This window comes from Streptomyces sp. NPDC031479 (assembly GCF_055581065.1).
On record NZ_JBVIKC010000020.1, the window covers coordinates 1 to 55,391 of the forward strand.

Annotated in this window: 52 protein-coding genes, 2 pseudogenes and 1 riboswitch (1 of these 55 running past the window's edge); of the genes and pseudogenes, 32 read left to right on the top strand and 22 right to left on the bottom strand. The window is 71.9% G+C overall.

What is annotated here, in order from left to right; genetic code table 11:
* Window positions 1–91: 91 nt before the first annotated feature.
* Window positions 92–907 (bottom strand): DMT family transporter, encoded by an 816-nt coding sequence (locus tag ACZ5D2_RS22185; protein ID WP_371681183.1) that lies wholly within the window; start codon window positions 905–907, stop codon window positions 92–94.
* Between the two features lie 223 nt (window positions 908–1,130).
* On the opposite strand from ACZ5D2_RS22185, the gene ACZ5D2_RS22190 reads away from it, so the two are divergent.
* The 3 genes from ACZ5D2_RS22190 (at window position 1,131) to ACZ5D2_RS22200 (ending at window position 3,520) form a co-directional block, all read left to right on the top strand.
* Window positions 1,131–1,403: a hypothetical protein gene (locus ACZ5D2_RS22190; protein WP_371681182.1), complete on the top strand. Its 273-nt coding sequence runs from the start codon at window positions 1,131–1,133 to the stop codon at window positions 1,401–1,403.
* 7 nt (window positions 1,404–1,410) lie between these two features.
* Window positions 1,411–2,610, top strand: a complete 1,200-nt coding sequence (locus ACZ5D2_RS22195) for a glutathionylspermidine synthase family protein (protein ID WP_468931344.1) — start codon at window positions 1,411–1,413, stop codon at window positions 2,608–2,610.
* 130 nt (window positions 2,611–2,740) lie between these two features.
* A complete protein-coding gene (locus ACZ5D2_RS22200) occupies window positions 2,741–3,520 on the top strand; it encodes a hypothetical protein (protein ID WP_468931347.1) in 780 nt (259 codons plus the stop codon).
* Window positions 3,521–3,606: 86 nt separating this feature from the next.
* Here ACZ5D2_RS22200 and rocD read toward each other — a convergent pair whose 3' ends face one another.
* On the bottom strand, window positions 3,607–4,812 hold the full coding sequence (rocD, locus tag ACZ5D2_RS22205) for an ornithine--oxo-acid transaminase (RefSeq protein WP_468931350.1): 1,206 nt from the start codon (window positions 4,810–4,812) through the stop codon (window positions 3,607–3,609).
* Between the two features lie 108 nt (window positions 4,813–4,920).
* A riboswitch (ZMP/ZTP riboswitch) is annotated at window positions 4,921–5,011 on the top strand.
* A gap of 35 nt (window positions 5,012–5,046) precedes the next feature.
* Here rocD and ACZ5D2_RS22210 point away from each other — a divergent pair.
* The 4 genes from ACZ5D2_RS22210 (at window position 5,047) to ACZ5D2_RS22225 (ending at window position 9,312) form a co-directional block, all read left to right on the top strand.
* Window positions 5,047–6,315, top strand: coding sequence for a serine hydroxymethyltransferase (locus ACZ5D2_RS22210; protein ID WP_371677046.1), 1,269 nt, complete (start codon window positions 5,047–5,049; stop codon window positions 6,313–6,315).
* Window positions 6,316–6,551: 236 nt separating this feature from the next.
* A complete protein-coding gene (trpS, locus tag ACZ5D2_RS22215) occupies window positions 6,552–7,565 on the top strand; it encodes a tryptophan--tRNA ligase (RefSeq protein WP_371677045.1) in 1,014 nt (337 codons plus the stop codon).
* A gap of 83 nt (window positions 7,566–7,648) precedes the next feature.
* Window positions 7,649–8,245, top strand: a complete 597-nt coding sequence (locus tag ACZ5D2_RS22220) for a 2'-5' RNA ligase family protein (RefSeq protein WP_468931354.1) — start codon at window positions 7,649–7,651, stop codon at window positions 8,243–8,245.
* Window positions 8,246–8,412: 167 nt separating this feature from the next.
* The gene (locus tag ACZ5D2_RS22225) at window positions 8,413–9,312 is read left to right on the top strand and encodes a YihY/virulence factor BrkB family protein (RefSeq protein WP_371677043.1); all 900 of its coding nucleotides are present in this window, start codon (window positions 8,413–8,415) and stop codon (window positions 9,310–9,312) included.
* On the opposite strand, the gene ACZ5D2_RS22230 is transcribed toward ACZ5D2_RS22225, so the two are convergent.
* Window positions 9,309–10,556, bottom strand: a complete 1,248-nt coding sequence (locus ACZ5D2_RS22230; protein ID WP_371677042.1) for a D-alanyl-D-alanine carboxypeptidase family protein — start codon at window positions 10,554–10,556, stop codon at window positions 9,309–9,311. The genes ACZ5D2_RS22225 and ACZ5D2_RS22230 overlap by 4 nt on opposite strands.
* Window positions 10,557–10,677: 121 nt before the next feature.
* On the opposite strand from ACZ5D2_RS22230, the gene ACZ5D2_RS22235 reads away from it, so the two are divergent.
* The 3 genes from ACZ5D2_RS22235 to ACZ5D2_RS22245 all read left to right on the top strand — a co-directional run bounded on the left by ACZ5D2_RS22235 (window position 10,678) and on the right by ACZ5D2_RS22245 (window position 13,899).
* Window positions 10,678–10,923 carry an SCO4848 family membrane protein gene (locus tag ACZ5D2_RS22235; protein ID WP_468931359.1) on the top strand — a complete coding sequence of 82 codons (246 nt, stop codon included), beginning with the start codon at window positions 10,678–10,680 and terminating at the stop codon, window positions 10,921–10,923.
* On the top strand, window positions 10,920–12,245 hold the full coding sequence (locus ACZ5D2_RS22240) for a metallophosphoesterase (RefSeq protein ID WP_468931362.1): 1,326 nt from the start codon (window positions 10,920–10,922) through the stop codon (window positions 12,243–12,245). Before ACZ5D2_RS22235 ends, ACZ5D2_RS22240 begins: the two co-directional genes overlap by 4 nt.
* 97 nt (window positions 12,246–12,342) lie before the next feature.
* Window positions 12,343–13,899, top strand: a complete 1,557-nt coding sequence (locus ACZ5D2_RS22245) for an ABC transporter substrate-binding protein (RefSeq protein ID WP_371677039.1) — start codon at window positions 12,343–12,345, stop codon at window positions 13,897–13,899.
* On the opposite strand, the gene ACZ5D2_RS22250 is transcribed toward ACZ5D2_RS22245, so the two are convergent.
* A complete protein-coding gene (locus ACZ5D2_RS22250) occupies window positions 13,886–14,413 on the bottom strand; it encodes a MarR family winged helix-turn-helix transcriptional regulator (RefSeq protein ID WP_371677038.1) in 528 nt (175 codons plus the stop codon). The genes ACZ5D2_RS22245 and ACZ5D2_RS22250 overlap by 14 nt on opposite strands.
* A 109-nt stretch (window positions 14,414–14,522) precedes the next feature.
* Here ACZ5D2_RS22250 and ACZ5D2_RS22255 point away from each other — a divergent pair, with 109 nt between their 5' ends.
* Complete coding sequence (locus ACZ5D2_RS22255; protein ID WP_371677037.1) at window positions 14,523–15,797, top strand: MFS transporter; 1,275 nt, start codon at window positions 14,523–14,525, stop codon at window positions 15,795–15,797.
* Between the two features lie 27 nt (window positions 15,798–15,824).
* On the opposite strand, the gene ACZ5D2_RS22260 is transcribed toward ACZ5D2_RS22255, so the two are convergent.
* From ACZ5D2_RS22260 to ACZ5D2_RS22270, 3 genes are read right to left on the bottom strand one after another with little or no spacing between them, the layout of a single operon-like run.
* Window positions 15,825–16,556 (bottom strand): TetR family transcriptional regulator, encoded by a 732-nt coding sequence (locus ACZ5D2_RS22260; protein WP_371677036.1) that lies wholly within the window; start codon window positions 16,554–16,556, stop codon window positions 15,825–15,827.
* 11 nt (window positions 16,557–16,567) lie between these two features.
* The gene (locus tag ACZ5D2_RS22265; RefSeq protein WP_371677035.1) at window positions 16,568–16,972 is read right to left on the bottom strand and encodes a thiol-disulfide oxidoreductase DCC family protein; all 405 of its coding nucleotides are present in this window, start codon (window positions 16,970–16,972) and stop codon (window positions 16,568–16,570) included.
* A 27-nt stretch (window positions 16,973–16,999) separates the two neighbouring features.
* On the bottom strand, window positions 17,000–17,404 hold the full coding sequence (locus ACZ5D2_RS22270; protein WP_371677034.1) for a hypothetical protein: 405 nt from the start codon (window positions 17,402–17,404) through the stop codon (window positions 17,000–17,002).
* A gap of 124 nt (window positions 17,405–17,528) precedes the next feature.
* Here ACZ5D2_RS22270 and ACZ5D2_RS22275 point away from each other — a divergent pair, with 124 nt between their 5' ends.
* From ACZ5D2_RS22275 to ACZ5D2_RS22285, 3 genes are read left to right on the top strand one after another with little or no spacing between them, the layout of a single operon-like run.
* Window positions 17,529–17,948 (top strand): helix-turn-helix domain-containing protein, encoded by a 420-nt coding sequence (locus ACZ5D2_RS22275; RefSeq protein ID WP_030231000.1) that lies wholly within the window; start codon window positions 17,529–17,531, stop codon window positions 17,946–17,948.
* Window positions 17,949–17,957: 9 nt separating this feature from the next.
* A complete protein-coding gene (locus ACZ5D2_RS22280) occupies window positions 17,958–18,374 on the top strand; it encodes a VOC family protein (protein WP_371677033.1) in 417 nt (138 codons plus the stop codon).
* Window positions 18,375–18,402: 28 nt separating this feature from the next.
* Window positions 18,403–20,808, top strand: coding sequence for an ATP-binding cassette domain-containing protein (locus tag ACZ5D2_RS22285; protein WP_371677032.1), 2,406 nt, complete (start codon window positions 18,403–18,405; stop codon window positions 20,806–20,808).
* Window positions 20,809–20,885: 77 nt separating this feature from the next.
* Here ACZ5D2_RS22285 and ACZ5D2_RS22290 read toward each other — a convergent pair whose 3' ends face one another.
* The 7 genes from ACZ5D2_RS22290 to ACZ5D2_RS22320 all read right to left on the bottom strand — a co-directional run bounded on the left by ACZ5D2_RS22290 (window position 20,886) and on the right by ACZ5D2_RS22320 (window position 26,801).
* Window positions 20,886–22,001 (bottom strand): serine hydrolase domain-containing protein, encoded by a 1,116-nt coding sequence (locus ACZ5D2_RS22290; RefSeq protein WP_371677031.1) that lies wholly within the window; start codon window positions 21,999–22,001, stop codon window positions 20,886–20,888.
* An 82-nt stretch (window positions 22,002–22,083) separates the two neighbouring features.
* Window positions 22,084–22,410, bottom strand: coding sequence for a Uma2 family endonuclease (locus ACZ5D2_RS22295; protein ID WP_371677030.1), 327 nt, complete (start codon window positions 22,408–22,410; stop codon window positions 22,084–22,086).
* Window positions 22,411–22,623: 213 nt separating this feature from the next.
* Window positions 22,624–23,382 (bottom strand): succinate dehydrogenase iron-sulfur subunit, encoded by a 759-nt coding sequence (locus ACZ5D2_RS22300; protein WP_356215010.1) that lies wholly within the window; start codon window positions 23,380–23,382, stop codon window positions 22,624–22,626.
* A complete protein-coding gene (gene sdhA, locus ACZ5D2_RS22305) occupies window positions 23,382–25,136 on the bottom strand; it encodes a succinate dehydrogenase flavoprotein subunit (protein WP_371677029.1) in 1,755 nt (584 codons plus the stop codon). Before sdhA ends, ACZ5D2_RS22300 begins: the two co-directional genes overlap by 1 nt.
* A gap of 23 nt (window positions 25,137–25,159) precedes the next feature.
* Complete coding sequence (locus ACZ5D2_RS22310; RefSeq protein WP_266841297.1) at window positions 25,160–25,642, bottom strand: succinate dehydrogenase hydrophobic membrane anchor subunit; 483 nt, start codon at window positions 25,640–25,642, stop codon at window positions 25,160–25,162.
* A 5-nt stretch (window positions 25,643–25,647) separates the two neighbouring features.
* Window positions 25,648–26,028, bottom strand: a complete 381-nt coding sequence (sdhC, locus tag ACZ5D2_RS22315; protein ID WP_371677028.1) for a succinate dehydrogenase, cytochrome b556 subunit — start codon at window positions 26,026–26,028, stop codon at window positions 25,648–25,650.
* A gap of 152 nt (window positions 26,029–26,180) precedes the next feature.
* On the bottom strand, window positions 26,181–26,801 hold the full coding sequence (locus ACZ5D2_RS22320) for a 2-oxo-4-hydroxy-4-carboxy-5-ureidoimidazoline decarboxylase (protein WP_371677027.1): 621 nt from the start codon (window positions 26,799–26,801) through the stop codon (window positions 26,181–26,183).
* Window positions 26,802–27,133: 332 nt separating this feature from the next.
* Here ACZ5D2_RS22320 and ACZ5D2_RS22325 point away from each other — a divergent pair, with 332 nt between their 5' ends.
* A complete protein-coding gene (locus ACZ5D2_RS22325) occupies window positions 27,134–27,877 on the top strand; it encodes an RNA polymerase sigma factor (protein ID WP_371681180.1) in 744 nt (247 codons plus the stop codon).
* Entirely contained in the window at window positions 27,877–28,869 is a 993-nt protein-coding gene (locus ACZ5D2_RS22330; RefSeq protein ID WP_371677026.1) for a hypothetical protein, read from the top strand. Before ACZ5D2_RS22325 ends, ACZ5D2_RS22330 begins: the two co-directional genes overlap by 1 nt.
* Window positions 28,870–29,225: 356 nt before the next feature.
* On the opposite strand, the gene ACZ5D2_RS22335 is transcribed toward ACZ5D2_RS22330, so the two are convergent.
* Entirely contained in the window at window positions 29,226–30,092 is an 867-nt protein-coding gene (locus ACZ5D2_RS22335) for a L,D-transpeptidase family protein (protein ID WP_371677025.1), read from the bottom strand.
* A gap of 181 nt (window positions 30,093–30,273) precedes the next feature.
* Between ACZ5D2_RS22335 and ACZ5D2_RS22340 the strand changes: the two genes are divergently transcribed.
* Window positions 30,274–31,857 (top strand): acyl-CoA mutase large subunit family protein, encoded by a 1,584-nt coding sequence (locus ACZ5D2_RS22340; protein WP_371677024.1) that lies wholly within the window; start codon window positions 30,274–30,276, stop codon window positions 31,855–31,857.
* Window positions 31,858–31,914: 57 nt separating this feature from the next.
* Window positions 31,915–32,565: a leucine efflux protein LeuE gene (leuE, locus tag ACZ5D2_RS22345; RefSeq protein WP_371677023.1), complete on the top strand. Its 651-nt coding sequence runs from the start codon at window positions 31,915–31,917 to the stop codon at window positions 32,563–32,565.
* On the opposite strand, the gene ACZ5D2_RS22350 is transcribed toward leuE, so the two are convergent.
* Both ACZ5D2_RS22350 and ACZ5D2_RS22355 read right to left on the bottom strand, forming a co-directional pair.
* Window positions 32,558–33,895 carry a polysialyltransferase family glycosyltransferase gene (locus ACZ5D2_RS22350; RefSeq protein ID WP_371681179.1) on the bottom strand — a complete coding sequence of 446 codons (1,338 nt, stop codon included), beginning with the start codon at window positions 33,893–33,895 and terminating at the stop codon, window positions 32,558–32,560. The two genes, leuE and ACZ5D2_RS22350, sit on opposite strands and share 8 nt — an antisense overlap.
* Before the next feature lie 50 nt (window positions 33,896–33,945).
* Window positions 33,946–34,935, bottom strand: coding sequence for a glycosyltransferase family 2 protein (locus ACZ5D2_RS22355; protein WP_371677022.1), 990 nt, complete (start codon window positions 34,933–34,935; stop codon window positions 33,946–33,948).
* A gap of 155 nt (window positions 34,936–35,090) precedes the next feature.
* Between ACZ5D2_RS22355 and ACZ5D2_RS22360 the strand changes: the two genes are divergently transcribed.
* The 3 genes and pseudogenes from ACZ5D2_RS22360 to ACZ5D2_RS22370 all read left to right on the top strand — a co-directional run bounded on the left by ACZ5D2_RS22360 (window position 35,091) and on the right by ACZ5D2_RS22370 (window position 38,221).
* A complete protein-coding gene (locus ACZ5D2_RS22360; RefSeq protein ID WP_371677021.1) occupies window positions 35,091–36,581 on the top strand; it encodes a DUF6716 putative glycosyltransferase in 1,491 nt (496 codons plus the stop codon).
* An 11-nt stretch (window positions 36,582–36,592) separates the two neighbouring features.
* Window positions 36,593–36,946, top strand: a pseudogene (locus ACZ5D2_RS22365) (cytidylyltransferase domain-containing protein); the annotation flags it as partial.
* Window positions 36,947–37,306: 360 nt separating this feature from the next.
* On the top strand, window positions 37,307–38,221 hold the full coding sequence (locus ACZ5D2_RS22370) for an N-acetylneuraminate synthase family protein (protein WP_371681178.1): 915 nt from the start codon (window positions 37,307–37,309) through the stop codon (window positions 38,219–38,221).
* 207 nt (window positions 38,222–38,428) lie between these two features.
* Here the strand turns inward: ACZ5D2_RS22370 and ACZ5D2_RS22375 are convergent.
* Window positions 38,429–39,271: pseudogene (locus ACZ5D2_RS22375) on the bottom strand (RNA-guided endonuclease InsQ/TnpB family protein); the annotation flags it as partial.
* A gap of 266 nt (window positions 39,272–39,537) precedes the next feature.
* Between ACZ5D2_RS22375 and ACZ5D2_RS22380 the strand changes: the two are divergent.
* The 9 genes from ACZ5D2_RS22380 (at window position 39,538) to ACZ5D2_RS22420 (ending at window position 50,206) form a co-directional block, all read left to right on the top strand.
* Window positions 39,538–40,734 (top strand): hypothetical protein, encoded by a 1,197-nt coding sequence (locus ACZ5D2_RS22380; protein ID WP_371677020.1) that lies wholly within the window; start codon window positions 39,538–39,540, stop codon window positions 40,732–40,734.
* Window positions 40,735–40,871: 137 nt separating this feature from the next.
* Window positions 40,872–42,116: an amidohydrolase gene (locus ACZ5D2_RS22385; protein ID WP_371681177.1), complete on the top strand. Its 1,245-nt coding sequence runs from the start codon at window positions 40,872–40,874 to the stop codon at window positions 42,114–42,116.
* 242 nt (window positions 42,117–42,358) lie between these two features.
* Window positions 42,359–43,426, top strand: a complete 1,068-nt coding sequence (locus tag ACZ5D2_RS22390) for a BMP family lipoprotein (protein ID WP_371677019.1) — start codon at window positions 42,359–42,361, stop codon at window positions 43,424–43,426.
* Window positions 43,427–43,627: 201 nt separating this feature from the next.
* Window positions 43,628–45,325 (top strand): ABC transporter ATP-binding protein, encoded by a 1,698-nt coding sequence (locus ACZ5D2_RS22395; protein WP_468931383.1) that lies wholly within the window; start codon window positions 43,628–43,630, stop codon window positions 45,323–45,325.
* On the top strand, window positions 45,322–46,437 hold the full coding sequence (locus tag ACZ5D2_RS22400) for an ABC transporter permease (RefSeq protein ID WP_371677017.1): 1,116 nt from the start codon (window positions 45,322–45,324) through the stop codon (window positions 46,435–46,437). Before ACZ5D2_RS22395 ends, ACZ5D2_RS22400 begins: the two co-directional genes overlap by 4 nt.
* On the top strand, window positions 46,434–47,699 hold the full coding sequence (locus tag ACZ5D2_RS22405) for an ABC transporter permease (RefSeq protein WP_371677016.1): 1,266 nt from the start codon (window positions 46,434–46,436) through the stop codon (window positions 47,697–47,699). The genes ACZ5D2_RS22400 and ACZ5D2_RS22405 overlap by 4 nt, the downstream gene beginning before the upstream one ends.
* Entirely contained in the window at window positions 47,696–48,094 is a 399-nt protein-coding gene (locus tag ACZ5D2_RS22410; RefSeq protein ID WP_371677015.1) for a cytidine deaminase, read from the top strand. The genes ACZ5D2_RS22405 and ACZ5D2_RS22410 overlap by 4 nt, the downstream gene beginning before the upstream one ends.
* Window positions 48,095–48,242: 148 nt before the next feature.
* Entirely contained in the window at window positions 48,243–49,520 is a 1,278-nt protein-coding gene (locus tag ACZ5D2_RS22415; RefSeq protein WP_030231066.1) for a thymidine phosphorylase, read from the top strand.
* Between the two features lie 95 nt (window positions 49,521–49,615).
* On the top strand, window positions 49,616–50,206 hold the full coding sequence (locus ACZ5D2_RS22420; protein WP_371677013.1) for a Uma2 family endonuclease: 591 nt from the start codon (window positions 49,616–49,618) through the stop codon (window positions 50,204–50,206).
* A gap of 3 nt (window positions 50,207–50,209) precedes the next feature.
* On the opposite strand, the gene ACZ5D2_RS22425 is transcribed toward ACZ5D2_RS22420, so the two are convergent.
* On the bottom strand, window positions 50,210–50,773 hold the full coding sequence (locus tag ACZ5D2_RS22425) for a ferredoxin (RefSeq protein WP_371677012.1): 564 nt from the start codon (window positions 50,771–50,773) through the stop codon (window positions 50,210–50,212).
* A gap of 22 nt (window positions 50,774–50,795) precedes the next feature.
* On the opposite strand from ACZ5D2_RS22425, the gene ACZ5D2_RS22430 reads away from it, so the two are divergent.
* Complete coding sequence (locus ACZ5D2_RS22430) at window positions 50,796–51,167, top strand: STAS domain-containing protein (protein WP_371677011.1); 372 nt, start codon at window positions 50,796–50,798, stop codon at window positions 51,165–51,167.
* Here the strand turns inward: ACZ5D2_RS22430 and ACZ5D2_RS22435 are convergent.
* The 3 genes from ACZ5D2_RS22435 to ACZ5D2_RS22445 all read right to left on the bottom strand — a co-directional run bounded on the left by ACZ5D2_RS22435 (window position 51,084) and on the right by ACZ5D2_RS22445 (window position 54,405).
* A complete protein-coding gene (locus tag ACZ5D2_RS22435; protein WP_371677010.1) occupies window positions 51,084–52,061 on the bottom strand; it encodes a sigma-70 family RNA polymerase sigma factor in 978 nt (325 codons plus the stop codon). The genes ACZ5D2_RS22430 and ACZ5D2_RS22435 overlap by 84 nt on opposite strands.
* Before the next feature lie 81 nt (window positions 52,062–52,142).
* The gene (locus ACZ5D2_RS22440; RefSeq protein WP_371677009.1) at window positions 52,143–52,859 is read right to left on the bottom strand and encodes a L,D-transpeptidase family protein; all 717 of its coding nucleotides are present in this window, start codon (window positions 52,857–52,859) and stop codon (window positions 52,143–52,145) included.
* A 250-nt stretch (window positions 52,860–53,109) separates the two neighbouring features.
* Window positions 53,110–54,405, bottom strand: coding sequence for an MFS transporter (locus ACZ5D2_RS22445; RefSeq protein WP_371677008.1), 1,296 nt, complete (start codon window positions 54,403–54,405; stop codon window positions 53,110–53,112).
* Window positions 54,406–54,524: 119 nt separating this feature from the next.
* Here ACZ5D2_RS22445 and ACZ5D2_RS22450 point away from each other — a divergent pair, with 119 nt between their 5' ends.
* On the top strand, window positions 54,525–55,391 hold the 5' portion of the coding sequence (locus tag ACZ5D2_RS22450; RefSeq protein ID WP_371677007.1) for a LysR family transcriptional regulator. Its footprint extends 81 nt past the window's final position; the window shows 867 of its 948 coding nt (coding positions 1–867); its start codon is at window positions 54,525–54,527; the stop codon falls past the right edge of the window.

Consider the following 55,391-nt stretch of genomic DNA (forward strand, 5'->3'; position numbering starts at 1 on the left):
GCCCGCGTACTGGACGTACTTGGGCTTTCGGTCGGTGCGGCGAGAGTGCGTGCCGGGCGTCGCGACGCCGCGGATATCCGTCAGACACCCCCTAGGCCTGCGGTTCGCCGAAGCGGGACAGGGCCAGTGCCCCGGCCACCGCCACCGCGAAGCCGAGCACCGCCAGCCAGGTGAAGCCCTCGCGGGTGCTGTCGCCGAGCCAGGCCACGCCGACCACCGCCGGGCCGATCGTCTCGCCCAGGACCAGGCCGGCGGTCGCGGCCGTCACCGAGCCGCGCTGCAGGGCGGAGGTGAGGAGCAGGAAGCCCGCCGCGCCGCCCAGCAACAGCGCGTACAGCGCCGGGTTGCGCAGCTCCTGCCGGGAGAAGGAGTCGACGAGCCGGACGGACACCTCCACCACCCCGAAGCCCGTCCCCGCCGCCAGGCCCAGCACCAGCGCCCGCGAGCGGTCCGGCAGCCGGCCCGCCGCCGCGCCCACCAGCAACACCAGCCCCGCCACCGCCAACAGCCCCAGCTTCAGCGCGAACGAACCGGTCTCGGAGCCCTCCTCACCGGACGCCAGCCCCAGCATCAGCAGCCCTGCGCACACCACCCCCACCGCACCCCACTCCAGCCCCGACAGCCGCACCCGCAGCAGCCGCGCCGAGACCACCGCCGTGACGGCCAGACTGGAGGCGAGCGCCGCGCCCACCGCGTAGATCGGGATGTGCCGCAAGGCGATGATCTGGAGCACGAAGCCGACCGCGTCCAGGCCGAGCCCGGCCAGGTACCGCCACTGCCGCACGGCCCGCAGGAACAGCGCGGTGTCCACCCCCGAGCCCGTGCCCGGCTCCGCGGCCCGCGCCGCGACGGCCTGGAGCACCGACGCCGTACCGAAGCAGACGGCCGCACCCAGCGCGCAAAGCATCCCAATCAACACGAACCGACTCTAGGCCCCGACCTGGGCGCCCACCCGTGACAAGGGTGTGACGACGGCCGGATTCCATCCCCCCGCGCCCCGATCTAGTCTGTCGGCCATGGACAGCAGCCCGACCGGCAGTACAGGCACGACCGGCAGTACCGCGAGCACAGGCACCACAGGCACCACAAGCACCACAGGCATCGCGGGCCGCACCGTCGCGCGACGCCGCATGCGCTCCGGCGCGGTCGCCCTCGGCGGCATGGGCCTGCTCGCCGCCACCCTCGTGGCGTGCGGCAGCAGCGACGAGCCGGACAAGCGCTGCGCCTCCCGGTCGTCCCTGGACCACCTGAACATGAAGGAGTGCGGCAGCGGGGGCCGCGGCGCCTACTACTACGGCGGCACGGTCAGCAAGGGCAAGGTCTCCGGCGGCAGCTTCGACAAGTCGGCCGTCACCCGCGGCGGCATCGGCGGCAGCAGCCACACCGGCTCCTCCGGCGGCTGAGCGCACCATGCGACGCCACACCATCGAACCCCGCCCCGACTGGCAGAAGACCGTCGAGGCACAGGGCCTGATCTACCCCCTCACCCGCTATCCCGACGACTCCCTGCGTCCCTACTGGGACGAGAGTGCGTACTACTCCTTCTCCCTCCCGGAGGTCGAGGCGCTGGAGGAGGTCGTCGAGGAACTGCACGCCATGTGCCTGGCCGCGGCGGCGCACATCGTCGAGCACGACCGCTTCGCGGACCTCGGCATCACCGATCCGAAGCTGGCCGGCCTGATCGCCCAGTCCTGGCACCGCCGCGCCGAACAGCCCTCCCTCTACGGCCGTTTCGACCTGCGCTACGACGGCGACGGGCCGGCCAAGCTGCTGGAGTACAACGCCGACACCCCCACCTCCCTGGTGGAGGCGGCGAGCCCGCAGTGGTTCTGGATGGAGGAGCGCTTCCCCGGCGCCGACCAGTGGAACTCCCTCCACGAGCGGCTCGTCGAGGCCTGGCGCCGCCAGGCTGAGCTGCTGCCGCCCGGTCCGCTGCACTTCGCGCACTCCGAGGCCGACGAGCTCGGCGAGGACCTGATGACGGTGGCCTACCTCCAGGAGACCGCCGAACAGGCCGGCCTGGAGACCCACGCCCTGTCGGTCGAACAGATCGGCTGGGACAGCCTCTCGGGCCGGTTCGTCGACGAGAGGCTCCGCTTCATCCGCGGCTGCTTCAAGCTCTACCCGTGGGAGTGGCTGGCCGAGGACACCTTCGGCCCGCAGGTCCTGGACACCTACGACCACGGGGGCGGCTCCGGCACCACCGCCTGGATCGAGCCCCTGTGGAAGATGCTGCTCGCGAACAAGGCGCTGCTGGCGGTCCTGTGGGAGCTCTTCCCCGAGCACCCCAACCTGCTGCCCGCCTACCTCGACGGCCCGCGCGAACTCGCCGGGGCCGACTCGGCCGGCTACGCGGCCAAGCCCCTGCTGGGCCGCGAGGGAGCAGGGGTCACCCTCCACGGACCGGGCGGGGAGGGCGGGCCCTTCGTCCCGGCCGAGGGGGAGACGTACGTCTTCCAGGCGCTGGCGCCGCTGCCCGACTTCGACGGCAACCGGGTCGTCCTCGGCGCCTGGGTGGTCGAGGAGGAGGCGGCGGGCCTGGGGATCAGGGAATCGGCGGGGCCGGTCACGGACGAGTACGCCCGCTTCCTGCCCCACGTCATCCTGTAGGGCCCGGCCCGGCCGTCACCGGCACTCCGATTGCCGCCCGGCATGCCCGGGCGGACACTTGGATCAGACGGGGGCCCGGGGTGGGGCACGGCGGTGGGCTCCCGATTCTCCGGCGCCGGAAGGACGGGCGATGAATCCGCACCGCCGCACGGCTCTCCTCATTCCTTTGTTCGCCTCTTCGCTGGCGCTGGCGCTGCCGGTCGCCCAAGCGAACCAAGGGACCGCCCCGGGGGTGAGCGCCCGGGCCCCCGCCGCGCAGTGCTCCCTCGTCGCGGGCACACCCGATGCCGACGGCGCCGCCACCTACGACCTCGTGGGCAAGGGCTTCACACAGGGATCCGTGCGCATCGCGTCCAAATACGGCGTGACGTCGAGCGACGTGTCGGCCGACGGCGATTTCACGAAGAAGGACCTTCCGTACGCCGACTACACGGCCGCCCCCAAGAAGCGCCAGGGCCACGGCCAGGGCCACGGCCAGGGCCGGGGCCAGGTCGCCTGTACGAAGGTCCCCAAGTCGGACGCGGCCAAGACCAAGGCCACTGCCGACGTGACGGCGGCGGCGGCCGAGAACCCGGTGGGCACGAAGAAGATCGTCTGTCAGGTCATCAGCGAGACGGCGAGGGTCTCCTTCAGCGGGTCCATCACGGCTGCGGGGCCCGGGACCGTCAAGTACCGGTGGGTGAAGAGCGACGGCTCGACCTCGGGCGCCCTCACCCTCCAGTTCACGGCAGCGGGGACCATGAAGACGGAGCCCACCTTGACGGACACCCGGCTCGGGAGCGCCAGCCCCCTGGACCACTCGGCCGGCTGGGCCCAGATCGTGATCGACGGGGACGACACGAAGTCCAACCGGTCCGAGTTCGACCTCACGTGCAGCGACGTCAGCCACCTGGTCGGGATGGGCCGCTGACCGCGTCCGCCGGTGAAGGCCCGCGCGTGCCGCCGAAGGCGCGGGCGGGAGCCGAGCCGACCCGGCCGCGCCTTCGGCGGATCCCGTCAGCCGGCCAGGACCGAGCGCAGCCGGTCCAGGCCCCAGTCCAGGTCCTCCTTGCTGATCACCAGCGGCGGTGCGATGCGGATCGTCGACCCGTGGGTGTCCTTCACCAGCACCCCGAGCTCCATCAGCTTCTCGGAGATCTCCCGGCCCGTGCCGAGGGAGGGGTCGATGTCGACCCCCGCCCACAGTCCGCGGCCGCGGACGGCGGTCACCGCGCCCCCGCCGACGAGCAGGTTCAGTTCCCGGTGCAGGTGGTCGCCGAGTTCGGCGGCCCGCTGCTGGTACTCGCCGGAGCGCAGCATCGCGATCACCTCCAGGGCGACGGCGCAGGCCAGCGGGTTGCCGCCGAAGGTGGATCCGTGCTCGCCCGGCCGGAACACCCCGAGCACGTCCCGGTCGGCGACCACGGCGGAGACGGGGACCACACCGCCGCCCAGCGCCTTGCCGAGGACGTACACGTCGGGGACGACGCCCTCGTGCTCGCAGGCGAAGGTCTTCCCGGTCCGCCCCAGGCCCGACTGGATCTCGTCGGCCATGAAGAGCACGTTCCGCTCGCGCGTCAGCTCCCTCACGCCGGCCAGGTATCCGGCGGGCGGCACCAGCACCCCGGCCTCGCCCTGGATCGGCTCCAGCAGCACCGCCACGGTGTTCGCGGTGACGGCGTGGGAGAGCGCGGTGAGGTCCCCGTACGGGACGATCTCGAAGCCGGGCGTGTAGGGCCCGAAGTGGTCGCGCGCCTCGTGGTCCGTGGAGAAGGACACGATGGTGGTGGTGCGGCCGTGGAAGTTGTCGGCGGCCACCACGATCTTGGCCTGCCCGTCGGGCACGCCCTTGACCTCGTACCCCCACTTGCGGGCCGTCTTCACCGCCGTCTCCACGGCCTCCGCGCCCGTGTTCATGGGCAGCACCATCTCCTTGCCGCACAACTCGGCGAGCTGCGTGCAGAAGTCCGCGAAGCGGTCGTGGAAGAAGGCGCGGGAGGTGAGGGTGACCCGCTCCAGCTGGTCGCGGGCGGCGTCGATCAGACGGCGGTTGCCGTGGCCGAAGTTGAGCGCCGAGTACCCGGCGAGCATGTCGAGGTACCGGCGGCCCTCCACGTCCGTCATCCACGCGCCCTCCGCCGAGGCGACGACGACGGGCAGGGGGTGGTAGTTGTGCGCGCTGTGTTCGTCGGCGGAGCGGATGGCATCAGCAGTTCTCGACACGGGGTCTCCGATCGTCCGTCTGGCCGGTGACGTGGGTGGCGTCCTTTCTATCGTCGCTCGGATCGCGGACGGAGAAACCTTCTTTCCGGCGCGCCCGCTAAGGTGTCCGGTACGCACGGCGACTGGCGTACGGAGAACCAACTCCGGGGGAGTCGTGCGCGCACGACCGCACACAGGGCCGCTCGCCTGGGCCTCGCGGGGACGAGAGACGACATCGACCCCGGAGGAGCCGCCATGAGCGCGAACCACCGTCACCCCGCCCTGCTCGCCACCGACCCCGAGCTGGCGTCCTTCATCTCCGCCGAGGAGAGCCTCCAGGCGCAGACCCTGCGCCTGATCCCCAGTGAGAACTACGTCTCCGCCGCCGTGCTGGAGGCCTCCGGCACGGTGCTCCAGAACAAGTACAGCGAGGGCTACCCGGGCCGCCGCTACTACGAGGGCCAGCAGAACATCGACCGGGTCGAGGCCCTCGCCGTCGAGCGGGCCAAGGGCCTGTTCGGGGTGGACCACGCGAACGTCCAGCCGTACTCCGGGTCCCCGGCGAACCTCGCCGTCTACCTGGCCTTCGCCAAGCCCGGCGACACGGTGATGGGCATGGCCCTGCCGATGGGCGGGCACCTCACCCACGGCTGGGGGGTCTCCGCGACGGGCTCCTGGTTCCGCGGAGTCCAGTACGGCGTCCGCCCGGAGGACGGCCGGATCGACTACGACGCGGTGCGTGCGCTGGCCCTCGCCGAACGCCCGAAGATCATCTTCTGTGGCGGTACGGCCCTGCCGCGGACCATCGACTTCGCGGCCTTCGCCTCGATCGCCGAGGAGGCGGGCTCGGTCCTCGTCGCGGACGTGGCCCACATCGCGGGCCTGATCGCGGGCGGCGCCCACCCGTCGCCGGTCGGGCACGTGGACGTGGTCTCGACGACCACCCACAAGACCCTGCGCGGGCCGCGCGGCGCGATGCTGATGTGCACGGAGGAGCACGCGAAGGCCATCGACAAGGCGGTCTTCCCGGGCCTCCAGGGCGGTCCCCACAACCAGACGACCGCGGGCATCGCGGTCGCCCTGCACGAGGCGGCGCAGCCGGCGTTCACGGCGTACGCCCACGCGGTCGTGGCCAACGCGAAGGCGCTGGCCGCCGCGCTGCTGGAGCGGGGCTTCGACCTCGTCTCGGGCGGCACCGACAACCACCTGATCCTGATGGACCTCACCTCGCGCGGGGTGGCGGGCAAGGTCGCGGCGAAGGCCCTGGACCGGGCGGGGATCGTCGTGAACTACAACACCGTGCCGTTCGACCCGCGCAAGCCGTTCGACCCGTCGGGCATCCGGATCGGCACCCCGTCGCTGACGTCCCGCGGCCTGACCGCGGAGCACATGCCCGTCGTCGCCGACTGGATCTCGCGGTCGGTGGACGCGGCCGCCAAGGGCGACGAGCCGGCCCTCGCCGCGATCCGCTCCGAGGTCGGCGACCTGATGGCCGCCTTCCCGGCGCCCGGACTCCCGCTGTAGCCGCCGTGCCGCCGCCGGGACCCGTACCCGTCCCGGCGGCGGCATCCGGCCACCCCCGGGAATCGGTCGCTCGGCCGGGGCGGGATCCGGCCGCCCCGCTACCGCCCGGTACGTGGGCAGGGGCCGGGCGGGACCGGGGGAGCGGGTGCGGGACCGGCCGCGCCGCGCCGCGGCGGCGGCAGGGTTCCGGCCAGCGCGGGGCCGGAGCGCGCCCCCGCACCTGAGAGAATGAAGCCATGGCTTCTGATCGTCCTCGCGCGCTCTCCGGCATCCAGCCCACCTCCGGCTCGTTCCACCTCGGGAACTACCTCGGAGCCATCCGCCAGTACGTCGCCCTGCAGGAGACGCACGACGCCTTCTACATGGTGGTCGACCTGCACGCGATCACCATGCCGCAGGATCCCAAGGACCTGCGGGCGAACACCCGCCTCTCCGCGGCGCAGCTCCTCGCGGCCGGTCTGGACCCGGAGCGCTGCACGCTCTTCATCCAGAGCCACGTGCCGGAGCACGCCCAGCTCGGCTGGGTCATGAACTGCATCACCGGTTTCGGCGAGGCCAGCCGGATGACCCAGTTCAAGGACAAGTCCGCCAGGTCGGGTGCCAACAACGCCACCGTCGGCCTGTTCACGTACCCGATCCTCCAGGTCGCCGACATCCTCCTCTACCAGGCGGACTCCGTCCCGGTCGGCGAGGACCAGCGCCAGCACATCGAGCTGACCCGCGACCTCGCGGAGCGCTTCAACCAGCGCTTCGGCGACACCTTCACGCTCCCGGCGGCGCACATCGTCAAGGAGGTCGCGAAGATCTACGACCTCCAGGACCCGGCGATCAAGATGTCGAAGTCGGCGTCCTCGCCCAAGGGCCTGATCAACCTCCTCGACGAGCCGAAGGTCACCGAGAAGAAGATCAAGAGCGCGGTCACCGACACCGAGGCCGTGGTCCGTTTCGACACGGAGAACAAGCCCGGCGTCAGCAACCTGCTCACGATCTACTCCACCCTCACGGGCGAGAGCATCCCCGCCCTGGAAGCCGCGTACGAGGGCAAGGGTTACGGAGCGCTCAAGACGGACCTCGCGGGCGTGATGGTCGATTTCGTCACACCGTTCAAGCAGCGGACCCAGGAGTACCTGGACGACCCGGAGACCCTGGACTCCTTGCTGGCCAAGGGCGCGGAGAAGGCTCGGGCGGTCGCCGCCGAGACCCTGGCGCAGACCTACGACCGCCTCGGTTTCCTGCCCGCGAAGCACTGACGGACCGGCGCCCCTGGCGGTCGGGGGGGTGCTGGCGCCACACTGAGGCGGCAGCATCCCGCACACAGACGGAGGAGACAGACGTGGGGACCGTAACGCTCGGCGTTTCGATCGCGGTCCCGGAGCCGTACGGCAGCCAGCTCCAGGGGCTGCGCGCCGGCTTCGGGGACGCCGCCGCGCACGGCATCCCCACGCACGTCACCCTCGTACCGCCCACCGAGGTGGAGGCGGACCGGCTGCCCGGGATCCGCGCCCACCTGGCCGAGGTCGCCGGGGCCTTCCGGTCCTTCCCGATGCGGCTGGAAGGGACGGGCAGCTTCCGTCCCCTCTCGCCGGTCGTCTACGTCCGGCTCGTCGAAGGCGCCCCGGACTGCACCCGTCTCCAGGGCCGGGTCCGCGACCCCCAGGGGCCGGTCAACCGGGAGCTGGCGTTCCCGTACCACCCGCACGTCACGGTCGCCCACGGGATCTCCGAGGAGGCGATGGACCGGGCGTACGCCGAGCTCGCGGACTACGCCGCCGACTGGCTGTGCGAGGGCTTCGCGCTCTACGAGCAGGGCTCCGACGGGGTCTGGCGCAAGCTGCGCGAGTATCCCTTCGGCACGGGCCCGGCTCCCGTCCCGGCGCAGTCGGCGCCCGCCGCCGACACGGCCGCCGGCGCGGCCGCGCGCCACTCCTGACGCAGGGGCCGCAGGGCCCACAGGGCGCGGAAACGGAGCCTGCGCAGGACCAGGGCGTGGATCGGGCGGGCCGGCGGGCGCGCTTCGCGAAAAGTCACAATCGACGACCGTAGTCCCAGGGACCGGCAATCCCGGCTATTTCCGGCAGCTCATTTACGGTGACCCCCATGGACTGGCTGAAGAAACTCCCGGTGATCGGGCCACTGGTGGCCGCCGTGATGAGGACCCACGCCTGGCACTCCTACGAGCGCCTCGAACGCGTCCACTGGGCGCGGCTCGCCGCCGCGATCACCTTCATCAGTTTCCTCGCGCTCTTCCCGCTGTTCACCGTGGGCATCGCCATCGGCGCCGCGCTGCTGAGCCCCGAGCAGCTCGCCAAGCTCCAGAAGAACCTCGCCGAGCAGGTCCCGGGCATCTCCGACCAGCTCAACCTCGACGGACTCGCCGCCAACGCGGGCACCATCGGCCTCGTCGCCGGCGCCCTGCTCCTGCTCACCGGCATCGGGTGGGTCGGCTCCATGCGGGACTGCCTGCGCGCCGTCTGGGAGAAGGACGACGAGGACCAGGGCAACCCCATCGTGCGCAAGGGCAAGGACGCCCTCGTCCTGTTCGGCCTCGGCGGCGTGGGCCTCGCCTCGGCCGCCGCGTCGATCCTCGGCGCCAGCGCGGTCGGCAAGTTCGGCGAGACCCTCGGCGTCCCGCGCGACGGCGCGGGCGGCGCCCTGCTGCGCGCCGGCGCCTTCCTCGTCGGCGTGGTGGCCGCCTTCCTGGTGCTCCTCTACCTGCTCACCCTGCTGCCCGGCGTCGAACCCCCGCGCGGCCGCCTGATCCAGGCGGCCCTGATCGGCGCCGCCGGCTTCGAGCTGCTGAAACTGCTGCTCAGCGGCTATATGCGCGGGGTCGCCAGCAAGAGCATGTACGGGGCCTTCGGCGTGCCGATCGCCCTGCTGCTGTGGATCAACTTCTCGGCGAAGCTGCTCCTGTTCTGCTCCGCCTGGACGGCCGCCCGCGACGACGGCGAGAGCGGCAAGGCCGGCGGGGGAGACCCGCGGCCCGCGCGGAGCTAGCTCCGCTGGCCCCGGCGCCCGCCGCGCGGCCAGCGCCGGTTGACCACGAACGCCCCGCCCGCCAGCACCGCCAGCACCCCGCCGGCGATGCCGACCGCCGTGCCGACGCCGCTGCTGCCGGAGTCGTCACCGCTCGCCGCCGCACTGTTCTCGTGGGACTTGGCGGGCGAGCCGAGGGAAGTGGTGTCCGCGCTCTTCGGCGGCACCAGCTCGCCCACCGGCTTCACCTTCCCGACCGCCGCGAAACCCCAGTCGAAGAGCTGGGCGGTCTCCTCGTACACCGAGTTGATCCCGCCCGTGTCCGGGTTCATCACCGTGACCAGCAGCTTCTTGTCGCCGCGCTGCGCCGCGCCGGTGAAGGTGGAGCCGGCCATCGTGGTGTTGCCGTTCTTCACGCCCGCGATGCCCTTGTACGGGGTGATGCCGCCGGCGCCCGTCATCAGCCGGTTGGTGTTCTGGATCTCGAAGTAGTCCCGCGGCCGGCCCGCCTCCTGCTTGCCCGGGAACCGGGCGCTCACCGTCCCGCAGTACTCGCGGAAGTCCTGCTTCTGCAGCCCGGAGCGGGCGATGAGGGTGAGGTCGTAGGCGCTCGACACCTGCTCCGGGGCGTCGTAGCCGTCCGGCGAGATCACGTGGGTGTCCAGTGCCTGGAGCTCCTCGGCGTGCGCCTGCATGTCCTTGACGGTCTTGTCGATCCCGCCGTTCATGGCCGACAGCACGTGCACGGCGTCGTTGCCGGACCGCAGGAACACGCCCAGCCACAGGTCGTGGACCGTGTACTCCTCGTCCTCCTTGACCCCCACCAGGCTGCTGCCCGCGCCGACGCCCGACATCTCCTGTTCGGAGACCCGGTGCACCTGGTCCTTGGGCAGGCTCGGCAGCACCGTGTCCGCGAACAGCATCTTCATGGTGGAGGCCGGGGGCAGCCGCCAGTGGGCGTTGTGCGCGGCGAGGACCTCACCCGTCTCGGCGTCGGCCACGATCCAGGACCGGCCGGTGAGGTTCGCGGGCAGGGCGGGCGCCCCGGGCAGCAGGTTCACCTGCGTGCCCGGCTGGCCGAGCAGGGTCCCGCCGACCGTGGACATCGACGCGGGCGGCGCGGCGGCCGCCGGGGCCTTGGCAGGCCGTCCCTTCCCGCCCGCCGCCGGCGGCGGCGCCGGCGCGGAGTGCGCGGGCGACACGAGCATCGCGGGGACCAGCACCGCGGCGGAAAGGACCGTCAATGCGGTCTTTTTGGCAGACACGCAGGTGAACGTACATCCCGATGGGCTGTCTGCCCTCCCGGACCGGCCATCCGTGGTGAACCACCGCCGGTACGGCCCACCCCCGCGCGTCCGTCCTGGGGACGAATCCGATACTGGGGACATGAAACTCAGCCGCGCCGCCTCCTGGTTCCTGCTCGCCTTCGGAGTGTGGAGCTGGTTCATCTGGGTGTCCTTCGTCCGGAACTTGTGGAAGAACGGCAGCGGCCTGGCCTTCGACACGGCCGGCGACCCTACGTCGTACTTCTGGGTCCACCTTCTCCTCGCGGTCACGTCCTTTCTCCTGGGGACGGCCGTTGGTGTGATCGGGTTGCGTGGCGTGCGGGCCCTGCGGCGGGAATCACGATGACCGTCGTCGTGGTGGTCGTGGCGGTCGTCGCCGTACTGGCCCTGCTGGCGCTCGTACACCGGTGGCTGTGGGTGCGGCTGGTCCGTGACACGACCCGGGCGGGCGGCGCGGCCCGCCGGACGGGCACCGTCCTGGCCTTCGCGCTGCCGCTGCTGGCCCTGGCCGCCCTGACCGCCGGACGGGCCGGAGCGCCCTTCTGGCTCCAGCGGGTGGTGGCGTGGCCGGGGTACATGTGGCTGGCGGTGCTGCTGTACCTGACCCTGGCGATGCTCGTGGCGGAACCGGCCCGCCGCCTGTGGCTCCGCCGGCCGGCCCGTACCGGGTCCGCCGGCCCGGCGGCCCCGGCCGTGCCCGCGACGGCGGACACCGGCCGGGCGGGCGCCTCCGCGGGCGCCGGCCCCGGCGTACCGTCGGCCCCGGCGGGCGGCGACACCGCCCCGCAGACCCAGGCCCAGGCCACGGCCCCGGCCCCGGCCCCGACCGCCTCAGTCGTCCCGGTCAGCCGCCGGGTGTTCGTCGCGCGGGTGGCCGGGGGAGCGGCGGCCGCCGCCGCGCTCGCGACCGTCGGGACGGGCACCTACGGGGTGCTCCGCGGGCCGCGCGTCAAGCGCGTCCGGGTCCCGCTCGCCCGGCTGCCCCGCGCGGCGCACGGGTTCCGGATCGCCGTCGTCAGCGACGTCCACCTCGGACCGGTCCTCGGCCGGGCGCACACCCAGCGCGTCGTCGACACCGTCAACCGCACGCAGCCCGACCTCATCGCCGTCGTCGGCGACCTCGTCGACGGCAGCGTCCACGACCTCGGCCCGGCCGCCGAACCGCTGCGCCTGCTCCGTTCGCGCCTCGGCTCGTACTTCGTCACCGGCAACCACGAGTACTTCTCCGGCGCCCGCCAGTGGGTCGACCACGTCCGCGAGCTCGGCCTGGTCCCCCTGGAGAACGCCCGCCGCGAACTGCCCCACTTCGACCTCGCCGGGGTCAACGACGTGCAGGGGGAGAGCGAGGGCCAGGGCCCCGACTTCCGGGCGGCCCTCGGGGACCGCGACCGCTCCCGGACCGCGGTCCTCCTGGCCCACCAGCCGGTGGTCATCCACGACGCCGTCCGGCACGGCGTGGACCTCCAGCTCTCGGGGCACACCCACGGCGGCCAGCTGTGGCCCGGCAACTACCTGGCCGAGCTGGCCAATCCGACCGTCGCGGGCCTGGAGCGCTACGGCGACACCCAGCTCTACGTGTCCCGCGGAGCCGGTGCCTGGGGGCCGCCCGTCCGGGTCGGGGCGCCGTCCGACATCACGGTGGTGGAACTCGCCTCATACCAGGCCTGACCGGACCCGACCGGGCATCGTGGACCTTCCCGTGGCTGATCTTCCGTGATTGGGTGTCCGATAGTCGGATACCGAGTTCGAATGGCGGGGTTCAGGGATGCGGTCTGTCCGCGCGAAGATCATTGCGGTCGGGCTGGTCCTCGGGATCGCGGGCGTCGGCGCCTGGCAGCTGCTGCCCGAGGACGACGGCGGCCGGGGCGCGATCCGGGTCGGTACCACCGACGTGGTCTCCGCCCTCGACCCCGCCGGGGCCTACGACGCCGGTTCCTGGGCCCTGTTCAGCAACGTCTACCAGTCGCTCCTGACCATCGGGCCCGGCTCCGACACCCCCGTCCCGGACGCCGCGTCCACCTGCAGGTTCATCGGCCAGAAGCTGATGACGTACCAGTGCGAGCTGCGCCCCGACCTGACCTTCCCGAGCGGCCGCGCGGTCACCGCGGCCGACGTGAAGTTCTCGTTCGACCGCATCAAGCAGATCAACTCGGACCAGGGGCCGGCCCCGCTCTTCAACACCCTGCAGTCGGTCAAGGCCGAAGGCCGCACCGTCACCTTCAACCTCTCGGCCCGCGACGCCACGTTCCCCTTCAAGATCGCGACGGGCGCCGCCTCGATCGTCGACAAGGACACGTACCCGGCCAAGGAGCTCCGCCGCGACGGCAAGGCCGACGGCTGCGGCCCGTACTCCCTGGTCGCGTACAAGGCGGGCGCGAGCGTCGAGCTCAAGCCCAACCCCGCCTACCGGGGGCAGGGCAAGCCGGCCCGCGCGCCCGTGGCCGTCCGCTACTTCAAGGACTCCGCCCAGCTCGACGCGGCCTGGCGGGACCGCCAGATCGAGGTGGCGCACCGGGACATGCCGCCCGCCGTCCTCGCCGGCCTGAACCCCGGCATGAAGGACACCCGCTACCAGGCGTCCGGCGGTACCGAGACCCGCAGCATCGTCTTCAACGTGCGCCCCGGCTCGGCGGCCGAGAAGCCCGCCGTCCGTCAGGCGGTGGCCGCGGTGCTGGACCGCTCGAAGGTCGCCGGGGACGTCTACAAGGGCACGGTCACCCCGCTGTACTCCCTGGTCCCGGCGGGCATCGCGGCGCACAGCACGCCCTTCTTCGACGCCTATCCCTCGCCCAACGGCCTGGCCGCCCGCAAGCTCCTCAAGGACGCCCTGATCACCGCCCCCGTCCCGCTGACCCTGGGCGTCAACGCGCGCGGCGTGAACCTCGCCGAAGCGGAGGAGATCAAGCGGCAGCTGGAGTCGACGAACCTGTTCCAGGTGAAGATCAAGCCGGTCGAGGTCTGGGAGGACTTCCAGAAGGCCTACGCGGCCGGGCAGTTCGACGCCTACACGATCGGCTGGATCGCCGACTTCCCGGACGCGGACAACTTCCTCGCGCCCCTGGTCGGCGCGGGCTCCAGCATGAACAGCGGCTTCTCCGACAAGGCCGTGGACGAACTGATCACCCGCACCCAGTCCTTCTCGGACCGGGGCGGGGCCGCCGGCGACTTCCGGGAGCTCCAGCGGCTGGTCTCCCAGCAGGTCCCGATGCTGCCGATCTGGCAGAAGAAGGACTACGTCATGTCCCGCGAGGCCGTCACCGGCGCGCAGTACCTCTCCGACGGCACGGGCGTGTGGCGCCTGTGGGAACTCAACTGGCTGTAGCCGCCGGGTCGGCGGCGGTGTCCCCGTGCGCCAGCAGGAGGGTGCGCAGCGCCTCGGCGACCGTCCGTGAGGTGTCCCGGTCCAGGGGGGCCAGCAGCTCCGCGTAATGCTTGAGGTGCTCCTCCATCACGCCCTCGCAGAGCGTGCGGCCCGGCTCGGTCAGCCGGATCCGCACCGAGCGGCGGTCGGCGTCGTCACGTACCCGCTCGACCAGGCCCTTGGCCTCCAGCCGGTCGATCCGGTTGGTGATCGCGCCCGAGGTCACCATCGCGGCCGGCACCAGCGCGCCGGCGGTCAGCGCGTACGGCGGGCCCGAGCGGCGCAGGCTGGCCAGCACGTCGAACTCGCCCACCTCCAGGCCGTGTCCGGCCATGAAGGCCTTCAGCTGCTTGTCGATGATCCGGGTCATCCGCTGGATGCGGGCGAGCACCTCGATGGGCCAGAGCTCCTCCGCGAGGTCGGGGCGCTCCGTCTGCCACTGGCCGATGAACGTGGCCACCGTGTCCTTCTCCATGCCCACAGAATACCTCAACGTTAAGACACTTGACGTTGAGGCAGTTGCTCTGTTTTTATTTCAACGTTGAGATTGTCAAGGTTGAAATGTGAAGGGGAGTGGGTCATCCATGACGGTCACCACCGCCACCACCGCGACCGCGGCCACCGCGAAGGGCATCCGGAGGGCCGGCGGAAAGACCGCCGGGACGGCCGGCGCCCCGCCCGCCGCGGCGCCCGTCCCCGTCCTGTGGCTCGCCCTGCTGGCCACCCCCATCGCCGCCGGGGCCAACGCGCCGGTGCTGATCCTCCCGGAGATGGCCGCCTCCCTCGGGGTGTCCGCCGGTACCGCCGCCTGGCTGCTCACCGCCTTCGGCTGGGCCATGGCCGTCGGCACCCCCCTGCTCGCCGGGCTGCTGCGCCGCCGGGGCCTGCGCGCGGTGCTGCGGCTGTCCACCCTGCTCGTCCTGGCCGGCACCCTGCTGGTCGCCGTCTCCCCGTGGCTCCCGCTCACGCTGTTCGGGCGCTGCGCCCAGGCCGCCGGCGGCGCCGGGCTGGTGGCCGCGGCGATCAGCCTCGCCGGCACCGCCCGCCGGATGGGCGTCATCAGCGCCGGGTTCGGGATGCTCGGCGCCACCGGACCGCTGCTCGGCAAGGCCCTCGCGGACGCGGCTTCCTGGCGGATCGCCCTCACCGTCTCGGCGCTCTCCCTGCTCGCCGTGCCCGCCGTCGGCCGCCGCGCCGGGGCGGCGAACCCGCCCGCGCCCGGCCGCTTCGACGGCCGGGGCGCCGCCCTGCTGACCGGGCTCGCCACCGCCCTGGTCCTGCTGCCGACCGCGCCGCTCGCCGCCCTCGGCGGGGCCCTGGTCGCCGCCGTGCTGCTCGCCCTGCACGTCCGGCGCCGCCCCGAGGGGTTCGTACCCGCCGCCCTGCTGCGCCGTCCCGTCTTCGTGGTCTCGGCCCTGCTGGCGCTCGCCCTGTCGGCGTCCTACTTCACCCTGCTCTTCTCGGTGCCCCGGCTGCTCGCCGACCGGGCCGGCTGGGACACCGCCTCCGCCGGGACCGGACAGCTGGTCGCCCTGCTCGCCGGGTCGGCGCTGTCCTGGCTGCTCGCCGCCGCCTCGGCCCGCATGAGCCGCGCGGCCGTCCGTACGGTGCTCGTCTCCCTCGGGGCGCTCGCCGCCCTCGCCGGGATCTTCGCCACCTGGGGCCCGCTGCTGCTGGTCGCCACCGCGGCGGGGGTCTTCACCGCCAGCGCCGCCAACGCAGTCCTGTCCACCCACGCGGTGGCCGCCGCCCCCGACCCGGCGCAGCGCCCGTCCGCCATCGGCCTGTTCACCCTCTGCTACCAGCTGGGCGGCGCCTTCGGCCCGGCCGTCGCCGGCCTGCTGGTCCTGGGTGCCTGACCGGAAGGGGCGGGAGTCGGCGGACCCTCACTCCTCCCCGGGGTGCGGGTCCGAGGCGCGCTTGCCGCGCGAGACCGCCGTCTGGGCCATGCCCGGCAGGAAGTCCGCGAACAGCTCGTGCACCTCGCGCACCAGCGGCCGCAGCACCCGGAACCGGGCCAGGACGATGCCCCGCGTCGTCAGCTGCGCGCCGCGCTCGGCCAGCCGCCGGGACTTCTCGCTGTCGGGGGAGCGGTCGAAGACCCAGTACAGGACCAGGCCCATCTGCGAGAGCCACATCAGCTCGGGCAGGACGTCGGCCAGTTCGGCCGGCACCTTGGTCTTCGCCCCGGCCAGCACCTCGCGGTGCATGTCGATCGCCGCGTTGCGCGCCGGTTCCGATTCGGGGGAGAAGGGGCTGAGCGGGCTCTCGGGGTCCGCCGCGTTCTTGAAGAACTGCGAAGCGAACTCGTGGTACGGGGCCGCGATGTCCAGCCAGGCCGTCAGGACGCCCGCGAGCCGCTTCTGGAGATCGGTCTCCTGGTCCAGGATCGGCCGGACCGCCTTCTGGTGCGCGGCGCCGATCCGGTCGTAGAAGCCCTGGACCAGGTGTTCCTTCGACTCGAAGTAGTAGTACGCGTTGCCGACCGAGACCCCTGCCTCCTTGGCGATGCCCCGCATGGTCGTCTTGTCGAAGCCGCGCTCCTGGAAGAGCCTGAGTGCGGTTTCGAGGATGAGCGTGCGGGTCTGCTCGCTCTTGGGCGCCTTCTGATCTGTCACGGTGTCCGACCTTATCGGGGTACGGAGCACTGCTCGTCACAGGCCGGTTCTCCGGTATCCGCCCCGGAGTCGGTACGTACCGCGTGCCGGACGGCGGCGGCCGTGTACATGGCGGCCTTGGCGAAGGGCCGGCCGGCCGGGGTGGCCAACCAGTTGGCCTTCGGCCGGTGTTCGGCCAGTGCCCACAGGCACACGATGAAGGCGTCCGTCCCGGTCCACACCTGCCCCTGGTCGCCGACCACGGTGATCTCCCGCAGGGTCTCGGCGTGGGCGAGCCGGGGGAACCGCCGCCACGCCTCGGCGGACGCGGCGGGCACGAACCGGAGCGGTACGAGGTGGCGCTGCCCGAGCAGCCAGTGCCGGATGTGCACGCACACCGGACAGTTCGCGTCGTAGAGGACGGTCAGGTGGCGCATGTCGCCCCGTGCGGTCCGCGCCACCGGTCAGGCCCCGGCCGGAGTGGTCCAGGCCTGCGGGGCGACCGGCGGGGTCTGCCGGCGCTCCATGAGCCCGCGGCGGCGCATCTTGTTGAGCACCCACACGTTGCCGAGGTGCATGACGCCGAGGACGAGCAGGACGACGCCGATCTTCACCGACAGCGCCTCGAAGAGCCCGCGGGCTTCGAGGACCGTCTCCCCCGAGCGCAGGTAGAGGGTCACGAAGCCGATGTTCACGAGGTAGAACCCGACCACCAGGAGGTGGTTGACGGCGTCCGCGAGCTTCTCGTTGCCCTGCAGTACGTCGCCGATGAAGACGCGGCCGTTGCGGCTGAGCGTACGGGCCACCCAGATGGTGAGTCCGATGCTGACGACCAGGTAGATGGCGTACGCGACCACGGTGAGGTCCATTGCCCTCAGCCCCCTTTGAACGTGTTCAACTGCTGACGTCGATGACTCTAGACCTCTTTTTGAACAGGTTCAAGCCTTCCGTTCGCCCGTCTCCCGCGGCGGTCGCCGTGCGATGCTGGGAGGCATGAACCTGGAGGACCTGGTCCGCTTGCGCCGTGCCCGGGACGCGATGGACCGCGACTACGCGCAGCCGCTCGACGTCCCGGCACTGGCCAAGGTCGCCCTCATGTCACCCGGGCACTTCTCCCGCAGCTTCCGCGCCGCCTACGGGGAAACCCCCTACAGCTACCTGATGACCCGCCGCGTCGAGCGGGCCAAGGCCCTGCTGCGCCGCGGCGACATGAGCGTGACGGACGTGTGCTTCGCGGTCGGCTGTACCTCGCTCGGGTCGTTCAGCTCCCGCTTCAGCGAACTCGTCGGTGAGAGCCCCAGCGCCTACCGGGCCCGCTCCCACGAGGACGGCGCCGCGGTTCCGGCCTGCGTCGCGAAGGTCTCCACGCGACCGGTCAGGAACGGAGAAGCGAAATCGGCCGCCCCCTCGTAGCGTCGAGGCATGACCATCAACCTCTCGCAGTGCTTCATCGCCGTCGACGACCACGACAAGGCGCTCACCTTCTACCGCGACGTCCTCGGCCTGGAGGTCCGCAACGACGTCGGGTTCGAGGGGATGCGCTGGGTGACCGTGGGGTCCCCCGAGCAGCCCGACGTGGAGATCGTCCTCGAACCCCCGCTCGCCGACCCCGGCGCCTCGCCCGCCGACCGGCAGGCGATGGCGGAACTGCTGGCCAAGGGCCTGCTGCGCGGCGTGATCTTCTCCACCGACGACGTCGACGCCACCTTCGAACGCCTCCGGGCGGCCGGCGCGGACGTGCTCCAGGAACCGATCGACCAGCCGTACGGCGTCCGTGACTGCGCCTTCCGCGACCCGGCGGGCAACATGCTCCGCTTCAACCAGCCCCGCAAGAGCTAGAGCCAGAGCCAGAGGGAGACACCACACGATGAGCAGGGCCACGAGGACGGGCACGCCGGCGCCGGCGCCGCACGCGGCGGACAGTCACGATCTGATCCGGGTGCACGGCGCACGCGTGAACAACCTCAAGGACGTCAGCGTCGAGCTCCCCAAGCGCCGCCTGACGGTGTTCACCGGTGTCTCCGGCTCCGGCAAGAGCTCCCTGGTCTTCGGCACCATCGCCGCCGAGTCGCAGCGGCTGATCAACGAGACCTACAGCGCCTTCGTCCAGGGCTTCATGCCCACCCTGGCCCGTCCCGAGGTCGACGTCCTCGACGGGCTGACGACCGCGATCATCGTCGACCAGCAGCGGATGGGCGCCGACCCCCGCTCCACGGTCGGCACCGCCACCGACGCCAACGCCATGCTCCGCATCCTCTTCAGCCGCCTCGGACAGCCGCACATCGGCTCGCCCAAGGCCTTCTCCTTCAACGTCGCCTCGATCAGCGGCGCGGGCGCGGTCACCGTGGAGCGCGCGGGACGGACCGTCAAGGAGCGCCGCAGCTTCAGCATCACCGGCGGCATGTGCCCGCGCTGCGAGGGCCGCGGCTCCGTCAGCGACATCGACCTCACCGCGCTCTACGACGACACCAAGTCCCTGAACGAGGGCGCGCTCACCATCCCCGGCTACAGCATGGACGGCTGGTACGGCCGCATCTTCGCGGGCTGCGGCTTCTTCGACCCGGACAAGCCGATCCGCGAGTACACCAAGCGGGAGCTGCAGGACCTGCTCCACAAGGAGCCGACCAAGATCAAGGTCGACGGGATCAACCTGACCTACGAGGGCCTCATCCCCAAGCTCCGCAAGTCGATGCTGGCGAAGGACGTCGACGCCCTCCAGCCGCACATCCGGGCCTTCGTGGAGCGGGCGGTCGCCTTCACCGTCTGTCCCGAGTGCGACGGCACCCGGCTCAGCGAGGGCGCCCGGTCCTCGAAGATCGGGGGAATCTCCATCGCCGACGCCTGCGCGATGCAGATCAGCGACCTCGCCGCATGGGTCGGCGCCGTCGACGGACCCTCGGTGGCCCCGCTCCTGACCACACTGCGCCAGACCCTCGACTCGTTCGTGGAGATCGGGCTGGGCTACCTCTCGCTCGCCCGGCCCGCGGGCACGCTCTCGGGCGGCGAGGCGCAGCGCGTCAAGATGATCCGCCACCTCGGCTCCTCGCTCACCGACACCACCTATGTCTTCGACGAGCCCACCACGGGCCTGCACCCCCACGACATCCAGCGGATGAACGGCCTGCTGCTGCGCCTGCGGGACAAGGGCAACACCGTCCTCGTCGTGGAGCACAAGCCGGAGGTCATCGCGATCGCCGACCACGTCGTCGACCTCGGCCCGGGCGCGGGCTCGGGCGGCGGCACCGTCTGCTTCGAGGGCACCGTCGAGGGGCTGCGGGCCGCGGGTACCGTCACCGGCCGCCACTTCGACGACCGGGCCAAGGTCAAGGCGGAGGTCCGCACGCCCACCGGGGCGCTGGAGATCCGCGGCGCGAGCACGAACAACCTGCGGGACGTCGACGTCGACGTGCCCCTCGGGGTGCTCACCGTCGTCACCGGGGTCGCCGGCTCCGGCAAGAGCTCGCTCGTGCACGGGTCGCTGACCGCCGGTTCCGCGGCCGCCGGCCAGGGGGTGGTCTCGATCGACCAGGGCGCGATCCGCGGCTCCCGCCGCAGCAACCCGGCGACGTACACGGGGCTCCTCGACCCGATCCGCAAGGCCTTCGCCAAGGCCAACGGCGTGAAGCCGGCGCTGTTCAGCGCCAACTCCGAGGGCGCCTGCCCCACCTGCAACGGCGCCGGGGTCGTCTACACCGACCTGGCGATGATGGCCGGCGTCGCGGCCCCCTGCGAGGAGTGCGACGGCAAGCGGTTCCACGCCTCGGTGCTGGAACACCGCTTCGGGGGGCGCGACATCAGCGAGGTGCTGGCGATGTCGGTCACCGAGGCCGAGGAGTTCTTCGGCGACGGCGAGGCCCGTACCCCGGCGGCGCACCGCATCCTCACCCGGCTCGCCGACGTCGGCCTCGGCTACCTCAGCCTCGGCCAGCCGCTCACCACGCTGTCCGGCGGCGAGCGGCAGCGGCTGAAGCTGGCCACGCACATGGGGGAGAAGGGCGGGGTCTACGTCCTCGACGAGCCGACCGCCGGCCTGCACCTCGCCGACGTCGAGCAACTGCTCGGCCTGCTCGACCGGCTGGTCGACTCCGGCAAGTCGGTCATCGTCGTGGAGCACCACCAGGCGGTCATGGCGCACGCCGACTGGATCATCGACCTCGGCCCCGGCGCCGGCCACGACGGCGGCACGGTCGTCTTCGAGGGCACCCCCGCCGACCTCGTGTCCGCCCGCTCCACCCTCACGGCCGAACACCTCGCGACCTACGTCGGCGCCTGACCGGGCCGGAAGCCCGGCGGCAACACCGTGATCTCCGCCGGGCGCTCCAGGGGGGGGCGGGTGGCCCGCGCCACCGATCAGAACGCGGCTTCGACGAGGTCCTCGGCCCGCTTGCGCTGCTTGCCCGCGTCGTCGCCGACCGCCGTGTACGAGTAGACCAGGACGCGCTTGCCGTCCTGGGTGCCGAACAGGCCGTTGACGTTGGGGACCTTGGAGCCGGTCTTGCCCCAGACGGGCGTGCCGTCATCCAGTTCGCCCCGCGCCAGGCCGCCCATGCTGAACGGAACGTCCGCGGTCGCCGAGAGGGCCGGCATCCGGAACAACTCCGCCTGCTGTGCGGGGGCCAGCAGCCGGCCACCCAGCAGGGCCCGCAGGAAGCGCTCCAGGTCCGGGGCGTTCGAGATCATGCCGCCCTCGGCCCAGGCCCAGGGGTCGTCGGCGACGGGCGCGGCCAGCGAGGGCGCGGGGATCGAGGTGTCGCCGGCCCGGGGAAGGTAGGTGTGGCGCAGCCCGAGCGGTCGGGCGATGCGGCGGTGCACCTCTTCGGCGTACGGGTGGCCTGTGGTCTTCTCGACGACCAGGCCGAGCAGGAAGTAGTTCAGGCCGTTGTACTGCTGGACGGTGACGGGGGACTGGGCGGCGGGGCACTTCGGGTCGGTGAGGGCCGCGACCACGGCGGCCGGGGTGGGCGAGCCGGGGTTCGCGGGGGCCACGCACGGCTTTCCGAGGCCGCTGGTGTGGCTCAGCAGCTGGCGCACGGTGATCGGCGCCCACCCGGCGGGGAGGGTTCCGGGGAGGATCTCCTGGACCGGGGTGTCCATCGCGAACCGGCCTTCGCCCACGAGCTGGAGGACCACCGTGGAGGTGAACAGCTTCGTGATGCTGCCGATGCGGAAGTTCGCGGCCGGGTCCCGCGAGAGCTGCCCGGTCGTCTCGGTCAGGTGCACGCCCGGCCCGGTGATCCGGACCATGGTCCCGTTCGCCACGTCGTCCGGCGCCATCAGCCCCGCCAGGGCCTGACGATCGACCGGCGCCGGTCCGTACAGGGTGGAGCTCACCGGGGACGGCTGCGTTCCGGTGGTGGCGGCGGAGGCCGGCAGAGCGGTGGCGCAGACCGCCACGAGAGCCGCACCGGCGGCGGCGAGTCCGGTCCAACGGGCCTTGAGGGAGCGGGAGTCCGCGGGGTTCGTCATGTCCGCAACTCTGTACGGGAGAAGATCGCCGGACCATCGGGCCCCTCCCTGAACCGCCCCTGAGCGGCCCCTGGGTCCGTGACTAGGGGCGCGTCAGGGTCTCGGTGATCTCCAGTCCCTTGGCCGGCCCGTCGGGGACGACGACAGGGGTCCCGTACGGGACGGTGGTCTTCGTGGCGTACACGGCCCTCTCCGGGTCCGGTCCGCTGAACACGGTCACCGTGCCCTGGTCGTCGAAGTCGTCGATGACGACGTAGACGGGGATCCCGGCCCGGGCGTACCAGCGGTGCTTGCGGATGTGGTCGCGGCGGTGTGCCTCCTTACCGGGGGAGACGACCTCGGCGACGAGGGGGACACGGGTGGCGTCCAGACCTGGGTCGCACGGCTCCTCGTGGGCGAGAGCGGACATGGAAAGCACCTCCTTCTCTCAGTGTGGGTGCGGACGGCGCTCCGGTTCAAGCGACGGCGGTGGCCATACCGCCGTCCGTGGGGGTGCTCGTCCGATGAAAGGTTCTTCTGCCCGCCCCTTCACCCCAGGGAGTGAGCGGACGCGACGAGGCCCCGCTCCCCGGCACATGTGCCGGGGAGCGGGGCCTCGTACGTCGGGCTGCGACCGGGAAGGTCAGAAGCGGCGCGTGATGAGTGCGCGCTTGACTTCCTGGATGGCCTTCGTGACCTCGATGCCACGCGGGCACGCGTCGGTGCAGTTGAAGGTCGTGCGGCAGCGCCACACGCCGTCCTTGTCGTTCAGGATCTCCAGCCGCTGCTCGCCGGCCTCGTCGCGCGAGTCGAAGATGAAGCGGTGGGCGTTGACGATCGCCGCCGGGCCGAAGTACTGGCCGTCGTTCCAGAACACCGGGCACGAGGACGTGCACGCGGCGCACAGGATGCACTTGGTGGTGTCGTCGAAGCGCTCGCGGTCCTCGGCGGACTGCAGGCGCTCACGCGTCGGCTCGTTGCCCTTGGTGACCAGGAACGGCATGACGTCGCGGTACGCCTGGAAGAAGGGCTCCATGTCGACCACGAGGTCCTTCATCACCGTGAGGCCCTTGATGGCCTCGACGGTGATCGGCTTCTCCGGGTTGATGTCCTTGATCAGCGTCTTGCAGGCGAGCCTGTTCTTGCCGTTGATCCGCATCGCGTCGGAGCCGCAGATGCCGTGCGCGCAGGAGCGGCGGAAGGTCAGCGTGCCGTCGAGGTCCCACTTGATCTTGTGGAGACCGTCGAGCACGCGCTCCTTCGGGTCGATCTCGACCTGGAAGTCCTGCCAGGTCGACTCGTCCGAGACCTCCGGGTTGAACCGGCGGATCCGGAACGTGACCGTGATGAACGGCGAGGCGGCGGCCGCCGCCTCCATCTTGTCCAGGGTGGGGGTGGCCATCAGTACTTACGCTCCATCGGCTGGTAGCGGGTGACGACGACGGGCTTGTAGTCAAGACGGACGGAGTCCTTGCCGTCGGCGCCGACCTCGCGGTACGCCATGGTGTGGCGCATGAAGTTGACGTCGTCGCGGTTCGGGTAGTCCTCGCGGTAGTGACCGCCGCGGGACTCCTTGCGCGCCAGGGCGGACACGGCCATGACCTCGGCCAGGTCGAGCAGGTTGCCCAGCTCGATGGCCTCCAGCAGGTCCGTGTTGAAGCGCTTGCCCTTGTCCTGGACGGACACGTTCTTGTAGCGCTCGCGCAGCTCCGCGATCTTCTCGACCGCGGTCTTGATGGTCTGCTCCGTACGGAACACCATCACGCACGCGTCCATCGTCTCCTGGAGCTCCAGGCGCAGGTCGGCGACCCGCTCCTTGCCCGTGGAGTTGCGCAGGTGCTCGACCAGGTCGGCGACCTGCTGCGCCGGGTTCTCCGGCAGCTCGACGTAGTCGTTCTCGGCCGAGTACTTCGCCGCCGCGATGCCGGACCGCTTGCCGAAGACGTTGATGTCCAGCAGCGAGTTGGTGCCCAGGCGGTTGGCGCCGTGCACCGACACGCACGCGACCTCGCCGGCCGCGTACAGGCCGGGGACGACGGTGGTGTTGTCCGCCAGGACCTCACCCTCGACGTTGGTCGGGATGCCGCCCATGGCGTAGTGCGCGGTGGGCTGGATCGGGATCGGGTCCGTGTACGGCTCGATGCCCAGGTAGGTGCGCGCGAACTCCGTGATGTCCGGGAGCTTCGCGTCCAGCTGCTCCGGCGGGAGGTGCGTCAGGTCCAGGTACACGTGGTCGCCGGCGGGACCGCAGCCGCGGCCCTCGCGGATCTCCGTGTAGATGGAGCGCGAGACGACGTCACGGGACGCGAGGTCCTTCATGACCGGCGCGTACTTCTCCATGAAGCGCTCGCCGTCCTTGTTGCGGAGGATGCCGCCCTCACCGCGGGCGCCCTCCGTCAGCAGGATGCCCATGCGCCAGATGCCCGTCGGGTGGAACTGGAAGAACTCCATGTCCTCCAGCGGCAGGCCGCGGCGGTAGCAGGCCGCCTGGCCGTCACCCGTGAGGGTGTGCGCGTTGGAGGTCACCTTGAAGAACTTGCCGGTGCCGCCGGAGGCGTAGATGACGGCCTTCGCCTGGAAGATGTGGATCTCGCCGGTGGCCAGCTCGTAGGCGACCACACCGGCGGACTTCTGCACGCCGTCGACCTCGACCAGCAGCTGGTCCAGGACGTAGAACTCGTTGAAGAACTCCACGCCCTCCTTGACGCAGTTCTGGTACAGCGTCTGGAGGATCATGTGGCCCGTGCGGTCCGCGGCGTAGCAGGACCGGCGGACCGGCGCCTCACCGTGGTTGCGGGAGTGGCCGCCGAAGCGGCGCTGGTCGATGGTGCCGTCCGGGGTGCGGTTGAACGGCAGGCCCATCTTCTCGAGGTCGAGGACCGCGTCGATGGCCTCCTTCGCCAGGATCTCGGCGGCGTCCTGGTCGACCAGGTAGTCACCGCCCTTGACCGTGTCGAAGGTGTGCCACTCCCAGTTGTCGTCCTCCACGTTGGCCAGCGCGGCGGCCATGCCGCCCTGCGCGGCGCCCGTGTGGGAGCGGGTGGGGTACAGCTTCGTCAGCACGGCGGTGCGGCTGCGCTTCGTCGCCTCGATGGCGGCGCGCATGCCCGCGCCACCGGCGCCGACGATGACGGTGTCGTACTTGTGGATCTTCATGGGATTCGCCTCAGCCCCGTTGCCTAGCGGATGTTCGGGTCGAAGGTGAAGATCACCAGCGTGCCCAGAAGGATGGTGAACACCGTGGCGGTGTAGAGCAGGCCCTTCAGCCACAGCCGCGTGTTGGCGCGCTCCGCGTAGTCGTTGATGACGGTACGCAGACCGTTGGCGCCGTGCAGCATGGCCAGCCACAGCATCAGCAGGTCCCAGACCTGCCAGAACGGGGATGCCCAGCGGCCGGCGACGAAGGCGAAGCCGACCTTGGAGACGCCGCCGTCCAGCACCAGCTGGATGAGCAGGTGGCCGATGACCAGGACGACCAGGACGATGCCCGAGAGGCGCATGAAGAGCCACGCGGCCATCTCGAAGTTGCCGCGGGTCGAACGGGGCGTCTTGCCGGTCCGCTTGCGCGGGGCCTCGATGTACGGCGCCGGGTTCTCGACGTCGTAGAGGGAGACGCCCTCGACGTCACCGATCGCCCGGGCGGAAGAAGTGTCAGAAGACATGCGTGTCACTCCCCGAACAGAACGCGGTAGGCGTGGCCGAGGACGGGGTAGATGGCCCCGATCATCAGGATGATCCAGACGGTGACGACGGACCAGAGCATCTGCTTCTGGTAGCGCGGTCCCTTGGACCAGAAGTCCACAGCGATGACACGGAGACCGTTGAGCGCGTGGAACAGGATTGCGGCGACGAGGCCGTACTCCAGCACTGCGACGATCGGAGTCTTGTAGGTAGCCACGACATCGTCGTACGCCTCAGGGGAGACGCGGACGAGAGCGGTGTCGAGGACGTGTACGAACAGGAAGAAGAAAATGAGGACGCCGGTGACTCGATGAGCCACCCAGGACCACATTCCTTCCCGGCCGCGGTACAACGTTCCAGCCGGCACGGAAAACCCTCCGGAAGCGGGGCGGGGGCCAGCCGGCTTCTTTGTCGGTCGGGCCCGGCCGGGTACGGTCCACCGGCCCCGGACATCGTAGCGACGCTTTGTCGGTTCCCTTGCGCCGGGTCCATCGGTGTGATCAAACAGGCACGGACGGGCTATCCCACAGGGGCGAATAGCCCGAAATCAGCCTCGGACAGCCCATCGTCGGGGTCCTGCCCGGCAGGGCCCGCCAGCCGGGCCAGCAGCCGGGTCAGCCGGGACTGGGCGACCATCCGCAGCTCGTCCGCCGCGATGGAGCGTTCCTCGTCCACCTCGTGGGCGAGCCTGCGGCGGATCGCGGCCAGCAGCTGGTCCACCCGCTCCTCCGGCGGGTGCCCGTCCAGGCAGATCACGAAGGCGTGGCCGAAGGTCCGCTCGTACTGCGCCCGCGCCGCGTCGAGCGCGAGGAGCGCCGCGTACGGGGCCCCGTGGCCCAGCTCGGCCGAGGACTCCCGCGCCAGTGCCTCCGTCAGGTCGCCCTGGGACATGTCGTACGAGGCCTCGTCGGCCGCCGCCAGCAGCGACGCGGTGTCCGGGTACGGGCGGTGGGCGGCCACCCGCTGCGCCCACCGCGGGCTGCCGCAGCAGTGGGTCAGGGCCGTCCGGGCGGTGCCGGGGGGCAGCGAGTTGAAGTGCGTCAGCCCGGTGCCGGGGGCGGAGACCGGGCCGCGGACCTGTGCCGGAAGGTGGCTGGACAGCGGAGTTCTCCTCGGGGCGTGGCGTGGGTGTGCCGCCACGCTAGCGATCTCTGAGGGGGAGTGTCCCGCCGATAGGGGGATTTCACCCGTAAGTGAGCCGAAAGGATGACACCGGCAGGGGTGTGAACAGGCCGGAGGCAGGGGAGGGCGACCGAGGCCGCCACCCCCCACAGGAGAGGCCCCGGTCGCCATCCGTCACGGACTCGTGCGACAAGCCCGTACCCCTGTCAGCGCCCGGAGTGCGTTTTGTGTCACACCCCGCTCCGCGCAGGGTTGGTTGCTGGTTGTACAACTCGTGGACGAGAGGTGCGTGAAAGCCGTAACGTGCGGATTTGCGCCACACGTACAGGACGTCGAACGGGTTGGGGACTTTGCTGGGGGACGACGCGGAGCTGACCGCCGCGGTGCTCGCGGCACAGGACGGCGACGAAAGCGCGTTCCGGACTGTGTACCGCGCCGTGCACCCACGCCTGCTCGGATACGTGCGCACGCTCGTCGGTGACGGCGACGCCGAGGACGTGACCTCCGAGGCCTGGCTGCAGATCGCCCGCGACCTCGACTCCTTCACCGGTGACGCCGACCGCTTCCGCGGCTGGGCCGCCCGCATCGCCCGCAACCGGGCCCTCGACCACATCCGCATGCGCGGCCGGCGCCCCGCCATCGGCGGCGACGAGACCGAGCTCAGCGGACGCGCCGCCGACTGCGACACGGCCGGCGAGGCGATGGAGGCCCTGTCCACCGGCCGCACCATGGCCCTGATCGCGCAGCTCCCGCAGGACCAGGCGGAGGCCGTCGTCCTGCGCGTGGTCGTCGGCCTGGACGCGAAGAGCGCGGCCGAGACCCTCGGCAAGCGGCCCGGCGCCGTCCGTACGGCCGCGCACCGGGGGCTCAAGAAGCTCGCCGAACTGCTGACCGCCGAGTTCGGGTCCGCGGGCCCCGTGGACGGGGAAGCGGAACGCGGCGCGGATCCCGTCCGGCGGGTCGGCCATAATGCCGGTGACCAGGCCCGGGAGGGCGACCTCGACGCCGTGCCCGCGCAGCGCGCGCGGAGTGCGGGCCTGGCGGAACCAACCGGTGTGACGCATTCACGTTGGCGGACGCAGAAGGACATGTGATGGCCGACGAGCACAACGCGTGGCTGGACAAGGCCGCGGCGGACGAGCTGCTGTGCCCGGGGACCGGCCCCGTCGCCTCCGGCGCCGACCCGCGCGCCAGGGCCGAGGCCGCCCGGCTGCGCGCCGCCCTCGACGCCCTGACCCCCTCCCGCCCCGGTGCGGGCGAGCTGCCCGGCGAGGCCGCCGCCGTGGCCGCCTTCCTGGCCGCGCGCGCAGCGGCGCCCGAGGCCGTCCGGCCCGGCGCGCGGGGCGCGGCGGACGACTGCGAACCGCTGGTCGACCTGGCCCCGGTACCCCGCGTACGGATCCCCGCGCAGCGGCGCGGCGGAGCCCCCGTGCGCTTCGGGCTGGCCGCCGCGCTGGCCGGCGTCGCCGTCGGCGGGATCGCCGCCGCCGCGGCCGGCGGCCTGCTGGACCGTGTGACGCATCACACCGCGGGCCCCGCACCCGCCGTCTCCATCAGCGCCGATCCCGATCCGGCGCCCGCCGCGGACACCACCGGCCCCCACCTCGTCCCCCAGCCGCGCCCCACCCCGCTGCGCAGCGGCGAGGGCGTGCCGTCCGCCGGCCCGGGCGCCTCCCGGATGCCCGGTACGGAGACCCGTACGATCCCCGGCGCCCCCTCGGGCAGTCTGTCGCTGCCGCCCGGCACCGCGGGCACGGGTGCGGGATCCGGCCCGGGGACCGGTACGGACGGCGGTCGCGACAAGGTCACCGACCGGCAGACCCTCGGCAAGGACCGAGAGCCGGACACCCAGGTCAAGCCGGCCGACCTGTGCCAGGCCTACCGCTCGGGCCGGATGGACGACGACCGCCGCGAGCGCCTCTCCAGGCTCGCCGGCGCCCCGGCGAAGATCGCGCGCTTCTGCGAGGCCCTGCTGGACGGGGCCCGCGACGGCCTGCCGCAGAGCGGCGCCGTCGACCCGGGCAGCGCCCTGCTCCCGACGCAGACCCCGAAAGCCGGCGGCGCGCTGGGCTTCCGGACCCGCTGATCAGCACCCGCTGATCCGCGCCTGCTGACCCGTACCGGCTGACCCGCACCCGCTGATCCCGGCGGACCCGTCGGTTCCCCACCCGTTCGGCCGCGGCCTCGTGCTACCGCTTGGCCGAAAATCGCCGTAGTTTCCGGCCCGGAACGGGGGGCCGCTCCGGCTGCCGAAACGTTGGGGCACCGCCCCGCACACAGGGCAGTAACACTTTTCGCACCCCCGGCGCAGTACATATTGAGCCGACTGGTCATCGGCCGCGCATGAGCCGGGGTTCCCCCCGTACCCCTGGGCTCTGCGCAACCGGCGCGGGCGGGGCACGTTCCCCCGGCCCTGCCCGCGCCCTCAATCCGCTACCGGGTTCACCAGTAGACGACGACCTTGTCGCCCACCTTCACCTGGTCGAACAGCGCCGACAGCTTGGCCTTGTCCCGGACGTTCACGCAGCCGTGCGAGGCACCGGCGTAGCCGCGGGCCGCGAAGTCCGACGAGTAGTGCACCGCCTGGCCCTCGCTGAAGAACATCGAGTACGGCATCGACGTGTGGTAGATCGTCGACGTCCACTCCTTGGCCTTCCACCCCACCTGGAACTCGCCCTCGCGGGTCGGGGTGTTCTCCGAACCGAAGCGCACGTCCATGGTGGAGACCACCTTGCCGTCGATCATCCAGGCGAGGGTCCGGCTCTCCTTGCTGATGCACATGACCCGGCCGTGCATGCAGCGCGCGTCCGGGGCGTCGACCTCGTTGGTGGTCGGCGGGCGCAGCTCGTCCTCCGTCGGCTTCTTGGTGAGGCCCTGGACCTTCTGCCAGGTGGCCTCGTCCACCGAACCGGTGGCGGCGAGCCCGTGCTGGGACTGGAAGGTCTTGACCGCGGCGGTCGTCTTGGAGCCGTAGAACCCGGTGGGGGCCGTCGAGACCAGCTTGAGCTGGCGCAGCCGGGCCTGGAGGTCGCGGATCTGCTCGCTCTCGTCCCCGTTCGCCATGATCGGCTTCACGCCGGGGGAGGAGGACGGCGCGGAGGCCGACGGGGAGGGCGACTGCGACTGCGACGGCGACGCCGCGGGCGAGGACGCACCCGCCTTGCCGTCGTCCGGCGTGGAGGGGGAGACCGCGGGTGAACTCCCCGCCACCGGCGAGGACGGCGACGCCGGCCCGGCGTCGGACTTCTGGGGGCCGCAGCCGGTCGCTGCCAGCGCGACGGCCGCGGCCAGGCCGAGCGTACGGATCATGACTCTCCGGTGGTGCATCGCGGTCCCCCGTTTTCGACGTCGTGTATCTAGGTGATGCTTCGTGGGCGTGGACAGTTGCGGACGTTCACCCGTTGTTGCCCCATTGTGACCAGCGGCCGCCGCGGGCACGGTTGTACCAGCCCCCGGCCGGCCGGCAGCACGGACACGGAGGAATCGCGTCATGGTCCGTCCCGCACCACGCAGCGAGAGCGGCGTACCGATCGAACCGGTCTACGGGCCCGAGGACCTGACGGGCTGGGACCCGGCGGTGAGCCTGGGGGAGCCCGGGGCGTACCCGTACACCCGGGGGATCCACCCCACCATGTACACCGGGCGCCCCTGGACGATGCGCCAGTACGCCGGGTTCGGCACGGCCGCCGAGTCCAACGCCCGCTACCGGCAGCTCATCGAGGGCGGCGGGACCGGGCTGTCCGTGGCCTTCGACCTGCCCACCCAGATGGGGCACGACTCCGACGCCCCGCTCGCCCGCGGGGAGGTCGGCAAGGTCGGGGTGGCCGTCGACTCGGTCGAGGACATGCGCACGCTCTTCGAGGGGATCCCCCTCGACCGGGTCTCCACCTCGATGACCATCAACGCCCCGGCCGCCCTGCTGCTGCTCATGTACCAGCTCGTCGCCGAGGAGCGGGGCATCGATCCCGCACTGCTGACGGGCACCGTACAGAACGACATCCTGAAGGAGTACATCGCGCGCGGGACGTACATCTTCCCGCCCGGCCCCTCCCTGCGGCTGACCGCCGACACCTTCCGCTACTGCCGCGCCGAGATCCCGAAGTGGAACACCATCTCCGTCTCCGGCTACCACATGGCCGAGGCCGGGGCCTCGCCCGTACAGGAGATCGCCTTCACCCTCGCCGACGCCGTCGCGTACGTCCGCGCCGCGCTGGCGGCCGGCATGGAGGTCGACGCGTTCGCGCCCCGGCTGTCGTTCTTCTTCGTCGCCCGCACCACCCTGCTGGAGGAGGTCGCGAAGTTCCGGGCGGCCCGGCGGATCTGGGCCCGGCTGATGCGCGAGGAGTTCGGGGCGCGCGATCCCAAGTCGCTGATGCTGCGCTTCCACACCCAGACCGCCGGGGTCCAGCTGACGGCGCAGCAGCCGGAGCTGAACCTCGTACGGGTGGCCGTGCAGGCGCTGGCCGCCGTACTGGGGGGCACGCAGTCGCTGCACACCAACTCCTTCGACGAGGCCATCGCCCTGCCCACGGAGAAGTCGGCCCGCCTCGCGCTGCGCACCCAGCAGGTGCTCGCGTACGAGACCGACGTCCCGCACACCGCCGACCCCTTCGCCGGTTCGTACGCGGTCGAGCGGATGACGGACGAGGTGGAGGCGGCCGCGCTCGCCCTGATGCGCAGGGTCGAGGAGCTGGGCGGGGCGGTCGCGGCGATCGAGGCCGGCTTCCAGAAGGGGGAGATCGAGGCCAACGCGTACCGGATCGTGCGGGAGCAGGAGGCCGGGGACCGGGTGGTCGTCGGGGTCAACCGGTTCGCCCTCGACCGGGAGGAGCCCTACGAGCCGCTGCGGGTGGACCCGGCGATCGAGGCCCGCCAGTGCGCGGCGCTCGCGCGGCTGCGGGCCGGGCGCGACGGAGCTGCGGTGGACCGGGCGTTGGCCGCGCTGCGGCGGGCGGCGGCCGGGACCGGGGAGAACGTGCTCCCCCCGATGAAGGAGGCGCTGCGGGCGCGGGCCACGGTGGGGGAGGTGTGCGGGGTGCTGCGGGAGGTCTGGGGGGCGTACGAGCCGAGCTGAGGAATGGGACGGAATTCACTGGCGTGACAGGCGCGTACCCATGGGACACTCCTGCACATGCTGGGTGTGACAGATCTTCCTACGTATCTCGCCGCCGTCGTGCTGATCGTGCTGCTGCCGGGGCCGAACTCCCTCTACGTGCTCTCCGTCGCCTCGCGGCGCGGGGTGAAGGAGGGCTACAAGGCCGCCTCCGGGGTGTTCACCGGCGACACCGTGCTGATGGTGCTGGCCGCGGTCGGCGCGGGCGCGCTGCTCCAGACCAGCCCGGTGCTGTTCACCGCCGTCAAGGTGCTCGGCGCCGGGTACCTCGGGTGGCTGGCCGTGGGCATGCTGCGCGGCGCCCTGGCCATGTGGCGCGGCCGCCGCTCGCGCGACGAGGAGGCCCCGGCCGGGGAGGAGACCGCCGGTGCCGCCGAGCGGCCGTTCAGGCGGGCGCTGGTGGTGAGCCTGCTCAACCCGAAGGCGATCCTCTTCCTGCTGTCCTTCTTCGTGCAGTTCGTGGACCCGGAGTACCCCTACCCCGCGCTGTCCTTCCTGCTGCTGGGGACCGTCTCCCAGCTGGTCAGCTTCCTGTACCTGTCCACCCTGATATTCACCGGCACCCGCCTCTCCGCCGCCTTCCGCCGCCGCAAGCGGCTCGCGGCCGGGGCCACCTCGGCGGCCGGCGTGATCTTCCTGGGCTTCGCCGCGAAGCTCGCCGTCAGCTGACCCGGCGCAGACCCCGCCGCAGCCGGTGCACGACCCGGCGCACGGCGGGGCTGCGGGGCAGGAAGGACAGCTGCGCGGGGATCCCGCCCGGCAGGCCCAGCGTGGTGAGCCGGCGGCGGTTGAAGTAGTGCCGGGTCCCCTCGCTCAGGTGCCGGGCCAGATGGGCCTCGGCCCGCTCCCGCCGGTCGGCGAGGATCCGGGGCTGCATGGCGAAGCCGACGGCGGTGACCAGACCGGGCAGGTCCTCCGGGGTGCCCGGCCCGTCGCCCGGCGCCGCCGCAAGGTCCGGGACCAGCGCGTCCACCAGCGTCAGGGGGATCCGGTTGCTGTTCTGGTACGGGGCCAGGCGGGCCAGCAGCGCACCGGTCCCGGTGCGCGCGACCGGGATCCCGTACAGGGCCCGCGCCGTGAGCAGCCCCGTCGAGAAGCAGCCCGCCACCAGCGCGGGGCGCAGCCGCTCGTACAGGGTCTCCGCCAGCACGGGCGCGTCCAGCACCGTCAGCCGCGCCCCGAGGCGTTCGGCCTCCGCCTCCGCCCGCCGGGAGTAGGCCGCCGGGGCGGAGGGGTGCGGTTTGAAGACCAGTTCCCGGTGGCCCCGCTCCCAGGCCCCGCGCACCATCGCGACGTGCAGCTCCTCCTCCTGCGCCGGGGACATCAGGTCCAGGGCGGAGAGGTACTGGCCCAGGAGGAGGGCGCAGGGCTCGCCGGGCTCGTAGCCGCTGTCGTCGGGCAGCCCGGCCAGCTCCGCCAGGACCTTGAGGAAGGCGGGCGCCGGGACCGTCTCCGAGGGCACCCCGAACTCCGTCAGCAGCAGCGGCTCCAGGCCGGGGACCAGGTCCAGGTGGAGCACGCGCCGGACCCGCATGCCGATCTGCGGGTCGAGGCGGAAGCGGGTGGGGCCGTAGGACATCAGCCCGTCGGCGTACACGTCGATCGCCGCGCCCGGGAACAGCCGGCACAGGCTCTGCGCGGGCGGCACCTGGAGGGACTCCACCACCAGCTCGACCCGGTCCCCGCCGAGCCCCCACAGGGCGCGCAGCTGCCGCTCCCACAGCGGGACGTCGTCCGGGCGCGGGGCCCAGGTGCTCGGGTGCTGCGGGGCGAGGACGGCGTTCCAGTCGCGCACCTCGTCGAAGCGGGTCCGCAGCGTCTCGAAGCCCGGCATGGCGTCGATGCCGGGGGTGACCTCGGGGGTGAGGGAGTGGTTGCTGGTCAGCAGGATCCGGCGGGCGGCCGCCGGGAAGGTGCCCGCGTCGAGGGCGGCGGCGAGGGTGGCCGTCCCGTAGAGGGTGGAGGCGAGGAAGACCTGGGTGACGCGGTCGCCGTCCACGCGGTGGTCGCCGTCCACGCAGCGGTCGCCGTCCACGCGGTGGTCGCCGTTCACGCGGCGGCCCCGGGAACCGCGGGGGCCGGCGTGCGGCGCCGCAGTCTGCGCAGCAGCGCGGAGCGGTCGGCGTCCATCGAGCCGAGCGCCCGTTCCAACAGGGGCCGCGGCATGCGCCCGAGCGCCTCCGCGCTCATCACACGGAGTCTTTTCGCCACGGCCGGTTCGAACCTTTCGATGGTGCCGATATGGTGCGCGATAATCGCGCAATACGTTCGGACGGCCTTGGGGAGCAGGAGTTCGGATTCCCGGTCCGTGGCGGTGTCCGCGAGTACTTGATCAAATGCTCGAATGAAATCGAGCTGACGCTCGTCCCCGATCTGGGTGAGCGAGGTGGAAATGCCGCGCCGGTAGAAGATCCCGGCCTCGCCGATCGCCGCGAAGGACCGCGCCGTACGGTGCAGCCGCCAGATCCACGGCCGGTCCTCCGCCGTCCGCAGCCCGTCCGTGAAGTGCAGCAGGCCCTGGTCCAGCAGCCGCCGGTGGTACATCCCCGCCCAGGCGTACGGGTAGTCCACCGCCGTGGCCCGCCCGGTCGGCAGGATCCCCGCGCGCGGATCGCCCACCACCCCCTGCGGCCCGTACGGCACCCGCTGCACGATCCGCGCCCGGCCCGTCACCTGCACATGGTCGGTACGGACGAAATCGCAGTCCAGGGCCTCGATGGCGGCCAGCGTACGGGCCAGGTGGCCCGGCGCCGGCCAGTCGTCGCCGTCCAGGAAGGCGATGTACTCGCCGCGCGCCGCGTCCAGTCCGGTGTTGCGGGCCGCCGCCAGCCCGCCGTTGCGGTCCCGTCTGAGGTGCACCGCCCCGGGCAGGCCGCCCGCCGCCGCGCGCTCCAGGAGCTCGGGCGTCCCGTCCGTGGAGCGGTCGTCGACCAGCAGGAACTCGAAATCCTCACGCGCGTTGAGTGCGAGTCCCTTCAGGACGTCCGGTGCGTACGTCTGCACGTTGTAGAACGGCACGACAACAGAGAGCTTGGGCACCCGCGAGACATTAGGATGCGGCCCGGCATTCACCATGGCCCGGATGCGGATTCCATGTGAACGACGCGGGGCGGGCGCGTTAACCAGGGCGCTTTCGCATTTCGTCGACGGGTTGTTAACCCGCCGTTGTGCGCTCGTTGGGCCGATCACCGGAAATGCGGAATAGCTTCTGCCGGGTGCCAGTGCCACTCAGCAGCAGCCGGTCCGGTCAACGCGTCGCCGTACTCGCGGATTCCGACACGCGCTGGAAATGGGGCGCCCTCACCGCCCGCCGCCTCGCCCCCGGCGCCCCCGCACCCACCGGGTACGTACTACGCGGCCGGGCCACCCCCACCGCGCGCCAGCTCGGCGAGGCGGGCGTCGGGGAGACGGGCGGCGGTCCGGTGGAGGTGACCTGCGCCGAGTTCCTCGCCGAACTCGGCCGCCGGCCCTACGACGTGGTCGTCCTCGCCCTCGTCGGCGGCGCAGTCCAGGCCGTCCTGCACGGGGTGCGCGCCCTGTGGCCCGACCCGGCCGCCCGCCCCGTCCTCGTCACCGGCTACGTCGGCGTCGTCTACGAGAAGCTCGCCGACGGGCTCCTGCTGCGGCACGGCGCCGACCTGGTCCTCGCCAACTCCCGCCACGACGCTGCCCGCTTCCGTGCCGTGTACGAGGGCGTGGGCGCCGATCCGGCGGCCGTCGTCGAGACCGCCCTGCCCTTCCTGGAGGGTGCGGCGTACGAGAGCGCGGGCGACCGCGCCCACCGGGTCGTCTTCGCGGTGCAGCCCTCCGTCCCGGAGGGCCGCGCCGACCGCGCCTACCTCCTGGAGCGCGCCGCCCGGCACGCCCGGCTGCACCCGGGGCGGGAGGTGCTCGTCAAACTGCGCAGCCGGCCGGGGGAGCACACCACGCACCTGGAGGAACACCCCTACCAGCGCCTGGCCGAGCGCCTTCCGGGCGGGCTGCCGCCCAACTGCCGTCTGGCGTACGGGAACATGGGCGAGGTGCTGGACGGCACCGACCTGCTGGTCACCGTGTCCTCCACCGCCGCCCTGGAGTCCCTGCACCGGGGCATCCCGACCGCCGTCCTGACCGACCTCGGCATCCGCGAGGCGCTCGGCAACCACCACTTCCTGGGCTCCGGCTGCCTGGCGTCGTGGGACCAGCTCGACGGGGGCCTGCTGCCGGCCGGCGCCCCGGGCTGGCTCGCCGCCCACGGGGTCGCGCCGGTCGCGCCGGGTGTTTCGGTTGCGCCGGTCGCCTCCGGGCCGCCGGTCGCCTCCGGGCCGCCGGTCCCCGCGGGCCCGCCGGATTCCGCCGCCACCCCTCCGGGTGCCGCCTCCGGCCCGCCCGTCGCCGACCCCGTCGCCGACCCCTACGCCGCCGCGCGGGCCCGGGTCGCGGAGCTGCTCGCCGCGGACCGGCTGCCGCCCGTGGCCCCGTACTACACGCTCGCCACCGCCTCCGGCTACCTCCCCGGGATCCTGGCCCGCCACCGGCTCGCCCCCGACGGGACCCCGCTCGCCGGGGCGGGCGCCCGCGCGGCGGGGGAGTCCTCCGGGGCGCGCCGCTGGCTCCGGGCCCACCTGCGCGAGGCCGCCCGGGGCGCCTACCGGCACGGCGTCCAGCGGGTGGCCCCGGTGATCCGACGGCTGGGCGAGCTGTGAGGGTCCTCGCGGTGATCCCGGCCCGCGGCGGGTCCAAGGGGGTGCCCGGCAAGAACACCGCACCCGTCGGCGGGATCCCGCTCGTCGCCCGCGCCGTGCGGGCCTGCCGGGCCGCGCCCACCGTCACGGACGTGGTGGTCTCCACCGACTCCCCGGCCGTCGCGGCGGCCGCCCGCGCCGCGGGAGCCGCGGTGGTCACCCGGCCCGCGGCCCTCTCCGGGGACACCGCGAGCAGCGAGGCGGCCCTGCTGCACGCCCTGGACTCCTTCGAGGAACTGCACTCCCTCACCGTGGACGTGCTCCTGCTGGTCCAGTGCACCAGCCCCTTCCTGACCCCTTCGGACGTCGAGTCGGTGGCCGCGGCCGTGGCCTCGGGCGCCGCCGACACCGCCCTGACCGCCGCCCCCTTCCACGGCTTCCTGTGGCGTACGGGACCCGACGGCCTCGGAGCCGGGGTCAACCACGAGGCGGCGTACCGGCCCCGCCGACAGGACCGCCCCGCCGAACTGCTGGAGACCGGCGCCGCCTACGCCATGGACGCGGCCGGCTTCCGCACCGCCCGGCACCGCTTCTTCGGCCGGACCCTGCCCGTGCCGGCCGACCCGGCGAGGGTCCTGGAGGTCGACGACCCGCACGACCTCGCCCGCGCCCGCCTCCTGGCGCCCCTCCTCGACGCCCCCCACGCACCGGACCCCGCCCCCACCGATCGAAGGACACCCCCTGCCATGACCGTCGCCACCCCCAACACCCGTCAGCGCGCCTTTGGTTCGCGCATCGCGGGCCCCGGCCACCCGGTCTACGTCGTCGGCGAGATCGGCATCAACCACAACGGCGACCTCGGCACCGCCTTCGCCCTCATCGACGCCGCCGCCGACGCGGGCTGCGACGCCGTCAAGTTCCAGAAGCGCACCCCGGAGATCTGCACCCCGCGCGACCAGTGGGACGTCGAACGCGACACCCCCTGGGGCCGGATGACCTACATCGACTACCGCCACCGCGTGGAGTTCGGCGAGGCCGACTACCTGGCCATCGACGAGCACTGCGCCCGCCGCGGCATCGCCTGGTTCGCCTCCCCCTGGGACACCGAGGCCGTCGCCTTCCTGGAGAAGTTCGACCTGCCCGCCCACAAGGTGGCCTCCGCCTCCCTCACCGACGACGAACTCCTGCGCGCCCTGCGCGCCACCGGCCGCACCGTCGTCCTGTCCACGGGCATGTCCACCCCCAAGCAGATCCGGCACGCCGTCGAGGTGCTCGGCAGCGACAACATCCTTCTCTGCCACGCCACTTCGACGTACCCGGCCAGGGCGGAGGAGCTCAACCTGCGCGTCATCAACACCCTCCAGGAGGAGTACCCGAACGTTCCGATCGGCTACTCCGGCCACGAGACCGGCCTGCAGACCACGCTCGCCGCCGTCGCCCTCGGCGCCACCTTCGTCGAGCGGCACATCACCCTCGACCGCGCCATGTGGGGCTCCGACCAGGCCGCCTCCGTCGAACCCGGCGGCCTCGCCCGCCTCGTGCGCGACATCCGCACCATCGAGACCGCCCTCGGCGACGGTGTCAAGAAGGTCTACGCGTCCGAGCTCGGCCCCATGAAGAAGCTCCGCCGCGTCCAGGGCCAGGCCCCGGCAGCGGTCTGACCCGGCCCCACCTCTCCTCCAAGAGCGGAGTGCGTGTTGAAACCTCCGCTCCGTGAAGGGAGGGGATTCCTGGCTCACTTTGCCTGGCACCCAGCAGGTGGCGGGTCTTACAAGTTCAGCACCAGCCGGGTTGAGACCGGCCCGGACGAGCATCACGCGGGCGGAGTCCTTGTCCCTGGGGGACACCGTTCCGCACGCGGTGCACGTATACGTTCTCTCGGAGAGGGGGAGTGCGTGCTTGGCTCTCGCTCCGCACTGTGCGCAGTCCATGGTGGTGTGCGCGGGGTGGACCAGGTGCACGGTCCGGCCGTGCTCGCGGGCCATCTCGACCAGAGCGGTCTTGGTGGGGCCGATCGCGGCGTCGGCCGCTTTGCGGGCCATGGTCGTCTTCGCGAGGAACCGCGGCCGGAAGTCCTCCACGGCGAGGTGGTCGAAGTCCCTGACGACGGCTTTGGCCCACTTGCGGCCGGTGTCCTGCCGCTGCCGGGTGAACTTCTTCGACACCTTCGCCGCAGCCTTGCGGGCCTTCCTGTATCCGTTGGTGTCGGGCCGGTTCTTCGGCGTCTTCCGGCGGGCCATCATCCGCGGGTAGCGGGCCAGCTTCACGGCGGATGCCTTGCCGTGCCCGGCGTGCGGGAGGTCGTGATCGTCGGAGGTGGTGGTCGCGGTCTGCTTGATGCCCCAGTCAACGCCGATCATCCGTCCCGTGGCGGGCAGCGGGAAAGCCTCGGCGGCAACGACGAACGAGGCGTACCAATGCCCGAGGCCGTCTCGGTAGATCCGCACCGGACCGGGTGCGGACGGAAGATCACGCGACCACACCACCGACAAGGCGATCCCGCCGGCCAGGTGCAGGCGACCGCCTCGCACCCGGAACCCGCGGGTGGTGTGGTTCAGCGACGGCAGCGCCTCGCGCTTGCGCTTGATGCGGGGCATCCCGGCCCGCTGTTTGACGGGCAGCTTCGCCTTGACGTCTTTGAGGGCCTTGGCGCGGGACTTGGCGAAGTCCCGGATGATCTGCTGCTGCGGAACCGAAGATCCCTCGCGCAGTCAGCCCATCGACCGGCGGGCCCCGGTCAGCATCCTGTCGAGCTGTGCCGGACCGACACACGAAGGCGGAAGGCGTACCGGGCATGCCCGCCACCATCAGCTCCCGATCCTGCCGCCGTCATGCTCCACAACCTAACGCCCGTCACTGACAACGGAAGAGAGCGCAGGTCAGAGCAAATGTGCAACGAACTCCACCGCTTTGCGGCTCCGCCCCAAGGGCCCATTCCTCGCCGGCTTGAAGGCCGGGGCCTCCTGGGAGAAATCAGGTGAACTCTCCCGCCCCCACGCTGGCCCTCGTCGAGAGCCCGGTCCAGCTGCTCAACGTGCTCGAATGGGCCCACGCCCTCACCCACGCCCCCGCGCATGCCGGGTCCGAGGCCGGGGCCCCCGCCGGGGCCCCCGCCCCCCTGCTGTCCGCCGTCCCCCGTCAGCCCGGTTCCCTCCCCGGCCGTGCCCGCCGCCCGCAGGACGGCCCGCCGCGGCCGGCCGCCGGGTGGCTGCGCGTCGTCGTCCTGCCGCCCACCGACCCGATGTCCCGAGGGCAGCTGCGCCGGGTCGCCGGAATCGCCCGCGACGAGGGCCACGCCGTGCACTGGCAGGAGGCCCGCGGCGGCTCCGGCAGCCCAGCGGGGGCCCTGACCGCGCTCACCCCGGCCGTGCGCCGGGCCGGGCGGATCGTCGTCGGAGACCCCTTCTCGCGGCTCGTGCAGCTGCTGCTGGTCCCGGCCCGCACCGCCGAACTGGTCGTCGTGGACGACGGCACCGCCACCATGGAGTTCATCGCGCAGCTCGGGCGCGGCGAGCGGCTGCGCCGCTGGCACCGCACCGGCGGCGGGACCCTGTCCCGGGCGCGCGAGCTCGCGTACGCCCCGGTGTCGGGGACGGCGCGGCGCCGGCTGACCCCGCGCGGCGGGCGCGTCACGGAGGTCTTCACCTCGATGCCGGTCACCCCGCTGCCCGGGATGCGGCTGCGCGTCAACGACTTCGCCTGGACCCGCTCCCGCTTCGGCCCGCCGCGTCTGACCAAGGGCACCGACCTGGTCGGCACCTCCCTGGTGGAGACCGGGGTCGTCGACCCGGCCCGCTACCTCGACGCGGTCCGCGCCCTGACCCTGGAGCACGGCGTGACCCGCTACTTCGCGCACCGCCGCGAGTCCCCGGAGAAGCTGCGCGCGCTGAGCGGGGCGACCGGGCTGGAGATCGTGCGCCCGGACCTGCCGTTGGAGCTGATCGCCCGGCGCGGCCCGGTCGGCCGCACGATCGTCAGTTTCCCGTCCACCGTCGTCCACACGCTGCCGTTCGCGCTGACCGGGACTGGCGTGACGGTGGCCGTATGCGATATCGACCCCGCCTGGCTCACCGCCGCCGCCTCGCCGAGGGCGCACAGCTTCCTCGCGGGCGTCATCGAAACGGCACGTGATGTGCGCAGACTCCCGGCCCAGGCGGCCCCCGCGGCCGGATGAGCGCGCGAGTGTACCCCCCGCAGCATACGGTCATGCGTCCAGAGGCCGGGTTTCTTTCCCCTAACGGCATGAACTTTTGGTGATCTCCGGCCAGTTGACCCATCCGTGCGCCTACCCTTCAACGGGTGAACCAGTTGATGTCCCGCGAGTCCCAGACCGCCCTGCCCGGCACGCCCGACCGGCCCGAGCTGCCCGGCAAGCTTCCGGACCACCTGCGTGCCGAACTGATCGCCTTCCGACGGGACTTGCACATGCATCCCGAGCTAGGACACCAGGAGTTCCGCACCACGGCGGCGATCAAGACCCGGCTGGAAAAAGCCGGCCTGCGCCCACGCGTGCTGAAGTCCGGCACGGGGCTGATCTGTGACGTCGGGACCCGGGACGGGGGGCGGCCGATGCTGGCCCTGCGCGCGGACATCGACGCCCTGCCTATTCCGGACGCCAAGACGCACGTCGCGTACCGCTCCACCGTCCCGGACCGTGCCCACGCCTGCGGGCACGACGTGCACACGGCCGTCGTCCTCGGCGCGGGCCTGGTGCTCGCCGAGCTCGACCGCCAGGGGCTGCTGCCCCGCCCGGTGCGGCTGCTGTTCCAGCCCGCCGAGGAGGTGCTGCCGGGCGGCGCGAGCGAGGCCATCGAGTCCGGGGTGCTGGACGGCGTGGGGCGGATCATCGCGGTCCACTGCGACCCGCGCGTCGACGCGGGCCGGATCGGGCTGCGGGCCGGAGCGATCACCTCTGCCTGTGACCGGCTGGAGGTCAGCCTCTCCGGCCCCGGCGGTCACACCGCCCGCCCGCACCTGACCACCGACCTGGTGACGGCCGCCGCCCGCCTCGCCGTCGACGTCCCCGCCCTGCTGACCCGGCGCATGGACGCCCGCTCGGGCATGTCGGTCACCTGGGGCCGGATCGAGGCGGGGCACGCCTGCAACGTCATCCCGATGCAGGCGGAGCTTTCCGGCACCATCCGCTGTCTGGACCTGAACGCCTGGTACGAGGCCCCCGACATGATCCACGCGGCGATCGACGAGGTCGCCACGATGCACGGGGCGAAGTTCGAGATCAACCACGTGCGCGGGGTCCCCCCGGTGGTCAACGACCCGGTCGTCACCGAACTGCTCCGGGAGGCGATGGCGGCCCGCTGCGGCGCCGGTTCGATCGAGGACACCGAGCAGAGCCTCGGCGGCGAGGACTTCTCCTGGTACCTGGAGCACGTCCCCGGCGCCATGGCCCGCCTCGGCGTCCGCAGGCCCGGCGACACCGCCAAGCGGGACCTGCACCGCGGCGACTTCGACGTCGACGAGAGCGCGATCGGCGTCGGCGTGGAGTTCTTCACCGCCGCCGCGCTGCTCGACGGCTGCCGTGCCGGCGTGGTCGGTTAGCGCACGCGCGGCAAAGCGGGGGCAAAGTACTTACCCCAATCCGTTCTCGGCCGGTGGGGGTGTCCAGCCCTTGGTACACAAGGGTTGGGCACCTGTCGAGTTACTGATCGGTCACTGTCCGGTTCGCGACGATCCGATAACGACTCATGAACGGGCCTTTAACTGACATCTACGCGCGTTACGATCGCCGCTAAACCAGCGCCGGTCGTGGCGCTTCGGTCAGGTTTTGAAGGAGCCTCCCCTTGCGCCGGATCACCAGGATCGCCACCGTGGGCATCGCGTCCGCGGCGCTGGCCCTCTCGGCCACCGCCTGTGGCGGAAAGAAGTCCTCGGACACCTCGTCGTCGTCCTCCTCGTCCTCCGAGACGAAGAGCGCCGGCGCCGCCATCGCCTACGACGTCGGCGGCCGCGGCGACCAGTCGTTCAACGACGCCGCCTACGCGGGCCTGGAGAAGGCCGAGAAGGACCTCAAGGTCAAGACCGCCGAGGCGGAGCCCACCGAGGGCGAGAGCGAGGCCGACAAGGTCCAGCGCCTCACCGAGCTGGCGCGCAAGGGCAACAACCCGGTCATCGGCGTCGGCTTCTCCTACGCCCCGGCCATCAAGAAGGTCGCCGCGAAGTTCCCGAACACCACGTTCGGCATCATCGACGACACCTCGGTGACCGAGAAGAACATCGCCAACCTGGTCTTCAACGAGGAGCAGGGCTCCTACCTGGCCGGCGTCGCCGCCGCCAAGGCGTCGAAGTCCAACACCGTCGGCTTCATCGGCGGCGTCGAGGTTCCGCTGATCAAGAAGTTCCAGGCGGGCTTCGAGCAGGGCGTCAAGGACACCAACCCGAACGCCAAGGTGCTGTCGGCCTACCTGACGCAGCCGCCGGACTTCTCGGGCTTCGCCAAGCCCGACCTCGGCAAGGCCACCGCCAAGGGCCAGCTCGACGGCGGCGCCGACGTGATCTACGCCGCCGCCGGTCTCGCGGGCTCGGGCGCCATCGAGGCCGCCTCCACCGCCGGCAAGTGGGCCATCGGCGTCGACTCCGACCAGTACAACCAGGCCGGCCTGTCGAAGTACAAGGACCACATCCTGACCTCGGTCACCAAGGACGTCTCCGACGCGGTCTACAACCTGATCAAGTCGGTCAAGGACGGCAAGCCGGAGTCCGGCGAGGTCCGTTACGGCCTGGACAAGAACGGTGTCGGCCTGGCCGACTCCAACCCGAAGTACAAGGAAATGACGGACGTCACCGCCGCGGTGGAGAAGGCCAAGGCCGACATCATCGCGAAGAAGATCACCGTCAAGACCGCGCCGTAAGGCCCTCGTCTGACGCTTGGTCGTGGTCCCCGGGGTCCGGAAGCGGTCTACCCGCTCCCGGACCCCGAACCGCGTCTTCGCCCCCAGTCCGTGCGAACTTGTGGCCAGTTGGCCGCAAGTTTTCACTTTCGACAGTGCTACGCGCGTAGAGGCATCGTGGACGCGATACCTTCTCTCCCCCGCCCTGTCCCCCCTGCCAACTTGGCTTTCCAGCTCCTTCCGCGCCAAGGAGAGTGCGTCATCAACGCGTCCAGCCCCCCTCTCGCCGTAGAACTGCACGGCATCACCAAGCGTTTCCCCGGCGTCGTCGCCAACAAGGACATCGCCATCTCCGTCCGCAAGGGCACGGTCCACGCCCTCATCGGTGAGAACGGTGCCGGCAAGTCGACCCTGATGAAGATCCTCTACGGCATGCAGAAGCCGGACGAGGGCACCATCGCCATCGACGGGGAGCAGGTCTCCTTCAACAACCCGGGCGAGGCCATCGCCCGCGGCATCGGCATGGTTCACCAGCACTTCATGCTGGCCGACAACCTCACCGTCCTGGAGAACGTCGTCCTCGGCGGCGAGAAGCTCTACGGCATCGGCGCCAAGGCCCGCAAGAAGATCATGGAGATCTCGGACGCGTACGGCCTCGGCGCGCGCCCCGACGCCCTGATCGAGGACCTCGGTGTCGCCGACCGCCAGCGCGTGGAGATCCTCAAGGTCCTCTACCGCGGCGCGAAGACCCTCATCCTCGACGAGCCCACCGCCGTGCTCGTGCCGCAGGAAGTGGACGCGCTCTTCGACAACCTGCGCGAGCTCAAGGCCGAGGGCCTGACCGTCATCTTCATCTCGCACAAGCTGGGCGAGGTGCTGAAGGTCGCCGACGACATCACCGTCATCCGGCGCGGCACCACGGTCGGCACCGCCGACCCGAAGACGGCGACGACCAAGCAGCTCGCCGAGCTGATGGTCGGCACCGAGCTGCCCTCGCCGGAGACCCGCGAGTCCACGGTGACCACGACCGCGATGCTCAAGGTCGAGAGCCTGACCGTCGCCGAGTCGGGCACCGTCACGGCCCCCGAGACCTCCGCACCGGCCCTGGGCGACTCCGACACCGACCTGCGCGAGCCCCCGGTCGCCGGCCGCCTCCTGCTCGACGGGATCGGCTTCACCATCCACAAGGGTGAGATCCTCGGCATCGCCGGCGTCGAGGGCAACGGCCAGACGGAGCTGATCGAGGCCCTCATGGGCATGATCACCCCCGACGCGGGCGTCATCACCCTCGACGGCGCCGACATCACCAGGATGCCGGTCCGCAAGCGCCGCGAGGGCGGCATCGGTTACATCCCCGAGGACCGCCACCGGCACGGCCTGCTCCTGGAGTCCCCCCTCTGGGAGAACCGCATCCTCGGCCACGTCACCGAGCGGCCCAACTCCAAGGGCGGCATCCTCGACCCGAAGGCCGCCCGCAAGGACACCGAGCGGATCGTCCGCGAGTACGACGTCCGCACCCCCGGTATCGACGTCACCGCGGCCTCGCTCTCCGGCGGCAACCAGCAGAAGCTGATCGTCGGCCGCGAGATGAGCCACAACCCGAAGTTCCTCATCGCCGCCCACCCCACCCGTGGTGTGGACGTCGGCGCGCAGGCGCAGATCTGGGACGCCATCCGCGAGGCCCGTCGCGAGGGCCTGGCCGTGCTCCTGATCTCGGCGGACCTGGACGAGCTGATCGGCCTGTCCGACACCCTGCGCGTCATCTACCGCGGCCGCCTGGTGGCGGACGCCGACCCTGCGACGATCACCCCCGAGGAGCTCGGTACCGCCATGACCGGCGCCGCCAGCGGGCACCTCGAAGCCCAAGACGACCACTCCGCCGGGGTCGACGGCGACACCACGGAGGACGAGGCCCGATGAAGAAATTCGACAAGGACCGGCTGCTCCTCGCAGCCGCCGGACCGGCGCTCGCACTGGTCAGCGCCCTGGTGCTGACCATGATCGTGCTGGCCGCTTCGGGCGTGGACCCGATCGACCCGCTGCGGATCATGATCGAGCAGGCGGGCTACGAGGACATCCAGGTCCTGATCGTCAATCAGGCCGGCATCTACTTCCTGGCAGCCCTGGCCGTCGCCATCGGCTTCCGGATGAACCTCTTCAACATCGGCGTCGACGGCCAGTACCGCCTCGCGGCGATGGTCTCCGCCGTGGTCGGCGCCTCGGTCTCGCTGCCGGCTCCGCTGCACGTCCTGCTGATCGTGCTCGTCGCCATGGCGACCGGTGCCTTCTGGTCCGGCATCGCGGGTGTCCTCAAGGCGCGGCGCGGGGTGAGCGAGGTCGTCTCCACGATCATGCTCAACGCCATCGCCACCTCGCTGATCGCCTGGCTGATCCTGCCGAAGAACTTCGGCGTGCAGCCGGCCGGCTCCAACGACCTGACCACCGGTGACATTCCGGAGTCCGGCTGGTTCCCGGCCCTGTCCCTGTCCGGCGGCGACATCTACGGCTTCACCTTCATTGCCTTCGCGCTCGGCGTCGTCTACTGGTTCGTGCTCAACCGCACCCGCTTCGGCTTCGACCTGCGCGCCTCCGGCGCCAGCGAGTCCGCCGCGCAGGCCTCCGGTGTCGAGCCCAAGAAGATGATCATGACTGCGATGCTCATCTCGGGCGCGGTCGCCGGTCTGACCGGCATGCCGCTGCTGCTGGGCGAGTCGCACACGTACAACCTGTCCTTCCCGCTGGGTGTCGGCTTCACCGGCATCACCGTCGCGCTGCTCGGCCGCAACAACCCGATCGGCATCTTCTTCTCGGCCTTCCTGATCGCCTTCATCGACAAGGCGTCCGCCGGTCTCGACACCGAGGGCTACGCCAAGGAGATCGGCACGATCATGCAGGGCCTGATCGTGATCGCGGTCGTCGTCAGCTACGAGCTCGTCCGCCGCTACGGCATCCGCCGCCAGCAGCAGAAGGTCGGCGAAGAGCTGGCCGCCGGCCACGCCCTCAAGACCGACAACAAGGAGGTCGCGGCGTGAGCACCAGCACCGTTTCCGCGACGAGCGCCGCGCCCAAGAAGGGCGGCGGCCGCCGCAAGCTCACCCTGCCCTGGATCCTGCTGATGATCGCGGGAGGCCTCGTACTGGTCTCGATCGTCCGCCTGATCTCCGGAGCCAACGACCTGACCTCCGTCGGCCAGGTCTCCGGCGCCCTCCAGCTCGCGGTGCCGATCGCCCTCGCGGGCCTCGGCGGCCTGTGGGCCGAGCGCGCGGGCGTGGTCAACATCGGCCTCGAAGGCATGATGATCCTCGGCACCTGGTTCGGCGCCTGGGCCGGCTACCAGTGGGGTCCGTGGACCGGCGTCCTGCTGGGCATCGTCGGCGGCGCCATCGGCGGTCTGCTGCACGCGATCATCACCGTCACCTTCAACGTGAACCACATCGTCTCCGGTGTGGCGATCAACATCCTGGCCGTCGGCTTCACCCAGTACCTGTCGAACTTCACCTTCGACAAGACCCCGGGCGGCTCCTCCAAGCAGTCCCCGCGCATCGATCCGATCACCGAGATCACGATCCCCGGGCTCTCGGACTGGATGGCGACGCTCCAGGGCAAGCACTGGTTCCTGATCTCGGACGCCGCCGGCGTCATCGGCGGTCTGGTCACCAACCTCTCGCTGCTGACCGTCGTCGCGGTGCTCCTGGTCCCCGCCACCTGGTGGGTGCTGTGGCGCACGGCCTTCGGCCTGCGACTGCGCTCCTGCGGTGAGAACCCGATCGCCGCCGAGTCCCTCGGCGTCAACGTCTACAAGTACAAGTACATCGCCGTGGTCGCCTCCGGCGCGATGGCCGGTCTCGGCGGCGCCTTCCTCGCGATCGTCTCCACCGGCATCTACCAGGAGGGCCAGACCGGCGGCCGCGGTTACATCGGTCTCGCCGCGATGATCTTCGGTAACTGGATGCCGGGCGGCATGGCCCTGGGCTCGGGCATCTTCGGCTTCACCTACAGCCTCCGGCTGCGCGGCGGTGCCGAGAACGTCCACGCGATGCTGCTGCTCCTGGCGATCCTGCTGGTGCTCGTCGTCGTCTGGCAGCTGTACAAGAAGAAGCACGTCCAGGCCGCCATCGCGGCGGTCTGCGCCGCCGGGCTCTTCATCTGGTACGCGCTCACCGACCAGGTGCCGAGCCAGTTCGTCGACGCCGCCCCGTACCTGACCACGCTGCTCGTGCTCGCCCTGTCGGCGCAGCGCCTGCGCATGCCCAAGGCGGACGGCATGCCGTACCGCAAGGGCCAGGGCAAGTGACCGCGGAGCACGCGGTGGACTGGGAGGCCCTGCGGGCCGCCGCCCGGGTCGCGATGACCCGGGCGTACGCCCCCTACTCGGGCTTCCCGGTCGGGGTGGCCGCGCTGGCCGACGACGGCCGGGTCGTCACCGGCTGCAACGTCGAGAACGCGAGCTACGGACTCGGCCTGTGCGCCGAATGCGGTCTGGTCTCCTCCCTCCAGGCCACCGGGGGCGGCCGTCTCACCCACTTCACGTGCGTGGACGGCAAGGGCCAGAGCCTCGTCCCCTGCGGGCGCTGCCGCCAGCTGCTCTACGAGTTCGGCGGCCCGGACCTGCTGGTGGACACGCCCGACGGGATCCTCCCGCTGAGCGCGATGCTGCCGCAGGCCTTCGGGCCCGACCACCTGAGATAGCCGTGCCGACGGCCCTCCGCCCCTGCCGGGCGGAGGGCCGTCCCGCTTCCTCCGGGCCGGTCGGGTCCCGCTGGAGCCCCCTTGGATTCCTCTTGAATTCCTCTGAACCCCCTCCCTCATCTCTATGCGCGTAGAAGGAAGTCACCTCATGGACGTCATCTCCGTCATCCGGACCAAGCGGGACCGCGGTGAGCTGAGCCCCGAGCAGATCGACTGGGTCATCGACGCCTACACCCGCGGGGTCGTCGCCGACGAGCAGATGTCCGCGCTGGCCATGGCCATCCTGCTGAACGGCATGAACCGGGCCGAGATCGCCCGCTGGACCGCCGCGATGATCGCCTCCGGCGAGCGGATGAACTTCGACTCCCTCTCCCGCCCGACCGCCGACAAGCACTCCACCGGCGGCGTCGGCGACAAGATCACCCTCCCGCTGGCCCCGCTCGTCGCCGCCTGCGGCGCGGCCGTGCCGCAGCTCTCCGGCCGCGGCCTGGGCCACACCGGCGGCACCCTGGACAAGCTGGAGTCCATCCCGGGCTGGCGGGCGCTGCTCTCCAACGAGGAGATGCTGAACGTCCTCGACACCACCGGCGCCGTCATCTGCGCGGCGGGCGACGGCCTGGCCCCCGCCGACAAGAAGCTGTACGCCCTGCGCGACGTCACCGGCACCGTCGAGGCCATCCCGCTGATCGCCTCCTCGATCATGTCGAAGAAGATCGCCGAGGGTACGGGCTCGCTCGTCCTGGACGTCAAGGTCGGCACCGGCGCGTTCATGAAGAACATCGAGGACGCCCGCGAGCTGGCCTCCACCATGGTGGCCCTCGGCACCGACAGCGGCGTCAAGACGATCGCCCTGCTCACCGACATGTCCACCCCGCTGGGCCTGACCGCGGGCAACGCCCTGGAGATCCGCGAGTCCGTCGAGGTCCTGGCCGGCGGCGGCCCCTCCGACGTGGTCGAGCTGACGCTGGCCCTGGCCCGCGAGATGCTGGACGCCGCGGGCATCAAGGACGCCGACCCGGCGAAGGCCCTGGCCGACGGCTCCGCGATGGACGTGTGGCGCCGGATGATCTCCGCCCAGGGCGGCGACCCGGACGCCGCCCTGCCGGTGGCCCGCGAGCAGCACGTGGTCACCGCCTCGGCCTCGGGCGTCCTGACCCGCCTCGACGCGTACGCCGTCGGCGTCGGCGCCTGGCGCCTGGGCGCGGGCCGCGCCCGCAAGGAGGACCCGGTCCAGGCCGGCGCGGGCATCGAGCTGCACGCGAAGCCGGGCGACACGGTCACCGCGGGCCAGCCGCTGATGACCCTGCACACGGACACCCCGGAGAAGTTCGAGTACGCCCTGGCCTCCCTGGAGGGCTCCTACGACGTGGCCCCGGCGGGCACGGCCTTCTCGGCCACCCCGATCGTGCTGGACCGCATCGCCTGACGCGCGGCTCATCCGTACGGCTGAACGGGACCGGTGGACGCCCACCGGTCCCGTTCGTCATGCTGGGATCGGTGACGTACCGATAGGAGCACACCATGAGCGCACTCGCAGTCGAGCACCAGCAGCCGAGCGGTGACGACTGGGACTCGGCGGTCCGCCTCTGGGAGGGGACGGATGTGCCGGAGGGCTGCAAGGTGGAGATCATCGAGGGGATCGTCACCGTGGCACCACCGCCCGTCAACGACCACAACCTGATTGCCGCAGCGGTACAGCGCCGCCTGTACACGGCGATCCCCGACGACTGGGAGGTCTTCCAGACCCTCAATGTGGAGGTCCCCAGCCGCGCTGGGCTCTACATTCCGGACCTCGTGGTCGTCCCGAGGGAGGCGGTTCCGGAAGGGGAGAACTGCACCCCCGCGGGCGCCGCCGAGCTCGTCGTCGAGATCACGTCCAGGTCGAACGCCGTCAACGACCGCGTGTCCAAGCTCAACGGCTACGCCGCCGCAGGCGTCCCCCTGTACCTCCTCATCGACCCGCACGCGACCGGTAGTCCCACGATCCACCTGTACGGCGAGCCCGGCGACGGCAAGTACCGCGTCCTGCACGCGGGCAAGTTCGGCGAGGCCGTCCGCCTTCCCGAGCCGTTCGAGCTCACCCTCGACACCTTCGGCTTCCCCCGCCCCTGACCCTCAGAGCCGAGGCAGCGCCTGCCCGGCCCGGGGGGCGCGCCGTTGTTCCAGCCAGAACAGGTAGCCGCGCAGGTACGCCTCCAGGCCGTCGTCGATGTGGGCGACGAAGTCCCGGTGACCCAGGGCGGCTTCGTGGTAGTGCGGGAAGAACCGCGGGTCCGTGTCGTACGCGGCCCATTCCGCGCCGGCCGCCACGGCCCACTCGCGTACCCGCCCGCGGTCGCGCCACCAGCCGCGCACGGCCTCTGGCGTCCAATGCTCGTCGCCGTCCCGGGCGTAGCCGGAGTACGTCTCCACCTGGGCGGCGCACACGAGGGCCCGGGTCTCGTCCGCGTCCACCGGCTGCCGGTACACGAACTCGTGCTCGCCGTCGTAGGCCACGTGGCGCGGGGCCTCCATCCGCCCCAGCTCCATGCAGTCGGTGTCCGCGCCGTAGAACGGGCCGGGGACGTTGCGCCAGTTCCGCTCCGCCCACCTGCCGCCGAACACCGGGGAGGCCTCCCGGCCGGAGGGCGCGAGGGCGTGCGCCGTGGGCAGCGGGTCCCAGTAGGAGGGAAGATCCATCCGGCCATTGTGCTGGCCCCCGATGAGTTCCGGGAAGGCCGGCGGTCAACCCGTCATGAAGATCGGACGGCTCGTACTACCCGGACCCGGCCCCACCGAGCGGGACGCGGCGCGGCTCTGCGCGCGGCTGGCCCTGCTCTACGAGGGCGGGGCCGCCGCGGTGGTGTGTGATGCCGGGGCCGTGACCGCGCCGGGGCTCGGGGCCGTCGAGGTGCTCGCGCGGCTGCGGCTGGCCGCGCGGGGGCGCGGGGCCTTCACCGTGACCGGCGCCGGCCCCGCGCTGCGGGCCCTGCTGGGCCTCGTAGGCCTGTCAGAGCTGCTCGGGGAGTCCGAACAGCGGGAACCACCGGGCGGTGTCGAGGAAGGCGTTGAGGCCGACGATCTTCCCGTCTGAGATCTCCAGGACCTGGAGCGCCCACGGCACGTGCCCGGTCCCCGAGGCGGCGGGCCGGTACTGGCCGAAGGCCGGCATGCCGTTCGCCGTGGTGGGGAGCAGACGGGAGCCCTTGCAGCCGATGCCCTGGTTGAGGTGCCACGCCGCGATGTCGGCGTGGCCCCGCAGCCACAGGTCGAACGGCGGCATCGACAGCACCGCGTCCTCGTGCAGCAGGGCCGTCAGCCGGGTGATGTCGTAGGCCTCGAAGGCGGACAGGTACCGCCCCAGCAGCTCGGCCTGGGCGGCGTCGAGGGGGTCGGCCGCGTCGCTCTCGCGGACGCGGTGTCCGGAGAGGGTGGCCCGGGCCCGCTGGAGGGCGCTGTTCACCGAGGCCACCGTCGTCTCCAGGAGCTGCGCGACCTCCTCCGCCTTCCAGGCCAGCACCTCCCGCAGGATCAGCACGGCCCGCTGCTTGGCCGGCAGGTGCTGGAGGGCGGCGACGAAGGCCAGCCGGACGGACTCCTTGGCCAGGGCCAGCTCCGCCGGGTCGGCGGTCTGTGGCAGCACCCGCCCGTCGGGCACCGGCTCCAGCCAGGTCACCTCGGGCCGCTCGTTGAGCACGGCGGAGGCCTGGTGCTGCGGGGCGCCGAAGTCCATGGGGCGGGCCCGCTTGTTGCCCGCGTTCAGCAGGTCCAGGCAGACGTTGGTGGCGATCCTGTACAGCCAGGACCGCAGCGAGGAGCGGCCCTCGAACTTCTCGTACGCCCGCCAGGCACGGATGTACGTGTCCTGCACCGCGTCCTCGGCGTCGAAGGCCGAACCGAGCATCCGGTAGCAGTAACCGGTCAGCTCGACGCGGTACCGGTCCATCGCGGCGTCGAGGTCCGGTGATGTCGTCGCGAGGTCACTCATGGTGTCGCCCCCAGGTAGTTCCGTCTTCGACGGAAACTACCCGAGGGGTCCGACAACGGCAGCCGGGAGCGAGGAGGAGTGTCAGGTTCCGGGCTTGCGCCCGTACACGAAGACGTCCTCGCCGTTGCCCAGCATGTTCCAGTACGCCTTGGCGTCGGCCGTCGTCATGTTCACGCAGCCGCCGGAACCCGGCGGGTTCCACATGCTCTTGGTCACCGAGTGGAAGGCGATACCGCCGTCGAAGAACTGCGCGTACGGCATCGAGACGTTGTAGATCGTGGACCAGTGGTCGATGGACCGGTAGTAGATCTTCTTCAGGCCCGTCCGCGTGGGGGTCTCCGCCTTGCCGGTGCGCACCGGCACCGGCCCGTACTTCAGCGCCGCGCCGTCCTGGATCCAGCTGAGCTGCCGGGTCAGGTCCACGCAGGCGATCCGGCCCAGGTTGGTGGGACAGGTCCCGGCCGCGTTCGGGTTCTTGCCCGCGGCGCGCTGCGCCAGCATCGTGTTCATCGTCTGCCAGGTCAGCGGGCCCGCGTACCCCATCGTCGGGGTGATCCCGTGGGTGGCCTGGAAGGACTGGATCGCCGTGCAGTCGGCCGCCGACTGCACCCCGTCCACCGGCCGCCCCAGGAACTGCTCCACCTGACGCTGGTAGGGCCCGGTGGTCACGTTGCACGAGGCGGTGGCGGCGGCCTGGGCCGGCCCGCCCCCCGTCAGCACCACCGGTACCGCGAGGGCCAGCGCCCCGCCGAACACCACCGCGGCACGCCGCTTCGCGCGCACCCGTATCCCCGCCATCGGGTCCTCCCCTGCCCTCGCCCCGGGCGTTCGGGGGCCCCATGCCCCGGAAACACGGCGAGTCGCAACGCGAGCGTAGGGTCTGGGGCCGCTTTCGTCAGGAGGTCCGGCACAGGGAAATATGCAGATCGGACGGCCGTTCGCCCGGCCGCCCGATCTGTTGTCCGATTCGTTTGTCCGATTCGCCGCCGGTCCGCCGGTTCCGGCCCGTCCCGGCCTGTCCCGGCCGGCCCCGGCCCGTCCCCGCCGGTCAGCGGGCCGCCGCGGCCGGAGCCGCGAGCCGCCGTCCGCGGGCCCGCTCCACCCGGGCCGCGTGGGACCCGTAGAGGGTGATCGACGCGACGCCCACCACCGCCAGCAGGGCGATGCCGACCGTGGCCGCCCAGCCCGAGGCGTGGTAGGCCAGCGCTCCCAGGGTGCCGCCCGCGCTGGAGCCCAGGTAGTACGCGGACTGGTAGAGCGCGGAGGCCTGCGCCCGGCCCGACTTCGCCGTCCGGCTCACCGCCGCCGAGGCCACGGCGTGCCCCGCGAAGAAGCCCGCCGTGATCAGCACCAGCCCCGCCAGGACCGCGGCGAGGGAGTCGGCCAGCGACAGCAGCAGACCCAGCGCGGTCGTGGTCACCGCCAGGTACAGCGCCCCGCGCCGCCCCGTACGGGCCACCAGCTGTCCGGCCGCGGCCGAGGAGGCCGTACCCACCAGGTAGACGAGGAACACCGAGCCGACCACGCCCTGCGGCAGCGAGAACGGCTCGTCCACCAGCCGGTAGCCGATGACCGTGTACACGGCCCCGAAGACGGTCATGAACAGCGCGCCGATCCCGTAGAGCCGCAGCAGCAGCGGGTCGCGCAGGTGCCCGGCGACGGTACGTCCCACCGCGCGCGGGTTCAGCGAGGCCGGCCGGAAGAACCGCGCCCGGGGCACCAGCACCAGGAAGGCCGCCGCGCAGGCCAGCGCCATCAGCCCGACGGCCAGCAGCCCGGCCCGCCAGCCCCACAGCTGCGCGGCCCAGCCGGTCACGATGCGGCCGCTCATGCCGCCGATGGAGTTGCCCGCCACGAACAGGCCGATCGCCCCGACCAGGGCCTTCGGCTTGACCTCCTCCGCGAGGTACGCCATCGCGGAGGCCGGGATCCCGGCGATCGCCGCGCCCTGCACCGCGCGCAGCGCCACCAGCCACTCCAGGTTCGGGGCGAAGGGGACGAGGAGGCCGACGCCGACGGCGATCACCATCGACCAGGTCATCATCCGGGTCCGCCCGAACCGTTCGGACAGCGCGCTGAGCGGCAGTACGAACAGGGCGAGCGCGCCGGTGGCCGCCGACACCGTCCAGCTGGCCTGACCGGCCGTCACGCCGAAGCCGGCGGAGACCGCGGGCAGCAGCGCCTGGGTGGAGTAGAGGAGGGCGAAGGTCGCCAGGCCGGCGGCGAAGAGCGCGAGGCTCATCCGGCGGTAGCCGGGGCGGCCGGGGGAATGGGCTTCGGGCTGCGGGAACGACGCGGTGGAGGCACCCGAGGTGACGGGTGCCCCGGTATGAGCGGGAGGCATACGTCGAAGGTAGGCCCCTGTTTTTCATGCGTCCAATGCACGAATTCGCGATAATCGATCCACTCGCGCATCACCACAGCTCAGGGGCGTACATGTCAACGAACCGTTACGAAGAAGACATGGCCGTGACACGCCTGCTGGCCCCGCGCCTCGCGTACTTCGCCGCCGTCGCCCGGCACGAGCACGTCACCCGCGCCGCGCACGAGCTGGGCGTCCCGCAGTCCACCCTGTCGAGGGCGATGGTCCGCCTCGAACAGGACCTGGGCGTCACGCTGTTCGCCCGCAAGGGCCGCACCGTCGCCCTCACCACGGCCGGCCGCACCTTCCTCGCCTCCGCCGAACGGGCCCTGGACGGCATCGCCCACGCGGCCGGCTCCGTCCAGGAGGACGCCGACCCGTCCTCCGGGAAGGTCGCCTTCGGCTTCCTGCACACCCTGGGCCCCGAGACCGTGCCCGGCCTGATCCGCGCCTTCCGGGCCGACCACCCGCGCGTACGGTTCTCCCTCGTCCAGAACTACGGCGAGGCCATGCTGGAGAAGCTCCGGGCCGGGGAACTCGACCTGTGCCTGACCTCGCCCCTGCCCGACGCCCCCGACCTGGTGGCCCGCCGGCTCGACGAACAGCGGCTGCGCCTGGTGGTCCCGGACGACCACCGCCTCGCGGTGCGCAAGCGGATCCGGCTCGCCGAGGCCGCCGAGGAAACCTTCGTCACGCTGGAGGCGGGCTACGGCCTGCGGCGCATCACCGACGACCTGTGCGCGGAGGCGGGCTTCACCCCGAAGGTCGCCTTCGAAGGCGAGGAGGCCGAGACCCTGCGCGGCCTGGTCGCGGCCGGCCTGGGGGTGGCCCTGCTGCCGCCGCCCGCCGTGCCCCGGCCGGGGGTGGTGGAGCTGACGGTGACGGCGCCGCGCGCGGTGCGCCAGATCGGCGTCGCCTGGCTGGACGGCCACCCCGACACCCCGCCGGTGGCGGAGTTCAAGCGCTTC

Excerpts from the sequence above, each read along its gene's own strand:
- ACZ5D2_RS22190 (WP_371681182.1), top strand. The coding sequence starts at position 1,131 with ATGCGCTCCGGCGCGGTCGCCCTCGGCGGCATGGGCCTGCTCGCCGCC.
- ACZ5D2_RS22240 (WP_468931362.1), top strand. The coding sequence starts at position 10,920 with ATGACCGTCGTCGTGGTGGTCGTGGCGGTCGTCGCCGTACTGGCCCTG.
- ACZ5D2_RS22340 (WP_371677024.1), top strand. The coding sequence starts at position 30,274 with ATGGTCCGTCCCGCACCACGCAGCGAGAGCGGCGTACCGATCGAACCG.
- ACZ5D2_RS22295 (WP_371677030.1), bottom strand. The coding sequence starts at position 22,410 with ATGTCCGCTCTCGCCCACGAGGAGCCGTGCGACCCAGGTCTGGACGCC.
- ACZ5D2_RS22430 (WP_371677011.1), top strand. The coding sequence starts at position 50,796 with ATGAGTTCCGGGAAGGCCGGCGGTCAACCCGTCATGAAGATCGGACGG.
- ACZ5D2_RS22370 (WP_371681178.1), top strand. The coding sequence starts at position 37,307 with ATGACCGTCGCCACCCCCAACACCCGTCAGCGCGCCTTTGGTTCGCGC.
- ACZ5D2_RS22435 (WP_371677010.1), bottom strand. The coding sequence starts at position 52,061 with ATGAGTGACCTCGCGACGACATCACCGGACCTCGACGCCGCGATGGAC.
- ACZ5D2_RS22280 (WP_371677033.1), top strand. The coding sequence starts at position 17,958 with ATGACCATCAACCTCTCGCAGTGCTTCATCGCCGTCGACGACCACGAC.
- ACZ5D2_RS22225 (WP_371677043.1), top strand. The coding sequence starts at position 8,413 with ATGGACTGGCTGAAGAAACTCCCGGTGATCGGGCCACTGGTGGCCGCC.
- ACZ5D2_RS22415 (WP_030231066.1), top strand. The coding sequence starts at position 48,243 with ATGGACGTCATCTCCGTCATCCGGACCAAGCGGGACCGCGGTGAGCTG.
- ACZ5D2_RS22200 (WP_468931347.1), top strand. The coding sequence starts at position 2,741 with ATGAATCCGCACCGCCGCACGGCTCTCCTCATTCCTTTGTTCGCCTCT.
- ACZ5D2_RS22195 (WP_468931344.1), top strand. The coding sequence starts at position 1,411 with ATGCGACGCCACACCATCGAACCCCGCCCCGACTGGCAGAAGACCGTC.
- ACZ5D2_RS22425 (WP_371677012.1), bottom strand. The coding sequence starts at position 50,773 with ATGGATCTTCCCTCCTACTGGGACCCGCTGCCCACGGCGCACGCCCTC.
- ACZ5D2_RS22265 (WP_371677035.1), bottom strand. The coding sequence starts at position 16,972 with ATGCGCCACCTGACCGTCCTCTACGACGCGAACTGTCCGGTGTGCGTG.
- ACZ5D2_RS22245 (WP_371677039.1), top strand. The coding sequence starts at position 12,343 with ATGCGGTCTGTCCGCGCGAAGATCATTGCGGTCGGGCTGGTCCTCGGG.
- ACZ5D2_RS22250 (WP_371677038.1), bottom strand. The coding sequence starts at position 14,413 with ATGGAGAAGGACACGGTGGCCACGTTCATCGGCCAGTGGCAGACGGAG.
- ACZ5D2_RS22440 (WP_371677009.1), bottom strand. The coding sequence starts at position 52,859 with ATGGCGGGGATACGGGTGCGCGCGAAGCGGCGTGCCGCGGTGGTGTTC.
- ACZ5D2_RS22235 (WP_468931359.1), top strand. The coding sequence starts at position 10,678 with ATGAAACTCAGCCGCGCCGCCTCCTGGTTCCTGCTCGCCTTCGGAGTG.
- ACZ5D2_RS22300 (WP_356215010.1), bottom strand. The coding sequence starts at position 23,382 with ATGGCCACCCCCACCCTGGACAAGATGGAGGCGGCGGCCGCCGCCTCG.
- sdhA (WP_371677029.1), bottom strand. The coding sequence starts at position 25,136 with ATGAAGATCCACAAGTACGACACCGTCATCGTCGGCGCCGGTGGCGCG.
- trpS (WP_371677045.1), top strand. The coding sequence starts at position 6,552 with ATGGCTTCTGATCGTCCTCGCGCGCTCTCCGGCATCCAGCCCACCTCC.
- ACZ5D2_RS22275 (WP_030231000.1), top strand. The coding sequence starts at position 17,529 with ATGAACCTGGAGGACCTGGTCCGCTTGCGCCGTGCCCGGGACGCGATG.
- ACZ5D2_RS22420 (WP_371677013.1), top strand. The coding sequence starts at position 49,616 with ATGAGCGCACTCGCAGTCGAGCACCAGCAGCCGAGCGGTGACGACTGG.
- ACZ5D2_RS22360 (WP_371677021.1), top strand. The coding sequence starts at position 35,091 with ATGCGGAATAGCTTCTGCCGGGTGCCAGTGCCACTCAGCAGCAGCCGG.
- ACZ5D2_RS22335 (WP_371677025.1), bottom strand. The coding sequence starts at position 30,092 with ATGATCCGTACGCTCGGCCTGGCCGCGGCCGTCGCGCTGGCAGCGACC.
- ACZ5D2_RS22185 (WP_371681183.1), bottom strand. The coding sequence starts at position 907 with ATGCTTTGCGCGCTGGGTGCGGCCGTCTGCTTCGGTACGGCGTCGGTG.
- ACZ5D2_RS22285 (WP_371677032.1), top strand. The coding sequence starts at position 18,403 with ATGAGCAGGGCCACGAGGACGGGCACGCCGGCGCCGGCGCCGCACGCG.
- ACZ5D2_RS22310 (WP_266841297.1), bottom strand. The coding sequence starts at position 25,642 with ATGTCTTCTGACACTTCTTCCGCCCGGGCGATCGGTGACGTCGAGGGC.
- ACZ5D2_RS22270 (WP_371677034.1), bottom strand. The coding sequence starts at position 17,404 with ATGGACCTCACCGTGGTCGCGTACGCCATCTACCTGGTCGTCAGCATC.
- ACZ5D2_RS22290 (WP_371677031.1), bottom strand. The coding sequence starts at position 22,001 with ATGACGAACCCCGCGGACTCCCGCTCCCTCAAGGCCCGTTGGACCGGA.
- ACZ5D2_RS22255 (WP_371677037.1), top strand. The coding sequence starts at position 14,523 with ATGACGGTCACCACCGCCACCACCGCGACCGCGGCCACCGCGAAGGGC.
- ACZ5D2_RS22445 (WP_371677008.1), bottom strand. The coding sequence starts at position 54,405 with ATGCCTCCCGCTCATACCGGGGCACCCGTCACCTCGGGTGCCTCCACC.
- leuE (WP_371677023.1), top strand. The coding sequence starts at position 31,915 with ATGCTGGGTGTGACAGATCTTCCTACGTATCTCGCCGCCGTCGTGCTG.
- ACZ5D2_RS22330 (WP_371677026.1), top strand. The coding sequence starts at position 27,877 with ATGGCCGACGAGCACAACGCGTGGCTGGACAAGGCCGCGGCGGACGAG.
- ACZ5D2_RS22385 (WP_371681177.1), top strand. The coding sequence starts at position 40,872 with ATGTCCCGCGAGTCCCAGACCGCCCTGCCCGGCACGCCCGACCGGCCC.
- ACZ5D2_RS22210 (WP_371677046.1), top strand. The coding sequence starts at position 5,047 with ATGAGCGCGAACCACCGTCACCCCGCCCTGCTCGCCACCGACCCCGAG.
- ACZ5D2_RS22400 (WP_371677017.1), top strand. The coding sequence starts at position 45,322 with ATGAAGAAATTCGACAAGGACCGGCTGCTCCTCGCAGCCGCCGGACCG.